This is a genomic window from Arthrobacter sp. P2b (genome assembly GCF_900168295.1).
Taxonomy (GTDB): Bacteria; Actinomycetota; Actinomycetes; order Actinomycetales; family Micrococcaceae; genus Arthrobacter.
This window is the reverse complement of record NZ_FVZL01000001.1, coordinates 54,847-112,069: the sequence shown is the minus strand read 5'-3', so window position 1 is coordinate 112,069 and position 57,223 is coordinate 54,847. Positions and strand designations below refer to the sequence as shown.

Annotated in this window: 50 protein-coding genes (2 of these 50 running past the window's edge); 26 read left to right on the top strand and 24 right to left on the bottom strand. The window is 65.3% G+C overall.

From position 1 onward, the window contains the following. The 5 genes from B5520_RS00550 to B5520_RS00530 all read left to right on the top strand — a co-directional run. On the top strand, positions 1–51 hold the 3' end of the coding sequence (locus tag B5520_RS00550) for a glycoside hydrolase family 3 protein (protein WP_368483712.1). It extends 1,836 nt beyond the left edge of the window; the window shows 51 of its 1,887 coding nt (coding positions 1,837–1,887); its start codon lies beyond the left edge, outside the window; the stop codon is at positions 49–51. Next, positions 48–3,233, top strand: coding sequence for a glycosyl hydrolase (locus tag B5520_RS00545; RefSeq protein WP_303048406.1), 3,186 nt, complete (start codon positions 48–50; stop codon positions 3,231–3,233). Before B5520_RS00550 ends, B5520_RS00545 begins: the two co-directional genes overlap by 4 nt. Positions 3,234–3,249: 16 nt before the next feature. Further along, positions 3,250–4,791 (top strand): family 43 glycosylhydrolase, encoded by a 1,542-nt coding sequence (locus B5520_RS00540; protein WP_079595121.1) that lies wholly within the window; start codon positions 3,250–3,252, stop codon positions 4,789–4,791. Positions 4,792–4,953: 162 nt separating this feature from the next. Beyond that, the gene (locus tag B5520_RS00535; protein WP_079595120.1) at positions 4,954–6,216 is read left to right on the top strand and encodes an ROK family protein; all 1,263 of its coding nucleotides are present in this window, start codon (positions 4,954–4,956) and stop codon (positions 6,214–6,216) included. A 293-nt stretch (positions 6,217–6,509) separates the two neighbouring features. Continuing rightward, on the top strand, positions 6,510–6,701 hold the full coding sequence (locus tag B5520_RS00530; protein ID WP_079595119.1) for a hypothetical protein: 192 nt from the start codon (positions 6,510–6,512) through the stop codon (positions 6,699–6,701). Between the two features lie 153 nt (positions 6,702–6,854). Here the strand turns inward: B5520_RS00530 and B5520_RS00525 are convergent, their stop codons facing one another. The 3 genes from B5520_RS00525 to B5520_RS00515 form a co-directional block, all read right to left on the bottom strand. After that, positions 6,855–9,713 (bottom strand): ATP-binding cassette domain-containing protein, encoded by a 2,859-nt coding sequence (locus tag B5520_RS00525; protein ID WP_079595118.1) that lies wholly within the window; start codon positions 9,711–9,713, stop codon positions 6,855–6,857. Beyond that, positions 9,710–10,267, bottom strand: a complete 558-nt coding sequence (locus B5520_RS00520; RefSeq protein ID WP_254865426.1) for a hypothetical protein — start codon at positions 10,265–10,267, stop codon at positions 9,710–9,712. Before B5520_RS00520 ends, B5520_RS00525 begins: the two co-directional genes overlap by 4 nt. 91 nt (positions 10,268–10,358) lie before the next feature. After that, the gene (locus B5520_RS00515; protein WP_079595116.1) at positions 10,359–10,832 is read right to left on the bottom strand and encodes a GNAT family N-acetyltransferase; all 474 of its coding nucleotides are present in this window, start codon (positions 10,830–10,832) and stop codon (positions 10,359–10,361) included. 172 nt (positions 10,833–11,004) lie between these two features. Here B5520_RS00515 and B5520_RS00510 point away from each other — a divergent pair, with 172 nt between their 5' ends. Continuing rightward, positions 11,005–11,478, top strand: a complete 474-nt coding sequence (locus tag B5520_RS00510; protein ID WP_079595115.1) for an SRPBCC family protein — start codon at positions 11,005–11,007, stop codon at positions 11,476–11,478. 105 nt (positions 11,479–11,583) lie between these two features. On the opposite strand, the gene B5520_RS00505 is transcribed toward B5520_RS00510, so the two are convergent. The 3 genes from B5520_RS00505 to B5520_RS00495 all read right to left on the bottom strand — a co-directional run bounded on the left by B5520_RS00505 (position 11,584) and on the right by B5520_RS00495 (position 14,847). Further along, positions 11,584–12,570, bottom strand: coding sequence for an aldo/keto reductase (locus tag B5520_RS00505; RefSeq protein WP_079595841.1), 987 nt, complete (start codon positions 12,568–12,570; stop codon positions 11,584–11,586). A 132-nt stretch (positions 12,571–12,702) separates the two neighbouring features. Continuing rightward, the gene (locus B5520_RS00500) at positions 12,703–13,707 is read right to left on the bottom strand and encodes a peptidase (RefSeq protein ID WP_254865425.1); all 1,005 of its coding nucleotides are present in this window, start codon (positions 13,705–13,707) and stop codon (positions 12,703–12,705) included. Between the two features lie 36 nt (positions 13,708–13,743). After that, positions 13,744–14,847, bottom strand: a complete 1,104-nt coding sequence (locus B5520_RS00495; RefSeq protein ID WP_079595114.1) for a type I restriction endonuclease — start codon at positions 14,845–14,847, stop codon at positions 13,744–13,746. Positions 14,848–15,522: 675 nt separating this feature from the next. Between B5520_RS00495 and B5520_RS00485 the strand changes: the two genes are divergently transcribed. From B5520_RS00485 to B5520_RS00465, 5 genes are all read left to right on the top strand, one after another. Then, entirely contained in the window at positions 15,523–16,701 is a 1,179-nt protein-coding gene (locus B5520_RS00485; protein ID WP_368483711.1) for a response regulator, read from the top strand. Between the two features lie 177 nt (positions 16,702–16,878). Continuing rightward, complete coding sequence (locus B5520_RS00480) at positions 16,879–17,739, top strand: phosphatidylinositol-specific phospholipase C/glycerophosphodiester phosphodiesterase family protein (RefSeq protein ID WP_079595112.1); 861 nt, start codon at positions 16,879–16,881, stop codon at positions 17,737–17,739. Between the two features lie 29 nt (positions 17,740–17,768). Then, entirely contained in the window at positions 17,769–18,803 is a 1,035-nt protein-coding gene (locus B5520_RS00475; protein WP_079595111.1) for a hypothetical protein, read from the top strand. Positions 18,804–18,958: 155 nt separating this feature from the next. Next, a complete protein-coding gene (locus tag B5520_RS00470; protein WP_217700301.1) occupies positions 18,959–19,945 on the top strand; it encodes a helix-turn-helix transcriptional regulator in 987 nt (328 codons plus the stop codon). Further along, positions 19,938–20,819: an SDR family oxidoreductase gene (locus B5520_RS00465; RefSeq protein ID WP_079595110.1), complete on the top strand. Its 882-nt coding sequence runs from the start codon at positions 19,938–19,940 to the stop codon at positions 20,817–20,819. Before B5520_RS00470 ends, B5520_RS00465 begins: the two co-directional genes overlap by 8 nt. Positions 20,820–20,944: 125 nt before the next feature. On the opposite strand, the gene B5520_RS00460 is transcribed toward B5520_RS00465, so the two are convergent. Together B5520_RS00460 and B5520_RS00455 are read right to left on the bottom strand one after the other, a co-directional pair. Then, positions 20,945–23,137, bottom strand: coding sequence for a discoidin domain-containing protein (locus tag B5520_RS00460; RefSeq protein WP_079595109.1), 2,193 nt, complete (start codon positions 23,135–23,137; stop codon positions 20,945–20,947). Positions 23,138–23,377: 240 nt separating this feature from the next. Beyond that, positions 23,378–23,701, bottom strand: a complete 324-nt coding sequence (locus B5520_RS00455; protein ID WP_079595108.1) for a hypothetical protein — start codon at positions 23,699–23,701, stop codon at positions 23,378–23,380. A gap of 203 nt (positions 23,702–23,904) precedes the next feature. Here B5520_RS00455 and B5520_RS00450 point away from each other — a divergent pair, with 203 nt between their 5' ends. After that, positions 23,905–25,551: a serine hydrolase gene (locus B5520_RS00450; protein ID WP_079595107.1), complete on the top strand. Its 1,647-nt coding sequence runs from the start codon at positions 23,905–23,907 to the stop codon at positions 25,549–25,551. A 144-nt stretch (positions 25,552–25,695) separates the two neighbouring features. Here the strand turns inward: B5520_RS00450 and B5520_RS00445 are convergent, their stop codons facing one another. Together B5520_RS00445 and B5520_RS00440 are read right to left on the bottom strand one after the other, a co-directional pair. Further along, positions 25,696–27,576, bottom strand: coding sequence for a pectinesterase family protein (locus B5520_RS00445; protein WP_079595106.1), 1,881 nt, complete (start codon positions 27,574–27,576; stop codon positions 25,696–25,698). Then, positions 27,576–28,919, bottom strand: coding sequence for a pectate lyase family protein (locus tag B5520_RS00440; RefSeq protein ID WP_254865424.1), 1,344 nt, complete (start codon positions 28,917–28,919; stop codon positions 27,576–27,578). The genes B5520_RS00445 and B5520_RS00440 overlap by 1 nt, the downstream gene beginning before the upstream one ends. A gap of 238 nt (positions 28,920–29,157) precedes the next feature. Between B5520_RS00440 and B5520_RS00435 the strand changes: the two genes are divergently transcribed. Next, positions 29,158–29,889, top strand: a complete 732-nt coding sequence (locus B5520_RS00435) for a GOLPH3/VPS74 family protein (protein ID WP_079595104.1) — start codon at positions 29,158–29,160, stop codon at positions 29,887–29,889. Positions 29,890–29,938: 49 nt separating this feature from the next. Here the strand turns inward: B5520_RS00435 and B5520_RS00430 are convergent, their stop codons facing one another. The 3 genes from B5520_RS00430 to B5520_RS00420 all read right to left on the bottom strand — a co-directional run bounded on the left by B5520_RS00430 (position 29,939) and on the right by B5520_RS00420 (position 32,473). Beyond that, the gene (locus B5520_RS00430; RefSeq protein WP_079595103.1) at positions 29,939–30,223 is read right to left on the bottom strand and encodes a DUF427 domain-containing protein; all 285 of its coding nucleotides are present in this window, start codon (positions 30,221–30,223) and stop codon (positions 29,939–29,941) included. Between the two features lie 100 nt (positions 30,224–30,323). Further along, the gene (locus B5520_RS00425; protein WP_079595102.1) at positions 30,324–32,012 is read right to left on the bottom strand and encodes a DUF5671 domain-containing protein; all 1,689 of its coding nucleotides are present in this window, start codon (positions 32,010–32,012) and stop codon (positions 30,324–30,326) included. Beyond that, positions 32,009–32,473 carry a hypothetical protein gene (locus tag B5520_RS00420; RefSeq protein ID WP_079595101.1) on the bottom strand — a complete coding sequence of 155 codons (465 nt, stop codon included), beginning with the start codon at positions 32,471–32,473 and terminating at the stop codon, positions 32,009–32,011. The genes B5520_RS00425 and B5520_RS00420 overlap by 4 nt, the downstream gene beginning before the upstream one ends. 279 nt (positions 32,474–32,752) lie before the next feature. On the opposite strand from B5520_RS00420, the gene B5520_RS00415 reads away from it, so the two are divergent. From B5520_RS00415 to B5520_RS00405, 3 genes are all read left to right on the top strand, one after another. Beyond that, complete coding sequence (locus tag B5520_RS00415; RefSeq protein ID WP_079595100.1) at positions 32,753–34,162, top strand: MFS transporter; 1,410 nt, start codon at positions 32,753–32,755, stop codon at positions 34,160–34,162. 54 nt (positions 34,163–34,216) lie between these two features. After that, the gene (locus B5520_RS00410; protein WP_079595099.1) at positions 34,217–35,470 is read left to right on the top strand and encodes a M24 family metallopeptidase; all 1,254 of its coding nucleotides are present in this window, start codon (positions 34,217–34,219) and stop codon (positions 35,468–35,470) included. Positions 35,471–35,542: 72 nt separating this feature from the next. Continuing rightward, positions 35,543–36,394 (top strand): IclR family transcriptional regulator, encoded by an 852-nt coding sequence (locus tag B5520_RS00405; protein ID WP_079595098.1) that lies wholly within the window; start codon positions 35,543–35,545, stop codon positions 36,392–36,394. Between the two features lie 9 nt (positions 36,395–36,403). Here B5520_RS00405 and B5520_RS00400 read toward each other — a convergent pair whose 3' ends face one another. Further along, complete coding sequence (locus tag B5520_RS00400) at positions 36,404–37,972, bottom strand: PucR family transcriptional regulator (protein ID WP_079595097.1); 1,569 nt, start codon at positions 37,970–37,972, stop codon at positions 36,404–36,406. A 106-nt stretch (positions 37,973–38,078) separates the two neighbouring features. Between B5520_RS00400 and B5520_RS00395 the strand changes: the two genes are divergently transcribed. From B5520_RS00395 to B5520_RS00385, 3 genes are all read left to right on the top strand, one after another. Then, a complete protein-coding gene (locus B5520_RS00395; protein ID WP_079595096.1) occupies positions 38,079–39,617 on the top strand; it encodes a purine-cytosine permease family protein in 1,539 nt (512 codons plus the stop codon). Positions 39,618–39,670: 53 nt separating this feature from the next. Next, entirely contained in the window at positions 39,671–40,618 is a 948-nt protein-coding gene (locus tag B5520_RS00390; protein WP_079595095.1) for a polysaccharide deacetylase family protein, read from the top strand. Between the two features lie 95 nt (positions 40,619–40,713). Beyond that, a complete protein-coding gene (locus B5520_RS00385; RefSeq protein WP_079595094.1) occupies positions 40,714–40,953 on the top strand; it encodes a hypothetical protein in 240 nt (79 codons plus the stop codon). Positions 40,954–41,161: 208 nt separating this feature from the next. Here the strand turns inward: B5520_RS00385 and B5520_RS00380 are convergent, their stop codons facing one another. The 6 genes from B5520_RS00380 to B5520_RS00355 all read right to left on the bottom strand — a co-directional run bounded on the left by B5520_RS00380 (position 41,162) and on the right by B5520_RS00355 (position 47,881). Continuing rightward, on the bottom strand, positions 41,162–41,572 hold the full coding sequence (locus B5520_RS00380) for an Hpt domain-containing protein (protein WP_079595093.1): 411 nt from the start codon (positions 41,570–41,572) through the stop codon (positions 41,162–41,164). 226 nt (positions 41,573–41,798) lie between these two features. After that, on the bottom strand, positions 41,799–43,172 hold the full coding sequence (locus tag B5520_RS00375) for a DUF3100 domain-containing protein (RefSeq protein WP_079595092.1): 1,374 nt from the start codon (positions 43,170–43,172) through the stop codon (positions 41,799–41,801). After that, entirely contained in the window at positions 43,169–44,395 is a 1,227-nt protein-coding gene (locus B5520_RS00370) for an amidohydrolase (RefSeq protein WP_079595837.1), read from the bottom strand. Before B5520_RS00370 ends, B5520_RS00375 begins: the two co-directional genes overlap by 4 nt. A 32-nt stretch (positions 44,396–44,427) precedes the next feature. After that, on the bottom strand, positions 44,428–45,975 hold the full coding sequence (locus B5520_RS00365; RefSeq protein ID WP_079595091.1) for an aldehyde dehydrogenase family protein: 1,548 nt from the start codon (positions 45,973–45,975) through the stop codon (positions 44,428–44,430). A gap of 45 nt (positions 45,976–46,020) precedes the next feature. After that, on the bottom strand, positions 46,021–46,947 hold the full coding sequence (locus tag B5520_RS00360; protein WP_079595090.1) for an NAD(P)-dependent oxidoreductase: 927 nt from the start codon (positions 46,945–46,947) through the stop codon (positions 46,021–46,023). Positions 46,948–46,981: 34 nt separating this feature from the next. Beyond that, complete coding sequence (locus tag B5520_RS00355; RefSeq protein ID WP_079595089.1) at positions 46,982–47,881, bottom strand: MurR/RpiR family transcriptional regulator; 900 nt, start codon at positions 47,879–47,881, stop codon at positions 46,982–46,984. Positions 47,882–48,025: 144 nt separating this feature from the next. On the opposite strand from B5520_RS00355, the gene B5520_RS00350 reads away from it, so the two are divergent. Then, on the top strand, positions 48,026–48,679 hold the full coding sequence (locus B5520_RS00350; RefSeq protein ID WP_079595088.1) for a GOLPH3/VPS74 family protein: 654 nt from the start codon (positions 48,026–48,028) through the stop codon (positions 48,677–48,679). Positions 48,680–48,774: 95 nt separating this feature from the next. On the opposite strand, the gene B5520_RS00345 is transcribed toward B5520_RS00350, so the two are convergent. Continuing rightward, positions 48,775–49,197, bottom strand: coding sequence for a universal stress protein (locus B5520_RS00345; RefSeq protein WP_079595087.1), 423 nt, complete (start codon positions 49,195–49,197; stop codon positions 48,775–48,777). A gap of 157 nt (positions 49,198–49,354) precedes the next feature. On the opposite strand from B5520_RS00345, the gene B5520_RS00340 reads away from it, so the two are divergent. Continuing rightward, positions 49,355–49,726 carry a VOC family protein gene (locus tag B5520_RS00340; RefSeq protein ID WP_079595086.1) on the top strand — a complete coding sequence of 124 codons (372 nt, stop codon included), beginning with the start codon at positions 49,355–49,357 and terminating at the stop codon, positions 49,724–49,726. Between the two features lie 13 nt (positions 49,727–49,739). On the opposite strand, the gene B5520_RS00335 is transcribed toward B5520_RS00340, so the two are convergent. Then, the gene (locus B5520_RS00335; protein ID WP_079595085.1) at positions 49,740–50,252 is read right to left on the bottom strand and encodes a hypothetical protein; all 513 of its coding nucleotides are present in this window, start codon (positions 50,250–50,252) and stop codon (positions 49,740–49,742) included. A 231-nt stretch (positions 50,253–50,483) separates the two neighbouring features. Between B5520_RS00335 and B5520_RS00330 the strand changes: the two genes are divergently transcribed. Both B5520_RS00330 and B5520_RS00325 read left to right on the top strand, forming a co-directional pair. Further along, a complete protein-coding gene (locus B5520_RS00330; RefSeq protein WP_079595084.1) occupies positions 50,484–51,692 on the top strand; it encodes an aspartate transaminase in 1,209 nt (402 codons plus the stop codon). Positions 51,693–51,716: 24 nt separating this feature from the next. Next, positions 51,717–52,394 (top strand): 4-carboxy-4-hydroxy-2-oxoadipate aldolase/oxaloacetate decarboxylase, encoded by a 678-nt coding sequence (locus B5520_RS00325; protein WP_079595083.1) that lies wholly within the window; start codon positions 51,717–51,719, stop codon positions 52,392–52,394. Between the two features lie 201 nt (positions 52,395–52,595). Here B5520_RS00325 and B5520_RS00320 read toward each other — a convergent pair whose 3' ends face one another. Then, positions 52,596–52,826, bottom strand: a complete 231-nt coding sequence (locus B5520_RS00320) for a hypothetical protein (protein ID WP_079595082.1) — start codon at positions 52,824–52,826, stop codon at positions 52,596–52,598. 132 nt (positions 52,827–52,958) lie between these two features. Next, positions 52,959–53,879, bottom strand: coding sequence for a LysR substrate-binding domain-containing protein (locus tag B5520_RS00315; RefSeq protein ID WP_079595081.1), 921 nt, complete (start codon positions 53,877–53,879; stop codon positions 52,959–52,961). Positions 53,880–54,192: 313 nt separating this feature from the next. Between B5520_RS00315 and B5520_RS00310 the strand changes: the two genes are divergently transcribed. The 3 genes in view from B5520_RS00310 to B5520_RS00300 are tightly spaced (at most 49 nt apart) and all read left to right on the top strand, a layout consistent with a single transcriptional unit that may run on beyond the window. Then, a complete protein-coding gene (locus tag B5520_RS00310; protein WP_079595080.1) occupies positions 54,193–55,275 on the top strand; it encodes an ABC transporter substrate-binding protein in 1,083 nt (360 codons plus the stop codon). Between the two features lie 49 nt (positions 55,276–55,324). After that, positions 55,325–56,452, top strand: a complete 1,128-nt coding sequence (locus B5520_RS00305) for an ABC transporter ATP-binding protein (protein ID WP_079595079.1) — start codon at positions 55,325–55,327, stop codon at positions 56,450–56,452. Beyond that, positions 56,449–57,223, top strand: partial view of an ABC transporter permease gene (locus B5520_RS00300; RefSeq protein WP_079595078.1) — the 5' portion only. Its footprint extends 149 nt past the window's final position; only the first 775 of its 924 coding nucleotides appear in the window; it begins with the start codon at positions 56,449–56,451; its stop codon lies off the right edge, out of view. Before B5520_RS00305 ends, B5520_RS00300 begins: the two co-directional genes overlap by 4 nt.

Here is a 57,223-nt window from a genome sequence, read left to right as displayed (position 1 = left end):
GGCCTGGCCCTCCCATCACCTTCCCGGAAAGAGTCCGGGATGCTGAAGTGAAGGGGACAGCCGGAACGAACTCCTTGAGCGAAGTTCCTTGGAGTGAGTTCGTTGATCCACCGGATCCGGCACGGCCGCGTGCGTGGTGGCACTGGATGGACGGCAACGTGGAACTCGAGGGCATTCGGGGAGACCTTCGCTGGCTCCACTCGGTGGGTGTCCGAGGTGTTCAAACGTTCGACGGCGCGCTTGGTAATCCGCTTGTAGTGGAAGAAGCTGTGATTCCAGGCAGCGAGCAGTGGCGCGAAGCCATCGCCGTTGCCGCGGCGACGGCCCACGGCCTCGGCCTGGACTTCACCGTTGCCACTTCTGCCGGGTGGAGCGCCGCGGGAGCCCCGTGGGTTGATAAGGCCGATGCCATGCGCAAGCTGGTGTGGTCGCAGACCGTGGTGGAAGGCGGCGAGCTGATTCAACTTAACAGACTCCCGGACGTCGCCGGGCCGTACCAGGACATCCCCAGGTGGGGAGTCGAGCCGAACGAAGGCTCGGGAGATGCCAAAGACCTCTTTGCCTTGGCCATCCCGTTCCACAGCATCCACGATGCCTTGGAGCCTGCGTTCGTCCGGACTTCCGACTCGCCTGCTGAAACGGTCACCGCTAGCCAGGCCACCGCCGTCGAAGGTTTCCGGCTGGCCCGCGACCCGGACAACCACTCGGTGGCCTGGATCGAACAGTCCTTTGCAACCCCCGTGACCGTGCGTTCCTGTGTCATCGAGCTCCCTGGCCCCCACGGCTTCGGTGCGGCTCCGGCCGCCACCGCCACCCTGCAGGTCCAGAATGACGACGGCGGTTACGTCACCGTCTGCACGTTGCCGGCGACGCAATGCCCCTCGCGGACCATGTCGTTCCCCGCCGTTACCGGGACGCATTTCCGGTTGCGGCTGCAGGCCGACGGGATATCGACGGTTCTGGCGGCGTTCGAGAAAGGGGTGGTGCCCCCGCCGGTTTATCGGCCGCTCACCGGGTTCACCGTCAAAAGATTCGCCCTCTACGAGTCCGGCATGCCCGCCCACCGGGAGGCAAAGAGTGGTTTCGCCACCGCGCCCGACTACGACCATCTTGACACCGACCCGAGGGCAGCATTCGCGGTGGTTCCGCTGGCCGAAATCCTGAACGTCAGCGGACACCTCTCACAGGGAAGGCTTACGAGCCCGCTTCCTGAAGGGACCTGGAGAATCGTCCGCTTCGGAGCCTCCCTTACCGGACAGACCAACGGCCCGGCACTCCCGCAAGCCACAGGACTCGAGGTGGACAAACTTGATAGCGAAAGAGTCCGGCGCTACATCTCAACCCACCTGGCGCAGTTCGGCGACGCACCGATCGACGGCCTGCTCAGCGACAGCATTGAGGCCGGACTGCAGAACATCACGGATCACCTCGATGCCGGATTCCGCCGTCTTCGCGGCTACGACATGATCCCGTGGATGCTTACCACAGCCGGGTTCCTGGTGGAGGACGCTTATTCCAGCGACCTCTTCCTCGCCGACTTCCGGCGGACGCTCGCTGAAGTCTTCGCAGAGTCCTACTACGGCACACTGTCCGAAGAAGCACATAAGCGCGGCGCGATCTACTACGCGGAAGCCCTGGAAGACCGCAGGCCACAGCTCGGCGACGATCTGGCCATGCGCTCGCACGCAGATGTGCCCATGGGGGCCATGTGGACCTTCAGCTCTGAAGCGGGCCCCGCGCCTACCTACGTAGCGGACCTCAAGGGCGCCTCATCGGTGGCACACGTCTACGGACGCAGCCGCACCGGCGCTGAAGCTTTCACCTCAGGACGGAACCCCTGGAGTGATTCGCCGAAGTCTTTAAAGCATGTCGCTGACCTTCAACTGTCCCTCGGTGTGACCCGCTTCTGCATCCATACGTCCCCACACCAACCCACCCAAGTACCACCACCCGGCATCGCTCTGGCGCCCTCGCTCGGGCAATCCTTTACCCGCAATGAAACCTGGGCGTCCACTGCCAAGCCCTGGGTGGACTATTTGGCCCGGTGCTCGCATCTTCTTTCTCTTGGCCGGCCAGCCGTGGATATCGCCTACTTCATAGGCGAGGAAGCCCCCGTCACCGCCCTTTTCGGAAATACTTGCAACCACGACGTTCCTGCTGACTACGACTACGACTACATCGGACCGGATGCACTCAGTACCGTCTTGAATGTCCAGGCGGGCGAACTGCAGGCAGGTACATCCCGTTACAGGCTTTTTTACCTCGGCGGTGCCAGCAACAGGATGAGCACAAGAGCCCTCGAAGCGATCCTGCGATTGGTGGAGCAGGGCGCCACCGTCGTCGGTGAACGTCCGGGGGCTAAGCGCTCCTTGTCGGACGAGGACTCCGAGCACGAGCGTTTGTGCAACCTCATTTGGGACAGCTCGAACAGCGGCAAAGTTTTCGCCACCGCAGATCTGTCTTCCGTGCTCAGGGAACATGTCCCACCACGCATGATGGTGGGCGACTCCAGGGTGCGGCGGATCGCTCGCTGGGTGGACGGCGACCAACCTCTGCTTTTCATCGCCAACCCTGTCAACGAAGAGCTGCGCACCACCGTGACGATCCCAAACATGGATGGCAGATTGGTTGCCTGGGACCCGGTAACACCAAATCAATGGGCCCTCAAAGGCGCCGATGGCGGAGACGGCTATGACGTGCGGTTACCCCCTTATGGTTCGCTCTTCATTCTCAGAGGCGAAGCGGATCCACGCCCGGAAAAGGAGTGGGTTACCGAGGTTGCGGGAGAATGGACCCTCACCGTCCCCGGCTCCGACCCGATACAGCTAACGCACGCCACCTATTGGACCGACCCCGGACTCGGGGCGGAGCACTTCTCCGGAACGGCCACTTACGTGGTGGAGTTCCAGCTCGACGGCCCCCACCTCCCGCACGCAGTCCAGTTCGCCGATGTTGCTGATGTAGCGCACATCAAGATCAACGGTCAAGAGGAAGGAATTCTCTGGACTGCTCCCTACAGGGCGTCCACCAGCGCGCTGAGACCCGGGACGAACCGGATCGAAATCAGTATCACAAATCCGTGGCGCAACCGGCTGATTGCTGAAGCCCGCAGCAACAACGGGACGCTGTACCCACCTATGACGGCCGTGTTCAACCATGAAGCCGAAATCCTGCCGGCCGGTCTACTGGGCCCGTTGAGCTTGATCTACAAGCACCACCGTAATTTCCACTAGTGAAAAGACTGGATGAATGACATACCAAACAACGCCTCCCGCCGTGAGCCTGGAAGGTCAACGCCGGGCCGACCTCGGCGATGGAACCTACCTGAACCCGGTGTTCGCCGGGGACCACCCGGACCCGGCCATCCTGCGAGACGGCGATGACTACTACTTGACCTTCTCCTCGTTTGAGTCCACGCCAGGACTCATCATCTGGCACTCACGGGACCTGCTGAACTGGCAACCGCTCGGGCCGGCTCTACCAACACCCCTCGGTTGCGTGTTTGCCGTGGACATGTGCAAGGTTAACGACCGGTACTACATCTACATACCGATCATTCCCACGGCCATTTCCCCGGACCCAACGGCGCCTGTGCTGACGTATGTCATCCATGCCGAGGACATGGCAGGACCTTGGAGCGAGCCGATCAACCTGGGCATCGAAGGGCATATCGATCCGGGGCACGTGGTGGGAGAGGACGGCAGCCGCTATCTGTTCCTCAGCGGAGTCAGCCGTGTCCGGCTCACCGACGACGGACTGGCTACGAACGGACCAGTGGAGCACGTCTACGACGGCTGGCGCTATCCCGACGACTGGGTGGTTGAAGCGTACGCCCTGGAGGGGCCTAAGCTGACCCGCCGCGGTGAATGGTTTTACCTCACGACGGCGGTGGGCGGCACGTCAGGTCCGCCCACCGGGCATATGGTCACTGTTGCCCGCTCGCGCTCCATTGACGGTCCGTGGGAGGACTGTCCCCGCAATCCCATCATCAGGACATGGGATGCGAACGAGCCTTGGTGGAGCAAGGGCCATGCCACCTTGTTCGAGGGGCCCAACGGCCAATGGTGGAGCATTTATCACGGCTACGAGAACGGGTTCGCCACCCTCGGCCGGCAAACGCTGTTGGAACCCATCGAATGGGACGAGGACGGATGGCCTCGAGCCGGTGGGGGAGATCTTTCGGCGGCACTGCCGGCACCCCTGCCCGCCCTGTCTCTAACAGCCGATCAGACTCACGGCTTGCCCTTGTCCGATGATTTTTCCACCGGGCGCTTTGGAACCCAATGGTCGTTTCATGCCCCGTCCCAGGGCGAGTATCTTCGGGCATCCCTTGACGCCGGCCTGGTTCTGCAAGCCCGCGGATCAGGCCCGTCAGACAGCTCGGCGTTGACGTGTATCGCGGGCGACCGGCGATACGAGATCACGGTCCAGATGGAACTCCGCGACGGCGCCCAAGGCGGGCTGCTGCTGTACTACAGCGACCGCCTGTTCTGCGGCATGGGCCACGACGGCGGCCGCATGACCAGCTACCGCGCCGGGAGGGCCATCCCGTACTGGCGCGAACCAGCGCCAGCGGCCCGGACCATACACCTGCGAATGGTCAACGACAACCACATCGTCACCCAGTACTACAGCTTGAACGGGACGGACTGGACCAGGCATGGATTGCGTTTCAACGTGGAGGGTTACAACACAAATACGGCCGACGAACTCCTCAGCCTGCGCCCGGCACTGTTCGCAGCCGGGACAGGGGAAGTGCGGTTCACGAACTTCACTTACCGTGCCTTCTAGGCTTGGCTGCAACAGGGCCAGTAGCGCTTTAATTCTCTTCTAACTGCTCCAGCAGGAAGGCAATTTTTCAGTATGGGCTTAGTTTTTCGATTATTCGCGAACGGGTCCCAACATCACAGGTTCCCCTGTTTGGTCCGCGCTGCCATGGAGGAGTGATCAAGCATGACCACAGAGTCCACCCTCCGCTTTGGCGCCCAAACGGATGAAGGGACGAGCCTGCTGCGGATCATCAACCTGGTCCGAACTGGTGAGGCGATCACCCGCCCGGAACTCGGCAAACTGACGGGCCTTGGCCGCGGCGTGGTTTCGCAGCGTGTAGATCAGGCAATCAAGATGGGCCTCTTGGCTGACGGTGAATTCGGAGCCTCGTCCGGGGGCCGCCAACCTCGGAAGCTTCGATTTTGCGCTGAACAGGGAATGATCGTTGTTTGTGCTCTGGGAGCCCTGCACGTCAGAGTGGGCATTGCCGGACTGGACGGCGACATCCTGGAGCACATGCACCGTAACTGGGACATTTCCCGCGGGCCTGGGGAAACCATTGACATGGTGTTCTCGATGGTGGACGAGCTACTGGAGAAGGGGAACAAGCAACCCGTCTGGAGCGTGGTGGTGGGGCTTCCCGGACCCGTGGACTTCCTCACCGGACGGCCTGCGGCACCGGCCATCATGCCGGGATGGAACGATTTCGACGTCCGCACACCCTTCGAGGAGCGATACGATGCGCCTGTTTGGGTCGACAATGACGTGAATCTCCTGGCGCTCGGAGAACGCGCCCACCGCCGAGACGTGCCCACGGACTTGATTTATTGCAAAATCGGGTTGGGTATGGGCGCCGGACTGTTGTCCGAAGGACGAATACATCGCGGGGCAAACGGTGCCGCCGGGGACATCGGGCATGTCAGAGTTGCAGGCTCTGAGGCCGAATGCCGTTGCGGGAAGATCGGTTGCCTGGAAGCAGTAGCCGGCGGATGGGCGTTGGTTCGCGACGCAGAGTTGGCGATCGGGCAGGGAGCAAAAGGGCCGCTGGCCACCAGGGCCGGAAAGGCTCCCTTGATACCTGAGGACATTACTTTGGCCGCGGCAGAAGGGGACCCGCTGGCAATTAGCCTCATTCGAAAATCGGCACAGGTGGCAGGAGAAGCTATATCGGCCTTGGTGAACATGTTCAATCCCGGTGTCATCGTCATAGGCGGCGTGATGGCGTCGGCTGGGGAGGTCTTCCTTTCTGAAGTCCGCCAGAGGATCTACGAACTGTCTCTTCCGCTGGCCACGCGCGACCTCATCGTCCTCCAGTCGGCCAATGACGAACGAGAACCCTTGCGGGGCGGAGTAGAGCTGGCCCGCCAGCAACTGTTCGGCGTAACCTTCCCACGCTGGTTCGCCCACGGCCGGCCGTCCCCAGAAGGAGTGAAAGCCACAACCTAGTCCTGTACCGAACAGCGTTCCTCATCGGCGCATCTTTCGTGGATAGTTCCGATTTTCCCAGGACCCGGCAGCCGCCCCGACGTCAGGGTGGACTGAAGTTCAATGTGTCGAGAACATGCTGCACCCTGAACAGTCCACCGACGCGTTCGTGTTCCACCACCCGGAAGGTATGAGGGTGCTTCTGCCTGCCGGAACGGGCACTGTGGAGGGAGTCTGTTACACCTGCGGGGTGAACCGGAAGCGGCGAAGCTAGCGCTCTGCGCGCGTTCGCTTAATGAACGAAGCGTTCGGGTATGGCGCAACGCACCGTGCGCGCCGCCGTCGTCGAACACGGCCACCAAAAATTCATCCTCGCCACCGAAGAATCCACCGCCCCAGCCACCGGACAGCTGCACGCCGTGGACGCCACAGCCGCAGGAGCACCCATCTACGGCAGCGGCAATGGACACCGACCGGAAGCCAATTACGAGAGGCAGAAGATTTAGCCGGCCTTCTTCCAACGTGACGGCGCACTAACGCGCACACCTGAAACCGAGGTCTCGGCTGGTTCCCCCCAGCCGAGACTGCGGCAATGTGCAGTCTTTACGGTCGCAATACGAGTCAAAGGCTTTCGGCAGGAGCTACTTTCCGCGGGGTCCTTAGACCCTAAGTTGCGGCCGGTCCCTGGCTTGGGCTGAGTGCGCCGTCGCGACTTGCCCGCCCGCGCTGGAGACCGGCTTCACCCGCCGGAACGCGGCGAGAATGGCCCGCCCCACCACAACGATTCCGATGATCGTGGTGACGGCCCGCAGGGTGTCCCAGCCCGCCGTCGACGTCACCAGCGAGTACAGCAGGAAGCTGCTGAGGTTGGTGGCCAGCGGAGCCCCGGGTTCGTACGAGATGCCGGTGCCGGCGCCCACTGCGAACGGCCAGAACCACAGGTTGGTGAGCAGGCCGAACAGGTAGGACGCCACGGCGCCGTAGCCGCACAGCATCCACAGCTCCGCTTTGCCCCGCACCCGGCGGGGGAGCAGCCCGGCGCCCGCGCCCACCCACGCACAGGCGAAGATCTGGAACGGTGTCCAGGGCCCGACTCCACCCCACAACACGCTGGAGACGGCGATCGTGGCGGCGCCGAGGAGCAGGCCGAAACGGGCACCGAACGCCCGGCCGGCCAGGATCAGCAGGATAAAGACCGCCTCCACACCCCCGACGCCGGTGCTCGCCACCCGCACCGCCGAACCGACCGCTGCCAGGACGCCGAGCAACGCCACCGTGTGTGCCGACCGGACGGAACCGTCGAGGGACACGACGACGGCGACCGCGGCCAACGGCGCGATGGCCAGCGCCGCGTAGGGGAGGGCGGCGGCGGCATCCTGGGGGAGGGCCGCGGCGAGCAACGGCCAGCAGAATGCACCGAGGGCCAGAAGGTTTGCGGCTGCGAGGACTGCGAGTTCGACGCCGCGCGGCAGCCGGATGCGGTGATGTTTATGCAGGGCCTGGGAATCGGCTTGTTCGTTGATGACTTCTGGCTTTGGTCCGGTAGCTGTCAGCTGGAGATCCGGAAGGGTCGGTTCGGGTGCTTCGGGTGCCGCGGCAGAGGGTGCGACGCCGTCACGCATCGGGAGGATCCGGGCGCCGAGGCCGTGGGCGAAGTCGAGGTCGTGCGTGGCGATCAGGACGGCCGTGCCGGCGTCCGCCGCTGCACGCAGCGCTGCGGAGACTGCCGTGCGCGCGGCGGGATCGAGTCCGCGGGTGGGCTCATCGATCAGGAGGACCTGAGGGTCGTCCAGGGTCTGCAGCGTGATGGTCAGGATCCGGCGCTCTCCTGCAGAGAGGTCCCGGGGATGCTCGTGGCCGATGGGAATGCTGACGTTGCCCCGGAGACGGGCAAGTCGTGCAGCTGCGTAACCCGGCTCAGGCTGTACGCCGTTCTTCCTGCGCGCCAGGCGCCGTTCCGCGGCGCGAAGTTCTCCTGCCACCGTATCCCTGGTGAAGAGGTCGTCCGAGGCGTCCGGCACCAGGGCGACGCGGCCGCGGTCGCCCGTGCCGCCGTCGTACGTTTTCGGACCGCTCTTTCCTTCACCCGCCGTGCCTTCACCCAGGGCGAGCGCCACCAGGAGGGAAGACTTCCCGGCCCCGTTTGGCCCCACCAGGGCCACCACTTCACCGCGGTGCAGGGTCAGGGATGCGTCGCGCACGAGCGGCTGGCCCTTGCGGTGCACCGCGAGGTTTGTCGCCGTCAGCACGGGTGCGAGGTCCGTTGGCTCTACCGGCGTCGGACGGGCCTCGAGAGGGTGCGACGGCGCGGGCGCGGCACCAGGAACCAGCGCGCCGTCGTCGATGGTCCACCAGGAATCGGCCACCGGCACGAGCGCTTCCGCGCGGTGTTCCGCCACAATGACGCAGACGCCGGAGTCGCGGGCGAGGGTGTTGAGCACGGCGATGACGCGTCCGCGGGCGGCGGTGTCGAGGTCGGCCAGGGGCTCATCCACGAGCAGGAGGGCAGGATGATCCACCACGGCGGCGGCGATGGCGACGAGTGTTGCCTCGCCGGCTGAGAGGGTGCTGAGATTCCGGTCCAGCAGATCCGTCACCCCGATACGCCCGGCGACCTCCAGCACGCGGGCATTGGCGGAAGCGGATGGCACGCCGCGCAGCTCAAGGGCAACGGAGATCTCGTCCCGGACCCGGGTGCTGGCGAACGCGGCCCGGGGATTTTGCAGGACGACGCCGATGTGGCGGGCGGTGTCGCGGGGCGGGGCGGCGGCACGGTCCATTCCGCCGACGCTGACGGTGCCGGAAATTTCTCCGCCGTCAACGTGGGAGAGGAGGCCGGCGATGCCCCGCAGGATGGTGGATTTTCCGGAGCCCGTTGGCCCGGTAATGACGGAAATTGAGCCGCGCGGCGGGGCGAAGTCGGGGACGTTCAGCCGAGCGGCACCGATGCGGAACTGGGCGGCGTGCACCAGAAGCGGGCCGTCGTCGTTCCTTGAGCGGTGTGCCTCTCGGCTCCCGAAGCCTCGCAGCTCCAGGGCGGCGGCAACCCGGCCGGCGTGCTCAAGGGTGCGCTCGAGCACGGGCACCAGGGCGCGGGCTCCAAACTTTTCACCCCGCAGCCGGAAGGCCAGGCGCACGGAGGCAACGGCGTCGGCCAGTGCCGGAAGCGCCGCCCACGCCACCACAAGCGTCCGGGCCAAACCCTGCACGGGGCCACGCCGGGCCAGGTGCACGAAGCCGCGCGCCACATCCACGAAAGCGTTGAGCAGGCCGAAACCGAGGATGACTCCGGCGATCGGCAGGGCGGACAGGACCGCCTCCCACAGCCCGGATCCCGTGACGGGGCCGAGGAGGACCACATGGGCGTACGGGGCAGGCAGCCGGATTGCCGGCAAGTCCAGAAGGAGCGGCCCGCCAAGTGCCGTCCCGTGGAAAAGGATGCGGTAGATGACCCGCGCCGCGACGAAGATGGCGGCCAGGGCCGCCGCGGCGCGTAACGGCGCGGGTCGGAAGGTCATGCCTTGGGGGCGGCCGGTTCGCCGTCGACCGTGTAGAGCAGTTCCAGGCTCTCGCCGGGGCTCACCTTCAGGGTGGCGTGGCCTTCCTGGGCATAGGCCCAGTCACCGGAGGCGGGCTTCACCCAGAGGGACCAGTAGGCGAAGGCGGCGGGCATCCCCTTGCATTCTTCCCGGTACGTGCCGGCCTTGTGGGTAATGTCGAAGTCCGCGGCGGGGACACCGTTCACGCGGCAGACCAGTTCGGTGGGGTACTGCTCGGTGCCCTCGGTTTTCACGTCAGCCTTGTCGAGAATCTCGGAAGCTACGGTGGGCTCGTCCACATCCACGCAAACGGAGGTGTCGGCGGCATCCTGCTTGAGGGCGCCCGAATCCACGATGACCTTCACGCCTTCGCAGGGTCCGGCGTCGGCGCTGGCTGAAGCCGCTGCCGTGGAAGCCGGTGCCGAGGTGGTTGGCTGGGTGGCGGCCGGCGAGGAGCAGGCGGCGAGGGAAAACAGGAGACCGGCGGCGGCGAGGGAGCTCGCGGCGGCGGTGCGCATCTTAGTCAAAGTCACCTGTCAAGGGTAGGCCGTTGCCTGTCCGGAGCGGGATGCCGTCGCGTTGTGTGACGTCAGTTCTCGAGCCCGCTGGCTGCGGGGGTCCCCGCTACAGGCCCAGTTCCATGAAAACGCTGTTGGGATCCAGGGTGTAGCCGGCAAACGGCGGGCACTCGGTGAAGCCGTGCCGGGCATACAGCCGCCGCGCGGGGGTGAAGTAGTCCTCGGTTCCCGTCTCGAGGTAGACGCGCTCCAGGTTCCGGGCGCGGGCGTCGTCGAGGATGTGCCGGAGCATCAGGGTAGCCACACCCCTGCCGCGTGCGCTGGTTGTGGTGCGCATGGACTTGATCTCGCCGTGCATCGCCGGCCCGGACGGGGAATCCAGGAGCTTGAGCGCGCCGCACCCCAGCAGATCACCGTTCTCGCGGGCCGTCCAGAACGTGACGGATGGTACGGACAGGGCGGAGTGGTCCAGGGCGTGGACGCTTTCGGCCGGTGAGGTGGCGTACATGTCGGCCAGGTGTTCGCTGAGGAGTTGATGCACGTCGGCGCGTGTGGGGTCGTCCCGGTCAATGGAAATCATCGGCTCAAATCTACCGGCTGGCGCCGTCAATTGTCCCTTTCGACCTGCAATTTTAGGGTCTGGACCCCGGTAGCGGGCGGATTTATGGTGAAAGTGTGGCGGCTGCCTGACTGGCAGGATTGCCAGTGCTGCCGGTCCGCTGTTGCGGCCGTCCGTCATGAGGAGCAAGCAGATGGAACACGTTGAAGAGACCGTTGAAGTCGATGTCCCGGTGCGGACCGCGTACAACCAGTGGACCCAGTTCGAATCCTTTCCGCAGTTCATGTCCGGCGTGGAATCCGTAACCCAGCTGACCGACACCACCAACCACTGGGTAACCAAGGTGGGTGGCGTGCAGCGGGAATTCGATACTGAGATTGTTGACCAGGAGCCTGACGACCGGATCGCCTGGCGCAGCACCGACGGCAAATCCCATGCCGGCATCATCAGGTTCACGCCGGTGGATGCCAATCACACGAAGGTCAGGGTCCATTTCGAATGGGCGCCGGAAACCGTCACTGAAAAGGCAGGCGCGGCACTGAAGATCGACGAGATGCAGGTGAAGGCGGACATGCGTAAGTTCAAGGCCTTCATCGAATCACGCGGTACCGAAACCGGCGGCTGGCGCGGCGAAGTCAAGGACAGCGGCCCCACCGGGCAGTTCTAGGAGTGCCAGCGGGATCAGCTGGGGAAGCGACCCCAACAAACAGGAAGCGGTCGACGGCGGGGACCTCCCGCCGTCGACCGCTTCCGTGCGAGGCGCGTTAGGCCGTTACCGCCCGACGAGGCCCATGTGCAGGTCGTTGTAGCGGTTCCCCTGCACGCCGATGCGGCTGGCGACAGCATTCAGATCGGCGACCTCATCGGCGGACAACGCCACGGTGGTGGCGGCTGCGTTCTCCTCGAGGCGCTCGCGACGGCGTGTCCCGGGGATCGGCACGATCCACGGCTGCTGTGCCAAGAGCCATGCCAGCGCGATTTGTCCGGGGGTGGCGTTCTTGGCGGCGGCCAGTCCGGCGACGTGGTCCACCAGGGCCTGGTTGGTGGCGCGGTTCTCGGCCGTGAAGCGCGGGATGGTGCCGCGGACGTCACCTTCCGCGAACTCTGTGGACGTATCTACGGTGCCGGTGAGGAAGCCCTTGCCGAGCGGGCTGAAGGGCACGAACCCGATCCCCAGTTCTGCCAGGGTGGGCAGCACTTCCGGCTCCGGGTCCCGCGTCCACAGCGAGTACTCGCTCTGCACAGCCGTTACCGGAAAGACGGCATGCGCTGCACGGATGGTGGCAGCCGAGGCCTCGGACAGCCCGAAGTGGCGGACCTTGCCGGCCTGGACGAGTTCGCCGACGGCACCTGTCACTTCCTCAATCGGCACATTGGGGTCCACGCGGTGCTGGTAAAAGAGGTCAAGCGTGTCGACGCGCAGCCGGCGGAGTGATTCGTCCGCGACGCGTTTGATCCGCTCCGGTGAACTGTCGAGTCCTACGGATTTGCCGTTCTCGATCCGCCAGCCGAACTTCGTGGCGATGACGACCTCGTCCCTGACCGGTGCGAGGGCTTCGCCGACGAGTTCCTCATTGACGAACGGGCCGTACACCTCGGCCGTGTCAAAGAAGTTGATCCCAATTCCGACGGCGTCGCGCAGCACCCCGATCATTGCCTGGCGGTCCCCGGGGTTGGGGCCGTAGCTCTGCGACATCCCCATGCAGCCAAGGCCAATAGCCGATACCTGCAGGCCCTGCCCAAGTGTCCGTGTATGCATCATGTCTCCCTCGTTGATGACGTCGCTGCCGGGGCGTGCCCGGCCTTCCTCCAGTCAACGGCTTTTCGGGGCGCCTGTGGGAGTCCCTGCTGTAACTGGTACTGGCAGGCCCTCCCTTAGCGGAGCATCACTTCATAAACGCGGGACGCACTTGCCGGTTCCCAGCAGCGCAAGCCCGGCGCGGTCGCCGTCGCCGAAGTCCAGTTGCCCGCTGTTCTCTTCGTACATCAGCTGCGTGGGATCGTTCACGTGGCCGAGACCGACAACATGGGCCAGTTCGTGCATGATGATGGCTCGAATCAACGCCGGGCCATTCGGAGAGGCCAGTGTTTCAGTCAGTCCTGGCGCATCCAGCTGTACCTGGCCCGTGACGTACACGTAGGGCTCACCCGGAACCTGGATCGAGGCGCTGCCTCCCGTCCCTGCAATTCTTCCCGTCAACTCAGGGGCCTCTTCCGGCGTGGACCACGCAATCAGGACCGGCGCCCATCTCTTGCCATAGCGATCAGGCTGGTACGCCTCTCGACCCTTCGTCGGTGCTTCGGACGTGATCCCGTCGTACACGAACTGCAGTCCGGAAGCAGCGGACACGGCGGACACGGCCTCCTGTATGAGCTGGTCCGTGCCGGGCGGTGCCAGGTCCGTCCGGACAACGTAGTGAACGGGACGGCACGGATCGTAGGTCACAAACGGCTGGTCCGCATCGCGCGACTCCTGCAGGACATACGCCGTCGACCCGGTGCTGGCAGGCGGGATACCAAGTGGGGATGAAGCGGCTTCAAAACCTGGCGGCGGGACTTCAGAGCCGGGCAAGTGGGGCAGAGCCTGCGACAAGATGTACCGATCGAACAATGATGGCGCGAAATAGAGTCCGACGACGAGCCCGACGCCAAGAACCGTGGCCACCCCTGGTCTCCACTTACGGGTGCGACCTGCCTTGGTCTCCCGGAAGCGACGCCTCTTTCCTGCGCCTTGTGTTGGCGCCGTCCGCGAGGGCTCGGGATTCTCAAGCTTGCCGAGTGCCTCATCAATCGCCCACTGTGGGATACGACCGCTCGGCGAACGCCTCACGCCTGGAATGTCATGGCCGTTGGCAGGCACACCTGAAGAGTCCTTGTTGCCGAAACCCGATACCACCAGCGCCCCCTTGTGCGGGTTGTTAGTCAGATGTGGTCAGGATTGCGGCTGCAGGTAGCTCTTGACGCTCGCACGCAGCGCCTCTGTGTGTTCGTAGATCTCCTCCAAGGAAGCGATGGGTACTCGGGTTTCTTCCTTGTTCTCGTCGAAGATCCCAATGTACTTCTGCGTCCGGTTGAAGTGCAGGCGCGCAATCGGCTTGCGGTTGTTGTCATCCAGTAGAACTGCAAAGTATGACTTGGCGTCGCGCTGCACTACACGAGCTGGCTTAACCTCGCTGCAGACAATGGCCCGCACGATTTGGTAACCCTCGATCTCTTCCAAGGTCGTCTCCAAGCCATCAGCCTCGGCTAGGTCTGCTTCGGCGACCGGAGCGCTGGTGACGGTTGCAGCCACTGCGGCTTCTTCGTTTTGCGGGAAGCCGGGTGCGCCCAGCGCTTTCTTCAGCCGTTCGTTGACCTGGTCATTCAAGAACTGTTTTGACGCCTTGGATACCAAGGCGGTGAACTGTTCCCGCACCTTTTGGGTGTAGGGGCCCGGGTAAACGCGTCCGGTCAGGAACTTCACCCATTCATCCTCTGGCTCCTTGAACTGCGCGGCCAGCGTCCGCTTCAGTTCACCGATGTATTTCAGCTCGCCCGCTGCGCTGATTATTGAATCGAGGTCGAAGACTTCCTTCGACAGTTTTTGCAGTTCCGGGATCAGTGACTGGTCGATGTCATTGAGATCGAGCACGAGGAAAGGCTTGGCATCCATACGGTTAGGCGCATCCAGGTCGGTGAAAAACTGATAAACCTCGCCGTTGGTGAGAATTGCGATCCTGGCATTGGTCACGGCGAAGTACCTGAAAAGCTGGGACGCGTGCTCAATTTTCACGGGTTCGGTCGACTTCTTGCACTCGATCAGGATCTGGACTTCGCCGTCCTTGACGATGGCATAGTCAATCTTCTCGCCCTTCTTGAGCCCGACGTCCGCGATGAACTCGGGCACGACTTCCAAGGGATTGAAAACGTCATAACCAAGGATGGTGGAGATGAACGGCATCACGAACGCGTTCTTCGTTGCCTCTTCTGTTTGGATCACATCCCGCTGCTGGCGCACCTTTGCTGCCAAAGCGGAAAGTTTTTCTGCGAACTCCATCGGTCCCCCTACAAGACTGTTGGTTGCTGCCATAGCAGAGCAGCGTTTAACCAAGCTGTTGAAGCAACAAAATACATGTCAATGCCTCTGTTGCGCGATAAGCCCGTCCTAAAGTCACAGCATGTCGAAAACATGCGCAGCGGTTAGGCTAACTTTCGCTTACTTTTCTGATCCCCAAAAACCAGTAGGGGCACTATGTCCGTAGATGAGCAGATTCTTACTTCCGGGGATTTGTGCTTGGCCAAAGATATCGGCGGAACTCGATTATTTTCGGTGTCGCAGGGTTATATATTTTTGGGATCACCTATGGTGTGGTGGCCTTTATGACCGCTCGTAAGGCAGAAGAACAGGGAGTGAAGGCCACGGCAGGAAAGGTGCTCCGTGTCCTGGGGCTCGTCGGCGGCGTCATTGTTATGACAGCGTTCTTCTCTAACAAATAGCAATCATCAGCGGCTGCTAGTTTTTGCTCGCTGAGGAGGTTGGTGTCGAGCGGTTTCGACAGGGTCAACCACCGGCCCTCGCTTTATGACAAGGCAGCAGGCAGAAGCGGACGACCGCTAGAACCAAGCCTCCTGCCGTCGTTTTACCGTTGCCATCCCGTGCCAGCCTGTCCCGTGGGACGATAGGTCCAGCGCGCTGGTGGCGCGCGGCTTCGTGACGATGAACGGGGGCATCATGACGGTTGCTTCGACCTCGAGTGCGCCGGGAGGACTGGGCCACCCTGACTTGGAAGCCGCGCAGGTTCCGGGACTGCTGGAGGCCAATCCTGAGGCCGCCATGACGGTGCTGGTCGCCGACGACGACGAAGGGTCCCGGCTCGTGGCGAAAGCCGCAGTGGAGAAATCCGGGCATCACTGCATCGTCGCTGCGGACGGCGATGCGGCGTGGCAGCTTTACCAGGAATGGCGTCCGCAGGTGGTCATTAGCGACGTGATGATGCCCGGGCTGGACGGGTTTGATCTGTGCCGCGCCATCCGGGCCGCCGAAACAGGCACCTATACGTACGTCATGCTGCTGACCTCGCACGGCGCCCAGGAGGACGTGCTGGAAGGCATGAGGGCCGGAGCGGACGACTACGTGGCCAAGCCGCTGGACCCTTTCATCCTGCACACCCGCCTGCTGGCCGCCCGGCGGGTCACGGCACTTCACGGCGCCCTGGCCACCGCCCTGGCTGAAGCCAGGGACAGTAATGAGCGGCTCGCCGAATTCACCGGCCGGGTCAGCCACGACCTCCGCAACCCGCTGACCTCCATCCTTGGCTACGTCGAGCTGGGTGCCACAGACGCAGAATCGGGCCACACGGAAGAGGCCGCAGAGTACCTGGAAATCGTCGGCGGCAGCGCGCGGAGGATGCTGTCCATGGTGGAGGAGCTGCTGGCGTTCTCTACCGTCGGCGGCTCCCTGTCCCGGTCCCGGCTGTCGCTGGCAAGCCTGGTCAGGGACGTCACCGAGGACCTAGGGCTGGGCCTGCAGGAAGCCGGCGCCGTAGTGCACTGTGAGGATTTTGTTTTCGACGCCGACGAAAGCCAGCTGCGCGTGGCCCTGCAGAACCTGATCCAGAACGCGGTGGCGTACCGGCGCCCGGGCGTTCCCCCTGTCATCACCGTCCGCGGGCAGGGTGTCGGAGCCGGTGCAGTGGTCCGGGTCGAGGACAACGGCAAGGGGATCGCGGCCACGGACCGTCGCAGGGTAGTCGAACCGCTGGTCCGGCTGCACCGTGCAGGCGACCCCGCCGGCACCGGACTGGGCCTGGCCACGTGCGCCAGGATCGCTACCGCACATGGCGGACGGCTGGAGATTTCTCCTGCCCCCAGCGGTGGTACGGCCGTCAGCATCTACCTCGGGGCGCTGTAACGCAGGGATAAGCCCCGGCATGCCGGCGCCGCGGCGGGGGATTGGTCCCTTCCAGTTCACCCGCCGGCAAACAACACGTCCTCCGCCGTTCTCCCGCGGCCAGCAGTCTTTTCACGCCCCCCTTCTGCCCGGCGCACCCCAGCCGGGCGGACATCCCCGAGGTACCAGGAGTACTCCGTGTTCGTGAAAAGCACCCTTGCCACCGTCGCTGTCCTCGCCTCCCTGGCTGGGACGGCCGCAGCACCAGCCCAGGCCGAGGCAACCAAGCCTGCGCCCGTCGTCGTCGGCCAGCCGCTGGCCCAGGCACATGCGCACAACGACTATGAGCATGACCGCCCCCTGTTCGACGCGCTGGAGCACGGCTTCACCAGCGTCGAAGCGGACGTCTGGCTGGTGGACGGCGAGCTGCTGGTGGCCCACGACCTGGAGGACGTCCAGCCCGGCGTCACACTCGAAAGCCTCTACCTTGACCCGCTGCAGGACCTGGTCCGAAGCCAGCAGGGCCACAGCGTCTACCCGCAGTGGGACGGCAGCCTGCAGCTCCTGATCGACATCAAGAGCGAAGGCGAGGCCACCTACGCCGCCATCGAGCAGGAACTGGCCGAGCACCGCGACATCATGAGCCGCTACACCAACGGCACCACCAAGACCGGCCCGGTCACCGCCGTCATCAGCGGCAACCGCCCGCTCGCCACCATGCAGGCACAGGAAAAGCGGTTCAGCTTCTACGACGGCCGCTCCGCCGACCTCAGCTCCGGCAAGCCCGCCGACCTGATGCCGCTGGTCAGCGACAACTGGACCAGGCTCTTCACCTGGCAGGGCGTCGGACCGATGCCCGAGGCTGAGCGCGCCAAGCTGCACGCCTACGTTGCCGAGGCGCACGCGCACGGTTACCGCGTCCGCTTCTGGGCGACGCCGGACCTGCCGGGCCCAGCCCGCGACGCGTTGTGGACCGAGCTTGCCGACGCCGGCGTGGACCACATCAACACCGACGACCTCGCCGGACTGCAGCAGTTCCACACCGCCCGCGCGGCATAGCCCTTCCCAGAGAAACAGGAACAAGTTCCATGCCTTCAAAGACCATCAAAACGACGACGGCGGCAGCCGTCCTGGCACTTGGCCTCCTTGTGTCCCAGCCCGCCACGGCCGCTGACAGCACCAGCGACGCCTTCACCTTCGGCGTCATCGGCGACATCCCCTACGGCGAGGCCGAAATCGCCAAGTTCCCCGCCCGCATCCAGGACATCAACGCCGACAGTGCCCTGAAGTTCGTCACCCATGTGGGCGACATCAAGAACGGCTCCTCGGTCTGCTCGGATGAGTACTTCGCCAACATCCGCACCCAGTTCGACACCTTCGAGCACCCGCTGGTCTTCACCCCGGGCGACAACGAATGGGTCGACTGCCACCGGACCAACAACGGGGCCTACAACCCGCTGGAACGGCTGGGCAAGCTGCGTGAAGTCTTCTTCAACGAACCCGGCAAGACCCTGGGCGCCACCATGCCGGTCAAGACTCAGGAGAGCCTCGGACTGCCGGAAAACGTCCGCTTCACCCAGAACCGGGTGGCCTTCTCCGTCCTGAACATCCAGGGCAGCAACAACTCGCTCCTGCCGTGGAGCGGCTTGGGCGAAACCACGGCCACCCCCGAGCAGTTGGCCGAAGTTGAGCACCGGACGGACGCGGTCCTGGACCAGATCCGCGAAACGTTCGATGACGCCGAGCGCCGCAACGACCGCGCCGTGGTGCTGATGACGCAGGCCGACATGTTCGACCCGTCGCTGCTGGCCGCTGCCACGGCAAACCCTGACCTGGTGTCCGGGTTCCGCGAGATCGTCCAGGCCATTGTCGAGGAAACCAACGGCTTTGACCGCCCCGTCTACCTCATCAACGGCGACAGCCACATCTTCGCCGAGAACCAGCCCCTGGCCGAGGGCTCACCGTGGCTGGACATCTACGGCCAGGCCCCCGCGGACGACCTGCAGCGCATCACCGTGGACGGCTCGGCCAACGCCACCAACTACGTCCGGTTCACGGTGGCCGGCAACAGCGCCGACGGCGGCGAGGTCCTGAGCTGGGAAAAAGTCCCCTTCAGCTCCTAGGCACCAAAGGAAAAACGGCCGACGGCGGGAACCTCCCGCCGTCGGCCGCTTCCTTTTGCGCTGGCTGCTTTCGTGGTGCCTGCTGCCGTCGTTCCCCTCCGCATCTGGGGGTGTCTGGTGGACACTGCCACCGACCGGCCAAGCTGCGTAGCGTGATGGATGTGGACAGAAAAGACGACATCCGCCAGTTCCTGATCTCACGCCGCGCGAAGGTCAGCCCGGAGCAGGCCGGCATCCCCAGCTACGGGGAGCTGCGCCGCGTGCCGGGCCTGCGGCGTGAGGAGGTGGCCCAGCTGGCCGGGGTGAGCACCGATTACTACACGCGGCTGGAACGGGGCAGCCTCCGCGGCGTCTCCGACTCGGTCCTCGAAGCCGTGGCGTCGGCCCTTCAGCTGGACGAGGCCGAACGGGCACATCTGATGGACCTGGCAAGGACGGCGAACGCGCCGTCACGCCGTCGGACGCCCCGGCGTCCTTCCCAGCAGCGGGTCCGCCCTGGGGTTCTGCGCCTGCTGGACGGGATGACCGGCGCGGCAGCGATACTGCAGAACGGCCGCTCGGACGTGCTCGCCGCCAACCTCCTGGGCAGGGCACTGTACGCGGACGTGTTCAACTCGGAGGTGTCGTACGGGCCGGACCTGCAGGGCAGGCTGCCGAACCAGGCACGCTACCTCTTCCTCGACCCGGCCGCCGGTGACCTGTACCCCGACTGGAATGCGGTGGCGGCCACCACGGTTGCGATGCTGCGCTCGGAATCGGGCCGGAATCCCCATGACCGGGCGCTGAACGAGCTGGTGGGGGAGCTGATCACACGCAACGGACAGTTCGCCGCGCTCTGGGCTGGGCACGACGTGCGGATCCACACCACCGGAACCAAGCGCTTCCACCATGCCGTGGCCGGAGACCTGTCCCTGCAGTTCGAGACGCTGCACCTCCCCGGTGACGAAGGTCAGACCCTGTTCGCCTTCACCGCCGAGCCCGGTTCCGCCTCCGCAAGCGCGCTGGCCTTCCTCGCCAGCTGGGCGTCAGCGCCGTCCGCTGCAGCCACCGCCGGCGATCCTGCCGGCGGAACCACTATCCCCGCCCGCCCCCACGCGCAGGCGGAATCACGCATCACAGGAAAGACAGAACCACATGACTGAGCAGAGCCCATCGACAGAACAGAACGCTAACCGGACCGGCAAGAAGGTCTGGTTCATCACCGGCGCCGGCCGCGGACTGGGCACAGACATCGCCAAAGCTGCCCTGGCCGCCGGGCACGCGGTGGTGGCCTCCGGCCGCAATCCCGAAAAGATCAGCCAGGCGGTCGGCGACCATGAGGACCTCCTGGCCCTGAAGCTGGACGTCACCGACGAAGCGGACGCTACCGCCGCGGTGCTCGCAGCCGTGGACCGGTTCGGCCGGGTCGACGTTCTGGTGAACAACGCCGGGAACTTCTACGCCGGGTTCTTCGAGGAAATCACGCCGCAGGACTTCCGGGCCCAGATCGAAACCACCATGTTCGGCCCCATCAACGTCACCCGCGCCGCCCTGCCGGTCCTGCGGGCCCAGCGATCCGGCCTGCTGGTCACCATCTCCTCCACCGCCGGCATCGCGGGCGGGGAGTTCCTCACCGCATACGCCGCCTCAAAGTTCGGCCTGGAGGGCTGGGCCGAGTCGCTGGCGCCGGAAGTGGCCCCGTTCGGCATCCGGTCCATGATCGTGGAGCCCGGGTTCTTCCGCACCGAGCTGCTGACCCCGGAATCCACCAGCTACGCCGACTCCACCATCGAGGACTACGCCGAGCGCACCGAGCAGACAGTCAAAGCCTGGACGAGCATGGACGGCCAGCAGTGGGGAGACCCGGCCAAGCTCGCCGATGCCCTGATCCAGCTGGCCGAACTGGACGAGCCGCCGCTGCGGTTCGCCGCCGGCGCGGACGCCGTGGACACCTTCGAGGCGCGCGCCAAGACGCTGGGGGATCAGGCCGCCGCGCACCGGGACCTTTCAAGCAACCTCGCCTTCAGCGACGCCTGACAAACGGAAACGTACGACGACGGGAAGCGTCCCGCCGTCGTACGTCCCCTTCACCAACGCGGGGTCACTCCCGGCCCAATCCGCTGCGTTCTTTGGGCCGGGAGTGACCCCTTGTCAGAAGGCGGTCAGGGCTCCGTCACTGCCACGGAAATGCTGTGCGGCGGCAGGGTGAAGGTGGCTGCCTCATCGGCCTTGATGACACTTGAACCAGGCGGTTGGTTGGGTTTGGGTTGTCCGCCGTTCCCTTCACCCTGGCTCGGGTTCCACTTGTACTGTGCGGCCCCGTACTGCTCGAGCGCGATCTCCCCCTCAACAACGTCGTGCTCACCGCCGGTTTTGTGCATCAACCGGACTTTGATCGATTTTTGCGGGTCCTTGTTGAACAGGAGCACGCCGAGGCTGCCGTCGGGCCGGCGCAGCGCGTAGGCGGTGACCAGCGGCTCACCCTTCTGGTTGTTGATGTCGCTGGTGGCGGTATGGACGGTGTGGTTGCCGTCGCTTCCATGCACCCAGTGCTCGTTCACAAGCCGGGCAGCCTGGAACGCGGCCAGGGGCCGGATTTTCCACTCATCGTAGAACTGCAGCATCATCAGGTTTCCCCACGAATTGCAGTTCTTGCCTTCCTTTTCCTGGAAAACCCAGTTCGGTTCCAGCCCGTAGTAGTAGCTGGTCTCCCCGCCCAGGGCCAGGAAGAGGGCGGCGGTTTCGGCGTTGATCATGGCGCCGGGCAATTCCAGTTCCACCTGGCCGGCGAAGGAGGAGTACCCGTACTCGGTGATCACTTTGGGAATGTCAGCCGGAAGGCCGGCCTGCTCCTGGCGGACAAGGAGGTCCTTGAGGAGCTTGGGGTGTTCGGCCAGCGGGGCGGTCGGATCAGCGCATACATCGTCGAACGGATACCACTCGAAGGAGAAGAAGTCGAAGTCCTCCATCTTGTTGCGTTCCCGCAGGTAGGACACGAAGCGCCCGGTCCAGGACCTCACGCCCTTGGCATCAGGCCAGTGCACCCACTCCGGCAAGGTGGTCTGGTAGCCCGGGCCTCCGAACTCGACGGCGGGATCAACCTCTTTCATCGCCCGGGCCATCTGCAGGTACAGCGCCGCGTAATGTTCGGGCTGGGCGAGCTGGCCGTCCGGTTCCTCACCGATCTCAACGCGTTCCACCGGGTAGCCGCGCTTCTTCAGGTAGCGCAGCAGGGCTGCGGCGTCCTCCGGCACGCCGTACAGTGCGGGAACCGGAACCATCATCGGCTGGCCGTTGGTGATGCCGCTGTCGAAGAGCCGCTCGAAGCTGGCGTGCTCGTAGTGTTTGTCGATGTCGCCTGCACTGTGCCACGGGTCGGTGGAGGACGTCCACATCTCCGTCTGCTCCTGGGAGGGCGTATGGGCGATGTAATCGACAAACCCGTCGGCCGTCTCCTGCCCGATGGAGAGCTCGCGCACGGCGAATCCGAGCTTGTCACGGACATCGGTGGAACCCGCCGGAGCGGTGTCCGAATCCTGGGTCAGCACGATGCGCAGATACTGCACATCCATCGGTTGGGGCGCGATCCGTACGGTCTGGGAACCGCCGGTTCCCGTATGGGTGCTTAGCGGAAAGTCGACCCATTTCCCGTCGTCAACCGGAAAGTGGGCGTCCTTGCCGGACCAGTACTGCACCTTGAAACCCGTGGCGAACGGCGTACCCCAGTCGAACATCACGGTGTCGATCGGAAAAGCGTGGGGGAAGACGGCCATGATCCACTGCGGGTTCAGATCGTCCGGTTCCCCGGTGAAGTGCGAGTCCAGGTACGGGTTGCTCTTCCAGAACGTGGAGAGGTCTCCGTCGGAGAGCCGGGAGTAGCCGTCGTTCTTTCCCTGGTCGATGGTGTTTCCGCGGCGGGGAAGGCGGTACCCCTGGGACGCCCGGTAATCTTCCTTCGGTTCATCCGAGGAGACCCAGTACCCCTGCTCCGCAGCGGGGTCGCTCCATGTCCCGCGCGGATTCCAGTGCCAGGCCTTGACGCCGAGTTCTGTGCGGAGCCGGTAGCTGATGGGTCCGAATCCGGCCGTTTTCATCGCCTGGACGTTGGCGGGGGTCCAGACCTTGTCGATTTCTCCTTCTTCCAGGCCGTCCACGCCGGCGCCAAGGACCCGGGTGCCAGGGAACTCGTTGAGCGTTGTATCCAGATCGATGGTGACGGTTGCATCCACGGCGGGCAGCGTGGGGGGAACGACGGCGAAGCCATCGAGCAGTTCCACCGTGAGGAGGGCCGTGACCACCAGCAGCACCATCTTCTCGACGCGCCAGGGTTCCCTGTGCCGTTGCTTAAAAGTCATGCGTCCCTCCAGGAACCTGACAATTCACATTCCCTCCTCGCGATCAGGGGGGTGGGAACCAGCGGTCCCCGAAGCCCCCGGGTCTTAAGCCAGGGCGCCACAAAACGTAGTTCGACGCTACAAGGAGACCGCAGCCGGGCGCACGAGTATTAATTACCTACAACGCGCAGGCCCACTACTTGCCCAGGTTGGTTCGCACGAAGAGGACGTACGACGGCGGGAGTCCTAGCCCTCGGCGTTTCAGGCGCTGAGGTTCCAGTGCACCCGGATGGCATCGGCGATTGGTCCTGCGGCGACGTCCACGCGGAAGGCAACGGGCGCCGTGCCTGTCTCTTCGATGACTGCGTCGCGGTACACACGGCCGCATTTAGGGCACAGGGTGAAGAGGTCCTCATCCGCGGGCCATGCCGCCAACTCCGGAGGGACCGGCAGATCTCCTCCTGCATGAACGGGCACGCCCTGCGAGTTGGCCTGGATCAAGCCATCCTGGCTGACCGTGTTGCCGCAGATGCAGGTGATGGTGGTGACATCATGACCCACCACAGTGGCGGTTTCAGCGTCCACGATGACCTCCCGGGGTCTGGAAGGGAGCTGTACCTATCAGCTTATGCCTGCTGGTCAGCGGCCACAGCATCCCATCGCTGGGGCCTACCCAACTTCCGCAGAATCCATTGCCTGCGTGCGGTGCGGGGTTCACTATAGAGGCTGTCGGGAAGGCTGGGGCCGCCTACTGGAAGCGCTCACCGCCCTAGGATCAAGGATTCACCATGGATAACGGCTCCGTCTCCCCGAACCGACGTACGCTGCTGAAGGCGGCTGGAATGGGGGCGGCCGGTGTTGCCGGCTTGCCCCTTCTGTCCGCCTGTACGGGCGCATCGGCGCAGCTTGCAGCGTCATCGGCGCCGGCAGCTCTGCTCCCGGCCCCGCCTCAACAAGTCGAGCCGCTGCTGGACCGGGCCAAAGTCGATAACGCCCTGGCCAAGCTCGAGGGATTGATCCAAGAGGCCATGGGGAGTACCGGGCTCCCGGGCATGGCCGTGGCCGTCGTGTACCGGGACGAGGTCCTGTACTCCAAAGGCTTCGGGGTCCGGGAAGTCGGCAAGCCCGGGGAGATCACTCCCGACACCGTGTTCCAGGTGGCTTCCGTGTCCAAGCCCCTGGCGTCCACCGTGGTGGCAGGAATAGTGGGACAGGAGGTCATCGCCTGGACAGACCCCGTCATCGAACACAACAAAAGCTTCACGCTCAACGATGAATACGTCACCCGGAACGCAACCTTCGCTGACCTGATGTCACACCACAGCGGGCTCAAAACGGGCTCGGGTGACCTGCTGGAGGACCTCGGATTCGACCGGGCCTACATCCTCAGCCACCTCAACCAGGAGCCCCTGGACACGTTCCGGGCAAGCTACAACTACAGCAATTTCGGCTTCACCGAAGCCGGCCAGGCGGCAGCCGATGCGATGAAAATGAGCTGGGAGGACCTGGCCGACGAGGTCTTGTTCCGGAAGCTGGGCATGTCCGCCAGCAGTTACCGTTACGCGGACTATGAGCGCGCCACCAACAGGGCCATCATCCATGTTCCGCTCGGGAACAAGGAGTGGGCGGCGAAATACCGCCGGATCGCCGATTCCGAGGCTCCGGCCGGGGGCGCGAGTTCGTCGGTGCGGGACCTGGCCCAGTGGCTCCGGCTGCAGCTCGGAAACGGCAGCTACGAGGGCCAGCCCGTCATCGATCCGGCCGCCCTCCAGACAAGCCGCGTTCCCCACTCGGTCTCCGGGCCGGCACAGGCCCCTGCAGCCCGGTCCCGTTTCTACGGACTGGGCTGGAACGTCTCCTATGATGACCAGGGCCGCGTCCAGCTGGGGCACTCCGGAGCTTTCAACCTTGGCGCCGCCACCGCCGTCGCGATGCTTCCCGGCGAACAACTGGCCATCGTCGCCCTGACCAACGGGCGCCCGCAGGGGATTCCGGAAGCAATCTGCGCCGGCTTCCTGGATGCGGCACAGCACGGATCACCCACCGTCGACTGGCTCACCTTCACCGCCGATGCATTCAGGCGGATCGATGAGTCCGACAATCCTGAGGTCGATTACACCAAGCTTCCGCCCAGCCCCTCGCCTGCCGGGCCGAACAGCGCCTACACGGGCACCTATGACAACCCCTACTACGGCCCGCTTGTGGTCCTTGAAGAGGGCGGAAAACTGGCCATGAGAATGGGGCCCGCCGGCAGTCCCACCACCTTTCCGCTCACGCACTTCGACGGCGACACGTTCAGCTTCGAAACCATCGGCGAGAACGCCAACGGCCTGGCCGGAGCACTGTTCGCAGGGGCAGGCGGCGGCCCCTCGCCGAGCGTCACGCTGGACTTCTACGACCGGACCGGGCTGGGCACCTTCACACGGGCCTCGTAAGGCGGCAGCCACACAAGGAAGCGTACGACGGCGGCGCCTCCCGCCGTCGTACGTCCCCTTTTGCACCAACGCGGGGTCAGAGCAGGCCCAATTTCCGGCGATTATTGGGCCGGGAGTGACCCCGCGTTGCATGTGCGGAGCGGGCTAAGCGGCCGCCGCCGAGGGCACCACACTGCTGTCCGCAGTGGTGCCGGCCAGCTGCGGTGCCCAGCCGTCCGTTCCCTGCAGGTAGGTCCTGACGGTGTAGTTGCCCGCCTCAGCCCCGGGCAACTGCGGTCGGTCCGGGGTCACCTGGGCGCCGGGGCCGCGGTTGTTGTACTCGTGGAACCGCGCCTCCCGCCAGGAGAAGCCGCTCATGTCCGTCCACGGCGTGCCGGAGATGTGCGCGCCGAGCCAGGAGTCGCGCACCAAGACCTGCGCAACCGCCTTCGGGTCACCACTTGGGTGCCACGGCCTGCCCAGGTGGACAGTGTTAGCTGCCGCGTCCGAGACCAGCCGGCACTGGTCAAAGAGGTAGCCGTACCTGATGGAGAGGTCCAGGCTGCCGGCGGTCACGTACCCGTTGTTCGTGCTGGAGGCGCGGTCCAGGGACTTGATCTCGCAGCCGCTGAAAACAGCGGTGCCCCGGCCGAAGATGAAGTCCACATCCCCTTCCACGTAGCAGCTTTCGAAGTAGAAACGGGCTTGGACACCGGCTCCCGGTGAGTTGACCAGCAGGGTGTCCTGGTTGCCCAGCATCCTGACGTTGGACAGCACCGAGCGGTCCGCCGTGATGTGCAGCGCGACGGCCTGGCGGTCCTTCATGCCCAGGTTGGCGGCTTCGTCGAAGTCGTTGCCAATGGTCAGGTTCCGTGCCACGAAGTCCGGCCCGTCAATCCGGACGGAGGCGCTGCCGGAGGTGCCGAAGTTCCCGCTGCCGTCCGGCTTGGGCGTGCCGGACGCGTTGTTGTAAACCAGCACCACGTCCTCCGGCCGTCCGCCCTGCCCAATGAAGGAGATCCGCGGCTTGTCAGCCGGAACCCGCACCGCTTCCCTATAGGTGCCCGGCTGGATCCTGATGATTGTCCGCTGAAGGCTGCCAGGAGGGACGGAATCGACGGCGGACTGTACGGTCGTGAACGTCCTGCCCGGTCCGACGTCGAGCGTGACCGGGACGTCGATGGGCCGCTCGGCGGGCCAGTACATGCCCAGCAGGGGATCGGTGCCCGCGTCGATGTTCAGGAAGTAGCCCGGCGGGACAATCTCCTTGGACTGCAGCTCGCGGGCCACGAGGCGGGCCACCGCCAACGCACCGGTGGCCTGGAAATGCGTGTTGTCCTCCGAACCCTGGGGATACTGCGGGTGCTCGCCGGGAGCCAGGTGCAGGAAGTGCTGCTTGGTTCCCTCCGGACCCAGCTGCTGCCACAGCGCCTTGGACGACGCCGTCAGATCCACCAGGGGAGTGCCGGACGCCGCGGCGAGGTCCCGCACGGCCTGCGGATACGCGCCGTGCGAATCCTGGGCATTCCCGAAGGAATCGAAGCGGCGGCGTTCCACGGAGGTCACCAGGACCGGCTTGCCGCCACGGGCTTTGGCGCCGTCGATGTACCGGCCCAGGTACTCCTTGAACGTGGAGTCCGGCAGCGTTCCCCGGTTGGGGTCCGTGACTTTCTCGTCGTTGTGGCCGAAGGAGATCAGCAGGTAGTCGCCCGGCTGCATCAGGGCCAGTACCCGGTCCAGCAGCCCGGCGTCGGCATAGCTCTTGGAGGAGGCGCCGGACCAGGCGTAGTCAAAGACGGTGGCCTGCGGCCCCAGCAAGAGCGGCAGTGCCTGTCCCCAGCCGGCGCGGGGCCGTTCCGACTGCTGGTAGGCCGACGACGTCGAGTCCCCGACGACAAAAATGACCGGCTTAGTGCGGGGTTTCGTGGGGTCCGGCTCGGCCTGGGGGAAGGCGCTGGCTATGCCCGTTCCCGAGAGTGCCATGCTGCCTGCGGTGAGTGCGAGGGTGGCCAGGACGCTGCGCCGGCTCGGCAGGATGGCGGCCATCAGAGGTCCCCTCCGGCGGTGAAGATGGGGCCGGTGGAGTTCTGGAGCAGTGCCGGCACCGCCTGGGCCGGGTGGACCTGGGTGCGAAGCGTGGGCGTCCAGGACGTGTCCGCTGCCAGCTGGTCCGCAGGTGCGGCAGCGGCGTTGTACTCGGCACGCAGGTCGGTGATCTTGCCGTTGACGGCGTTCCCGATGGTGGTGACCGCGGTTCCCTTGAAGCGCCGGATGATGTCCGCGGCGTCGGTTCCGGCCGGAAGCGTGAAGGCGTTCGCCTCGGCGTAGAGGTGGGAGTCGAATCCGGCGCCGAGGGCGTATTCGAAGGGGACGGTGCTGTCTTCATTGACCTTGAAGTGGTTGTTGTACACATCCACCTGGCCGAACCGGACGCGCGGGGCGCGCTGGCCGATGTTTTCGAAGACGTTGTGGTGGATGGTGACGCGCAGCTTGCCGGGGTCCCCGCGGTTCGTGTTGTCAGTTGAGCCAATCAGGAGCAGCTTGTCATGGTCGGAGAACCGGTTGAAGGACATGGTCACAAGGTCGGAGCCGTTGGTGACGTCCACGGCGCCGTCGTGCACCTGGTACGGGCGGCCGAAGTAGTCGGGCTGGTTGCTGTCCAGGTTGGGGGCGTCCGTGAACTCGGAGTGGTCAATCCAGACGTGGGTGGCTTTGTTGATGACCTGCAGCAGGTCGTACTCGCTGTTCCAGTTGCCCTCGTCGCCGTCGGTGGGGTCCCAGGCGGGGAAGCAGTCGGCGGCGTCCCGCACCGTGAGGTTGCGGACGATCACGTTGGTGGCGCCGTTGACGCGGAGGGCGGCGCCGCTGATGCTGCTCTCCGGGGTGGCACCGACGATGGTGGTGTTGCTGGGGATGTCCCACCGGATGGTCTTCGCCTGGTTTGCTGCGGCGAGGCGCCTGGCGCTTTCCTGCGGACCGGCGGGTTCCTGGCTGCGGCCGTAGGTTGCTGGGTCGAAGTCCTGAAGGTACTGCTCGAGGCTGTAGCCGGTGCCCTCGGCATAGTTTTCGCACGTCAGCGCTGAACCGTTCGCTGCGGTGTTGGCATAAATGGTTCCGTGGACCCGGACAATCTTGGGCTGGGTGCCGGCTTCAGCGAAGGCAGCCAGCAGCTCGGCTTTGGTGGAGACGTCGTAAACGTTGGCATCCTCTGCCGCTGAACCGCCCGTGGTTCCTGTTCCCTCGGACGCCCAGCCGTTCCCTGCGGCAAGAACCTGGCGCTCCAGCGGGGTCTGGGCGGTCTGTGCGGTGGGATCGGATACCGGGCTCGGAGCCGCTCCAGCGGGAGCCGATATGGCCAATGCTCCTGCCACGGCAATTGCTGCGGACATGGATAAGCGGGTACTGCGTTTTCGCATGTTCTCTCTTCCGTCATTGGAATGAACTGCGCCCGGCTCGGAGTCCACTATGACGCCGGCATTGTGAGCGCTGACAAGGACACTACCCAGAAAGCGGTTTCTCAGCAATAGCTGGATCAGAGGCAGGTGCTGTTTTGGCACGTCAGCTGTGCCTTCCGGCCTTCTTCGGGAGCATATTGTGGTGGCTGTCGGACGGGCGCACCATGGTGGTATGAACGCGGAAACAGCTGCACCTGTGGAATTGAGCCTTCCCGAAGCCTTCCTCCTCTTGGCGACAAATGACAACGACGGCAAACCCGAAATTCCCGTCTTCGCACTCAGGACCACCCTGGCCGGGGCCATACTGGGGGAGCTGGAAATGCAGGGGGCGATCGAGCTGCAGGGAAAGCATGTAAGGGCTACCGGCGCCACCCCCAAAACCGAGCTCCGGCGTGAGCTGGAGGCTATCCGGCACAAATCACGCCTCCACACACCTAAACGGTGGGTATCGATGATGGAGAGCCGGGGGGAAGTGCAGCGCGTTTATGAGGGCATGGCGTCCCGGGGCATTGTGGAACATGCGGGCGAAAAGCACCTCGGCTTCTTCCGGACAGTGCGGTTCCCGGAGAAGGACCACGCTCCGGAGGCGGCGCTCATGAAGAAGCTCCAGGCCGCCCTCGCCGTTGTACCGGCCGGGCAGCAGGTGCCTGAATCCACGCCGGCCCCTGCAGCGACCATTGATGGGAGGACGACGGACGCCACGAAACCAGCTGCCAAGGCACCCGATGCCAGGACGCTGGCCCTGATCGCTTTGCTTCAGGCTGCCGGGCTGTTCCACAAGCTTTTCCCGTCAGCTGACAGGGTGTGGGCGGACGAGCTCGCGAAGGATTATTGGCCGGCGCGTGCGGTGGAGGACGAACTTCGGATGATCAGGTTGGCGGAGGAAGAAGCCCCGGCGTTGTGACGTAGGGTCTGCGGCGGGAGGTCCCGCCGTCGTCCGTTGAAAGAGTCTGTCAGCTCTCGATGGTTACGCCGCGCCAGAATGCGATGCGGTCCTCGATCTGCTTGGCGCGCGGCTTTGGCTGGGGGTAGAACCAGGCGGCGTCCACGTTCAGCTTCCCGTCGACTTCCAACGTGTGGTAGCTGGCCTGGCCCTTCCACGGGCAGACGGAATACATGTCACTGTCCCGCAGATAGCCGGCGTTGACTGCGTCCCGCGGGAAGTAGTGGTTGCCCTCCACCACCACGGTGTCGGCGGATTCGGCGATGACTTTTCCGTTCCAGATAGCCCTGACCATGTAGATCCTTCTGTTGGGTGCCGTCGGCCTCGGATGCGCCACGGTCGTAGGTATGCCAACGTCTCCGGTGATGCCGTTTGTTCCCGCGCGAGACGGACAGTCAGCGGCCTCTGGTGTCCACCGGAATCACGTCCACCCGGGCACCGGGACCGAGCACCACCAGGACGTGCCGCGCCGTAATGCCGTCCAAGGCCTTCACTACCTGCCCCATGCTCTCGTTGGACGCAGGGGAGGTGACCGGGTCCGGCGGGGAGGCGGCGCCGTCGTCCGTTCGGAGCCAGACGGTAACTTTTGCACCCCCGGTGGCCTCGGCAATTTCCTGAGCGAACCCCTCCGAACCGGGCCGGGCCACGAGCGTGACCTGGTCAATGGTCCTTGTCTGTGGCGGCGCAGCTGCCGCGAGAGCAGCACGGTCGCGCCGCCACAGGGCGAAGTGGTAGCCGGCCACCATCCCCGCGGCCACCAGGAGACCGAGCGGTCCGCGGATGCGGTCGATGGCGCTGCCGCCCGATACTTCGCCCAGGAGGAATTCGAAGATCCGGTATCCGATCACCAACAGGGCAATCAGGGCCACCACGGCACTGACCCCGAAGAACGCGATGAGGTAGATGCGCCTTCCGTGCGTGATCGCATCGGCGCTGTCTGGCTGCTTTGCAGGTTTCCATGCAAGCCACCAGACCGGGCCGCCCACCACCAGGGAACTGATGCCACCCAAGAGCAGGGTCCGCTCCGTGCCTCCGGCCAAGGGCGATACAGCACCGCCCAGCAACGAACTCACAATCACGCCAATGCCCGAGGCTGCCGCAGCCAGGGCCACCGCGGACGTCACCAGGAGGCTTGCCCGCCGGGTCTCACTGGACCGGTCCACCGACACGGCCCGGTGGTAGCGCCACACCACTGCCCCGATCACAGCAGCGGCCAGCGCCGGGGCCAGGGGTTCGAGGAGTTTGCCCACCGGGTCTGCCCGGTCGAAGGCCAGCCTGAGGAGGACAAACAGCACCACTGCGCCGCCAGCCAGCGCCGTGATGCCGGCGGCGAAGATTCCGACGGCGATCATGCTCACGTCAACGAGGGCCGTCCGGAGCCTGCGGCCGCCCTCGTGGAACCAGTGCCACCACCACACCGAGCCTCCGCCGGCCGCCCACACCACTGACCGGAGCACGGAATACCACCACGGTTCCGCCCCGGTGATGGCAAGGCTGGCGCCCCGGATGGCGGTGTCGAGTAACCCGCCCAGCGCGGAAATCGCTGCAATCGTGCCGACGACCAGGCCATAAACGGTTCCGATGGTGGTCCGTACATCCTCCAGGTGGGCAGCCCCTTTGTCCGGATGCCTCCACATCCAGCGGTGCCACACCCAGACGGCGGCCCAGACCAGTCCGTTGGACAACAGGGACGCCCACTGGCCGCGGGGACCGCCGATGAGTGAGGCCCCCAGTTGCAGCAGCGACGTGGTGGCGACGATCAGCGAGACGGTGTACATGCCGGCCAGGTACAGGCCCCAGCCGGCTGCGGCGCGCTCCGCCTCGTCGATCCTGCGCCACAGGATCCACCACAGGAGCAGGGCGAGCGGTCCGCCGATCAGGGTGAAGGCAAGTCCCCCGGCGAGGCCGGGAACGTCCCGGGCTGCAAGCACTGTCCCGGACGCGAAGAGGCGCTCCATCAAGCCGCTGAAGCCGGAAGCCGCGATCATCACCAGGGCGAACAGCAGGGCGTACTGGATGAGGCGGCGCAGGGTGGTCTGGGCCCGGGTCAGGCCCGTCGACGCCGACACTAGCTGGGAACTCATGGCCTTGCCGGGACGCCAGCGCAGGAAAGAAGGGGGAATGGGGCCGCGTCCACCTTCCACCTGCCGTCGACCTTCACGAGTGAAAAGGCGTCCTCCGACTGATACTCGGCTGGGCCGAAGGGGCCGCCGTCAGAAGACTGCACGATGGACACGGTCACGGTGGCCGATTCCGCCCGTTCCCTGGTGGAGACCAGGACCACCCGGTCCGGTGGAGGCATGCCGTCGAATTTGCCCACGCACTGCGTCTGGGCCGCTGCTGTCAGGTATGAGCCCGCGGTTACGGTATCGCCGTCGATCACCGCAGCGCTGTACCGCTGCACTACCCCGGCAGGACTGGCCTCGTCCAGCGGTTCCGGTTCACCCCTCATGAACACGACGGCCAGCGCGACCGCCACCAGCACGCCGACAGTGCCAAGCAGAACGATGAGGATCCTGTCAGGTTTTCTCGCTGCACCGTTCATGCGGTCAGTATGAGCCTCCGGCTCCACAATTACTGTCGCCTTTCAGCCGCGATTTGGTCACTTTTCAGCTTCCGCCAACCATAGTGACAACGATGTTGCTTTTACTGCAACAAAAGCGCGCACCACTACATCTCCGCGAGTTGATGGCAGGAGCTGCCCGTGGGCGGGCCGTGAAGAAAAAACAATCCACCAAGCACTCTTGACTGTGCGGTGGATCACGGCCTACCTTGAAGCAACCGTGTTGCAGCAAATGCAACTCCAACTTTCATTGGTGGACACATGAGCAACGAATCGAACGCACCCGGGCCAGGAGTCATTGCCGATGACGCCAACGGCCCTGCTTCGGGTGCAACCGCCGTACATGCCTCAGGCTCCGGCGTGACTGATCCCACTGGTGCCGTCAGCGTCGACGGACCGAGCAAGGACGTCCGGCGCCGGGTGATCGCGGCCAGCTTTATCGGAAACTTCGTGGAGTGGTTTGACTACGCCGTCTACGGCTACCTGGCCGTCACCATCGCCACGGTCTTCTTCCCTGAATCAGATCCCCAAACCGGCCTCCTGCTGACCTTCGCCCTTTTCGCGATTTCGTTCCTGGTCCGGCCTCTGGGCGGGTTCGTCTGGGGCCACATCGGCGACAAGGTGGGCCGGCGGACAGCCCTCTCCCTTTCCATCCTGATCATGTCCGGAGCAACCTTCTGCATCGCCCTGATCCCGGGTTACGACACCATCGGTATCTGGGCGCCCATCCTGCTCCTGATGATCAGGGTGGTCCAGGGCTTCTCCGCGTCGGGTGAATACGCCGGAGCGTCGGCATTCCTGGTGGAATACGCCCCTGTCAACCGACGCGGCCTGTATGCCGCCGTGGTTCCGGCCAGCACCGCGGCCGGCCTGCTCCTCGGCTCGCTGATGGCCGGCCTGCTGACAACACTCCTGTCTACTGACGCAATGCACAGCTGGGGCTGGCGCCTGCCGTTCCTGCTGGCGGCCCCGATGGGCCTCATTGGACGGTATATCCGGACCAAGCTGGAAGACACTCCCGTGTTCCGCGAACTTGCGGCCGAAGACCAGAAGGACAAGGCACCTGTCTCCAGCCTCTTCCGGAACCACTGGCGCCAGCTGCTCCAGGCCGTCGGGGCCGTCCTGCTCAACGCCGTCGGCTTCTACGTGATCCTGAGCTACATGCCCACGTATTTGTCCTCGGAGCTGGGCCTGGGCGAAACCGAATCATTCCTGGCCACCACCATCGCGCTGGTCACCTACATCGCCTTCATCTTCCTCACCGGCATGCTCTCGGACCGCTATGGCCGGAAGAAGGTGCTCATCAGCGCATCGGTGGCCTTCATCCTCCTGACCGTCCCGGCCTTTGCACTCCTGGGAACCGGGAACTTCCTGGTCATCGTCCTGGTCCAGATCCTGCTGGGCGCCATGCTCACCCTGAACGACGGCACCCTGCCGAGCTTCCTGGCGGAAATGTTCCCGACCCGGGTCCGCTACAGCGGCTTCGCCGTCAGCTTCAACCTGTCCAACGCCCTGTTCGGCGGCACCGCCCCGTTCATGGCGACGCTCCTCATCGCGGCCACAGCCAGCGACCTTGCGCCGGCCTGGTACCTCGTCGCTGCCGCCGTCGTCTCCCTGATCGCCGTGGCCCTCTCCAGGGAAACCTGCAAAGAGCCCCTGCGCCACGAATAGCTTCCTTCCACAACCAGCAACACCATAAGAAACTCAGATAGAAAGGCATCACCCATGACCACCACCGCCGAGAACATCTCCTCCATCGCCGAACTCGAGCGCCTCAAGGTCCTCCACAACGGGTCCAAGGGCAAGCTCACGTTCTCCGACGCAGAATTCGAGCGCCGCCTGGGCGGCCTCCGCCAGATCATGGCCGCCAAGAACCTGGACGCGGTCATCCTGACCAGCTACCACGGCATCAAGTACTACTCCGACTTCCTGTACACCACGTTCGGCCGCAACTACGCACTGGTAGTCACCGCCAATGACTCGGTGACGGTCACCGCCAACATCGACGCCGGCATGCCGTGGCGCACGTCCTACGGCGAGAACATCGTGTACACCGACTGGCGCCGTGACAACTTCTACTTCGGACTCCAGGAGGCCCTGCGCCAGCGCGGCGTCAAGGCCAGCCGCCTCGGCGTCGAGGACGACTTCCTGCCGGGCCTGACCCGCGAGAAGATCGCCGCAGCCTTCCCGGGCGCCGAACTCCTTGATGTCTCCCAGGACGCCATGCGCCAGCGCATGATCAAGTCCGCCGAGGAAATCGAGGTCATCAAGCACGGCGCCCGCATCGGCGACCTTGGCGGCGAGGCCATCCGTGCCGCGATCCGCGAGGGAATCACCGAGTACGAGGTGGCGCTGGCCGGCACCGAGGCGATGGTGCACGAGATTGCCAGGACCTTCCCGGACCGGGAAGTCCGTGACACCTGGGTGTGGTTCCAGTCCGGCATCAACACCGACGGCGCCCACAACTGGGCCACCACGCGCAAGCTCCAGCAGGGCGACATCCTCTCCCTGAACTGCTTCCCGATGACCTCCGGCTACTACACGGCCCTGGAGCGCACGCTCTTCCTGGGCCAGCCGGATGAGCGCTCGCTGGAACTGTGGAACATCAACGTGGAGGTCCACAAGCGGGGCCTGGAACTCATCAAGCCCGGTGCAGTGTGCAAGGACATCGCCGCCGAGCTCAACGAGATCTATGTCAGCCATGGCCTGCTCGCCAACCGCACCTTCGGCTACGGGCACTCCTTCGGTGTCCTCAGCCACTACTACGGACGCGAAGCCGGACTCGAGCTCCGTGAGGATATCGACACCGTCCTCGAGCCCGGCATGGTGGTCTCCATGGAACCGATGATCACGGTCATGGATGGCCTGCCGGGTGCCGGCGGCTACCGCGAACACGACATCCTGGTCATCGGCGAGGACACGGTGGAGAACATCACCAAGTTCCCGTTCGGCCCGGAACACAACATCATCGGCGCGTAGGCGCCACAACCCGAAGCGGCGCCGCGGTCCACGTGGCGCCGCTTTCGGCGTCTCCGCCGAAGATAAGGAAAGATGATGGCTACCATGACCCCATCAGCAGCAAAGAACACGGACACCGATGCCCCGGCGGCGAACGGCAACGGCACCAACGGAAGCACGGACACTAAGGGCGCCTCCGTCGTCGTCAATGCCATCGCCGTCCTGCGCACCTTCACCGCGGACGAGCCGCTGCTGGGCGTCACCGAGATCGCCAACCGCGTGGGCATGCACAAGAGCTCCGTCTCGCGGATCCTTGCCACCTTCGAGCAGGAAAACCTGGTGGAGCGGGACCCCGAGACCCGCCGGTTCCGCCTGGGCCTGGGGCTGATCGCCGTCGCCGGGCCCCTGCTGGCCGAGATGGAGGAACGGCGCGTGGCCTACCCGGTGCTCCGCCGGCTCACCGAGCAGACGGGGGAAACCAGCGCCCTCATGCTGTGGAACGGCGACGAAGCCATCTGCGTGGAGCAGATCGCCAGCCACCACCAGATTAAGCACACCACGCCCCTGGGCGCCCGCTACCGGGACGCGATGAGCGCCTCCGTCCAGGTCTTCCTGTCCACCCTGCCCGCCGAACGCGTCCGCGAACTGCTCCGCAGCGGAACCATCACCTACCCGGGAATGGACGACGCCGGCCTCGCCGCCTATGAGGCGAGGCTGCAGGAGGTCGCGGGCCGGGGATGGGCCGAGAACTACGGCGAGTCCTCCATGGACGAAGTAGGGGTTGCCGCCCCCGTCCATGACCACCGCGGCGACGTTGTGGCCGTGGTGCTGGTCCCCGCACCGCGCTTCCGGGTCTCACGCGAGCGGCTGGAGAGCCTGGGCGAGGCCTGCGTTGCTGCCGCGGCGCAGGTGACCACCCGCCTGGGCGGACGCGCCGCCGGGTAACGCTGCACCCTAGGGCAGCACGGCCATCCGCGCCGCCAGGTGCAGGGCCGCCAGCCGGCCGGTGCCCCGCGGGTCGCCCCCGCACAGCTCGAAGATCCGCTGCAGCCGGTGGTGCATCGACTGCCGCTCCAGGTGCAGCTCCCGCGCCGACTGCGCTGTGTTGCACCCGGAATCCAGCCACACCTGCAGGGTCTCCAGCAGCTGGGACTGGCGCTGCGCATCGTGGTCCAGCAGCGCCTTCAGGTGCCGGCTGACAAACGCCGCCCGCGCCGAAGCCTCGATGCCTGTCAGGGCAAGGCTCTCGACGGCGGTGTCTTCCGCATCAATCACCACCAGGCCGCGGGACGGGTGCTGCCTGCGCGGGGATGCGTTCCGGCGGCGGATCTGCCGCACATCCAGGGCCCGGCGCGCTTCGGCCAGTGACCAGGCGGCTTCGGACACCCCGGCTGCAGGCGGCCCCACTGCTATCGCTGCATCGTGGTCGCCGTCCAGCCCTTCCAGGGACGCCAGGAGTTTCCGCCGCCCGGCGGCAGGATCGGCAGGGGGCAGCGCGATCATCACCACCAGCTCGGCATCATCCAGGTAGGCGGCGCTGGGGATCCGGCTGGAGCTCAGGAATGACTCGATCACGCGGCGGAGCCTTTGGGGCGATGCGGCATGGATGGCCGCCACCACCGCCGGGGTATCCGCCGGAAATCCGGCACCCGGAGCCAGCTGCTCCAGGCGCCACGCCGGCGCGGCGGTCAGGACCGCCCGCATGAGTTCCGCCCCGGCCTGCGCATGCAGCCCCGGCGGCATGTGCTGCAGGAGCGCTAGGCCCAGGATGTCCACCGCACGGTCGCCGGCCACCCGCGCCAGGCCCGTGTCCACACCGTCCGGAACGTCCACCTCAAGCCGGCCCATCAGCACGCCGCGGACGGGAATGTCCACGGTGATCACTGTTCTCCCAGCCGCCTCTCCGCGGCCATCCTGCGCATCTTGGCCGCTGCCGCCGTCGTCCTTTCCCTGCCAGCCGGCCGGCACAGCGCTGCCCAGGGCAACGCCCCACGGCGAGACGAGCTTCACCGCCGAGCTGATGATGCCGGCCAGCACGCCAAGGATCTGGTCCAGCGACGCACCGTGCGCCAACTCCGCGGCCATGGCCCGGGTGGCGGCGTCGGCCTGCTGCAGGTGCCCTACGGATTCGCTCACCAGGATCGAGTTGATGGCCTGCATAACACCGACGAACGGCACCACCTTGCGCAGCTCCACCACGGCCAGGCCGTGCTCCTTCGCGGCCTCCAGCATGTCCGCGGGGATCTCCGGCAGCACGCCGCCGGTCTCCACGGCGAGGGCAGCGATGCCGCGCTGCGCCAGTTCGCGGACGTACGAGGCCCGCTTCTCTGCCGTTGCCGATGCCAGGGTGATGCCGCCGCACAGCAACAGCTCGCCGCCGCGCAGCAGGGGAGCGATGTCCAGCACCTCGCTGGAGTGGACCCAGCGCACCGGGTGCTCCGCCATGGCGCCGGGGGAGTGGACCACGGGATCGGCGGCAGCAAGGACCGGGTGGGCCAGAATATCGCCCAGGGAGACTGACATGACATTCCGTATGGATTAGTAGTGATGTGTTAGACACATCGTATCTTGTTGCTTGTGATGGGTGCCACATAGCCTTGAAGTACTCATTCACCTCCTGGAGGCTCCCATGCAAGAAAAGCTTTCTTCAGCAGCGCAAAGGCGCGCTGCTGCCGCAGGAAACCAGAGCACGCAAAGCCACAGCACTGAAGACCACGAAGCCTGGCTCCAGCCCATTCCCGAGTCAGCGCGGACCCGCAAAGTATCCGGCCAGTTCTGGATCTGGGCCGGCGCCAACTTGGCACCCATCAACTGGGTGCTCGGGGCACTCGGCATCCACCTCGGACTCGGCTTCGCCGATACTGTCACCGTCCTGGTCCTGGGCAACCTGATCGGCATGCTCCTCTTCGGCTGCTTCGTCCTTCTCGGCCAGAAAACCGGCGCCACCGGCATGGTCCTGGCCCGCGCGGCATTCGGCCGGCGCGGCAACTACCTGCCGGCCGCCATCCAGGCCCTCCTGGTCATCGGCTGGTGCGCGGTCAACACCTGGATCATCCTGGACCTGGTGATGGCGCTCTTCGGAACCCTTGGCTGGGTGGACCCGGAAGCCCAGAACTACGCCTGGAAGATCGGCGTCGCCACCGCCATCATGGCCGCCCAGGTGGCCATCGCCTGGTTCGGCTACAAGGCCATCGCCGCCTTTGAAAAGTGGACGGTTCCGCCCACCATCATCATCCTGGCCGTGATGTCCGCCGTGGCCTGGTTCGGCATGGAAATCGACTGGGGCTACGCCGGTCCGGCCGGTCAGGTCCTGGAAGGCTCCGAGCGCATCGCCGCGATGAGTGCCGTGATGACCGCCATCGGCATCGGCTGGGGCATCACCTGGTTCACCTACGCGGCCGACTACTCCCGCTTCGTCAGCACCGAAGTGCCCAAGCGCAAGGTCTACCTGGCCTCCGTCCTGGGCCAGTTCATCCCGGTGGTCTGGCTCGGAGTGCTGGGCGCCAGCCTGGCCACGAACAGCGGCGAGGTGGACCCCGGCAAGCTCATCGTGCAGAACTTCGGCGTCCTGGCACTGCCGGTCCTGCTGATGGTGCTCCACGGCCCCATCGCCACCAACATCCTGAACATCTACACCTTCTCGGTGGCTACCCAGGCTTTGGACATCTCCATCAGCCGCCGCAAACTGAACCTTTTCGTCGGCGTCTTCTCCCTCATCGCCGTCGTCTTCTTCATCTTCCAGGAGGACTTCGCCGCGGTCCTCGATGCCTGGCTGATCGGCCTGGTGGCCTGGGTGGCTGCCTGGGGCGGCGTGATGCTGGTGCACTACTTCTGGCTGGAGAAGCGCTGGCCGGGGGATCCCGAGCGGCTGTTCGACGGCGTCGGCACACGCAGGCTGCCCGGCATCAACTGGGCGGGTGTCACCTCCCTCCTGGCCGGCATCTTCGCCACGTGGCTGTTTATGTACGGCCTCATCCCCGTCATGCAGGGCCCCATCGCCGTGGCCCTGGGCGGCTGGGACCTGTCCTGGCTGGCGGGCGGCCTCACCAGCGCCGCCGTCTACGCCGTCCTCGGACCGCGGGCCCACGTCCGGTACATCGGCCTGAAGAACAACGTTGTTCCCCAGCCCGAGAGCGCCGGCAGCACCCCCGTCATCCCGGTCCTCTGACCGTTCCCCACCTATCCCTGGCGGGCGTCCTGCGCCCGCCGAAAGGATCCATCGTGAACCAGCCCGCCATCGCGGACCTCCTGCACCCGATCACCTGGCCCGAGGGCTTCAAAGCCGCAGCGTCCTTCACCTTCGACGTGGACGCCGAGTCCTGCACCATCGCCCACGACCCCGCCAGCACCCGCCGGATGTCGCTGATGACCCACCAGTCATACGGTCCCAAGGTCGCAGTGCCGCGGCTCCTGAAGATCCTGGAGCGGCAGGACATCCAGGCCACCTTCTTCATTCCCGGCTTCACCGCCGAGTCCTACCCGGATGTGGTGCGGCGGATCGTGGACGGCGGGCACGAGGTGGCGCACCACGGCTACCTCCACGAACCCATGCAGGGTATTGACGCCACCACCGAGGCCGCCTATCTGGACCGCGGCCTGGAGGCGCTTGCGAAAGTAGCGGGTGTCCGCCCCGTAGGCTACCGGGCGCCGTGGTGGGAACTGAACTGGCACTCACCGGGCCTGCTGGCGGACCGCGGGTTCCTCTACGATTCGAGCCTGCTCGACGGCGACGCCCCCTACCGCTTCGCCGTCGCCCCCGATGATCCCCGGGACATCGTGGAGATCCCCGTGGACTGGACCCTGGACGACTGGGAACAGTACGCCTTCTACCCCGGCGTGACGGGCAGTGGCGTCATCGAAAGCCCGGCCAAGGTACTGGAGATGTGGACCCTCGAGGCAGAGGCGCACCACTCCCAGGGCAGCTGCTTCGTCCTGACCAACCACCCGTTCATCTCCGGCCGGCCCTCCAAAGCGGTGGCCCTGGAGCAGCTGATCGAGCGCGTGAAGGCCATGGACGGCATGTGGGTGACCACCATGGAGAAGATCGCCGAGCACACCAAGGCGACCGTCAGCGAAATCCACACACACGCCCGGATCGAGGTGCCCACCTTCCCGGGCGCCGGCGCCCGGTTCGAACCGGCCGGAGTGCGTGAAGCGCTGCTGAAGTAAGGCATGGGAGGACGGACGACGGCGGGAGGTTCCCGCCGTCGTCCTTTCCCTTGTGCGGTTCTTGACGGCCCGAAAAACCATGGCGACGATGGGGTATGACTGAGTCGACAGATACCCCGGATGCCCCTTTTGACGACGACAGTGCGGAGGACGTCTCCCACACCGAGACGCCCGAAAGCATCGCAGAGGAAGTTAAGGACGAGATCCGCCTGGGCCATGTCCAGGACGACGTAAGCCACGTGCTCGAGGAACGTTTCGAGGAGGAAGGCATCGACATGCGTCCCGAAGAGGTGGACGAACTCGCCGAAGAAATCGAGAGGGACGCCTCCACCTGACGCTTCCAGGAGCTGACCACGGCGGGAGCCGGGCCCGGATAACATTTAAGCGGTGCGGGGTGCGGGCTCGAAACGGCAGGGAACAACCTGGATTAGTGCGCTGGCCGTGTTGGGCGCATGGCTCCCCGGAGTAATACCAATGATCCAGGTGGCCCGCTCCCCAGCCCTCGACCGCGACGGCGGATGAGCCCCAGCGTGGGGAAAGAAGTCAGTGCCTGCCGGGCCGTTCCTGCAGGTGCGCCTGCAGGAGGTTGGTGGTCCGCTGCGCGCACTGCTTGATGCCCCGAAGATGGTCCGCCGCGAGCCGGGGCAGGGCGATGGCGGGGTCGGTGTTGCGGGACTCCTCCCGGATGTTCAGTTCCAGGTCGAGGGCAAGGCTTGCGAGGCGTTCGGCGCCCACCATCTGGCTTGAAGTCTTCAGGCTGAGAACGGCATCGATGGAGCCGGGAAGGTCCCCGGTGGTGAGGGCAAGGCGCAGCCGCTGAAGCCGATGGGGCAGGTGCGCGATGAAGTCCTGCACAAAGACCCGCCACACGCCCTCATCGTCATCAAGGTCTGCACGCAATCTTGCCAGGACCGTCTTGTCCAGGAGCGGCCGGACGTCGCCGTCGTCGGTCATGGCCCGCCGCCCGGGATGCCACCGTCATGCCCCATAGCGCCTCCGGCTCGTCAGACCTCCTGCGCGCACTGTGCCGCAGGACTTCTAACGGACGCTACGGGTAGCGGGGGGAGCGGGCATGCGTGGTGTGTACTCGACTTTCAGCCACGCGACTCTTGGATGGCTGCCTTCCTCGAGTCCGGCATGCCCGCTGCCCTGGTGCTGAGCCCCTACTTGCAGAGACCCCTTACTGCCACAGACCCATTGCGAACTCCGCGATCACGGTGGAGAGCAGGAAGGACGCCGTGATGGCCACCAGGCCCACGGGGATGATCTTCCACCCGATATTCTTCAGCAGCGGGATGTCCTTGCCCAGGGACAGGCCGGCGAGCGTCAGCATCACCGTGGCGATGGACAGGAAGTCCACGGTCTTGACGGCGGCGTTGAGTGCTTCGGCCGCGAAGAACCAGGGGCTGGAAATGTACGCGCCGAGGGTGGTGACGAAGATGATGGCCGAGATCTTCCGGGTGGCCTTGGCCAGCGCAATGCTCACCAAAACCAGGGCCAGCATGATGGCGTAGCCGGCCACAATGCTCAGGCTGAACCCCTTGGCCGCCACGGACGCCGTGCCGATGCCCAGGACGGTCAACACGGACAGGGACAGCCACAGGGGCAGTTTCATGGCCGCCGAGGATTCCGCAACGCGCTCGCGGAACCGGCGGTTCTCCTCTGCCTGCGCTGCCTCACGGTCCAGGTCCGCGACGGTGCGTTCGGCGGGGGCGCCTGCCGTAACAGCGGCTTCCTGGCGGGCCTCCTGCTTGCGGGTCAGTGCCTTGTAGAACCGGTCAGCCAGCGGCAGCGCGATGTAGATGCCCACGTAGACGCCCAGCACGGTGGTGATCAGGTTGGACACGGCGGCCATGCCCAGGATGGCCTCCTGGTCCGCCGGGTAGGCGGCCACGATACTGGCCGCGGATGCCGCCATCATGGACCCGGACCCCACACCGGCGCCCATGGCCAGGGCCAGCGGATCGAAGATCTTCCAGTTGGCAACGAGGGACGTCAGCAGCGTGATGAACACGGCGCCGAACAGCGTGCCGAAAACGTACATCGCCAGCACCCCGCGGTACTGGTCCGAATCCGGCCCGTACTTCTCGGACACCATGGCGAAGGACGGCTCACGGTCCAGGGAGAACGTGGCACCCACGGTTGCCTTGCCCATCCGGAGCAGCACGGCCAGCGGCAGGGCCAGCACGATGGTGCCCAGCAGGTGGCCCACTTCCTGGAGGAGCAGCGCCGGGCCTGCCTTGAGCAGCGTGGGCAGGCTGGGCCCGATGTTGAAGGCCAGCCGGGCCACCAGGAGCAGCACGGCGACGCCCACCAGGGCCGCGGCAACGCGCTGGAGGTCAAGGCCCAGGGGCTTGAATTTCTGGACCGAGACCAGCAGGCCCAGGATGAGGCCCCACACCATGGGGAAGATGATGATGGCGCCGATCCCGACGTCGATTTTCGCCTGCCCGATGAACTGGACCGCCAGCGCAATGACGAAGGCCAGGGCGGCAATGGGGACCGTCAGCCTGGTGCCGGCCCTGTCGATCCGGGCCGTTTTGGTAGTGCTCATGATGTGCCTTCCTGGGTGACAGTACGACGGCGGTACGCGGCTTGGGTGAAGCGTTCCCGCTCGGTGGGGGTTGAGGCGGCGCCGGCGACGGTCCAGGCCAGCGCTGTGGCCGCCTGGAACATCACCCCGTACGCCTCGGGGGAATCCGCAAGCGCGGCGAACGCATGCGAGTGGATGGGTACGTTGGCGCCCGGAATGCTCAGCCAGGGGTGAAGGGACGGGATGACCTGGGAGATGTTGCCCATGTCGGTAGAGCCGCCGCTCAGGCCGGAGGAGCGGGACGTGTCCTTGCCGAACGCGTTCATCGCGTCGGTCCAGTGCGCTGCGAGGATGTCGTCCTGCAGCAGCGGTTCGTAGAGGGGTTCTGCCTCCTCGATCACCAGGGTTGTGCCGGTGGCCAGCGCGGCGCCTTCGAAGCAGTTCCGGACGCGTTGATGCAGCGCCTCGTATTCCGGCAGCGTGAAGGCCCGGCACTCGAACTGGACCACGGCTTTTTCGGGGATGATGTTGGTGACGTGCCCGGCCTCGGCCACGAAGCAGGCGATCCGGTGGTCGGCGGGGATCTGCTGGCGGAGCAGGCCGATGGCCACCTGGCTCAGCACGGCGGCATCCGCGGCGTTGATGCCCTGGTGCGGGGCCGCCGCCGCGTGGGCGGCCTTGCCGGTGAACGTTGCCTGGTAACGGCCCACGGCCTGCGCGCTGGTGCCCGCCGGGTTGTAGGTGATTCCGTCCTGGACGGGATGGACCATCAAAGCCAGCCCCACGCCGTCGAACGCCCCGCGCTCCAGCATCAGCGCCTTGCCGCCACCGTGCTCCTCGGCAGGGGTGCCGATGGCTTTCAGGGTGATGCCCAGCTCGTCCACGAAAGGCCGCAGGGCAAGGGCGGCGGCCACGGACGCGCCGGCGATCAGGTTGTGCCCGCAGGCGTGCCCGATCTCCGGCAGTGCGTCGTATTCCACACACAGGGCCACGGTGAGGTCACCGCTTCCGGCGCTCGCACTGAACGCCGTGGGAAGGCCGGCCGTGCCGCGCTCCACCTCGAACCCGCCCTCCTCCAGCAGGGCGGCGATGGCCTCGGCCGAGCGGACCTCCTCGAAGGAGATTTCCTTGAGCGCGTGGATCTCCTTTGCCACGGCCTGGATGCGGGGTCTCCAGCGTTCGACGGCGTCCGCCAGGGCGGCGCGGAGGGCACCTGTTGCGGTGGTTGTGTCAGTCAGTTCCATGGACATCTCCCTTGATCTGGCGGGGCTTTCCTTTAGTAGGACAGGGACGGGAACGGCGAGCCGGCCGCGCGGGTGGGCACCCAGATGGCCTTGGTCTGCGTGTACTCGTCCAGGACGCCCGGGCCGGAGGAGCGTCCGTGGCCGGAGTCGCCGAAGCCGCCGAAGGGAACTGCCACGTGGATCGTTTTATAGGAGTTGATCCAGAACGTGCCGGCCTTCACCTCCCGGGCGATGTGGTGGGCGCGGGATACATCGGAGGTCCACACCGCGCCGGCCAGGCCGAAGTTGGTGTTGTTGGCACGGGCGATGGCCTCAGCCTCGGTATCGAACGCGTCGGCGCCCACCACCGGTCCGAAGACCTCCGTGGTTTCCAGGCGGTTGGCCGGTGTGACGCCGTCGAGCAGCGTGGGCATAACCCAGTGTCCGCCTGCGAGGCCTGACCCGGCCAGTGCCTCCGGAAGCGCGGCCCCGGTGAGCCGGCGGCCGCCGTCGTCCATGCCGGCCGCGATGAGGGTGTTGACGGTGGCGAACTGCTGGGCGGTGATGATGGGGCCCACCTCGGTGTCCGCGCTGAGTGGGTCTCCCACGCGCAGCCGTGCGGCTTTCGCGGCGACCATCTCCACGAACTGGGCGTGCACGCTGCGCTCCACCAGGAGCCGTGACCCGGCAACGCAGGACTGGCCCGCACCCGAGAAGATCGCCGAGATGGCGCCGTCCGCGGCGCGGTCCAGGTCGGCGTCGGCGAACACGATGTTAGCGCTCTTGCCGCCGAGCTCCAGCAGGGCGGGAATTCCGGCCTGGGCGGCGGCGACGGCAACGCGGCGCCCGGTGGGGACGGAGCCGATGAAGCTGACCTTGCCCACGCGCCGGTCCGTGGTGAGGGTGGCGCCGACGGTCTGGCCCAGCCCGGCGGCCACGTTGAAGACGCCCGCTGGGAGACCGGCTTCGTGGGCGATCTGGGCGAGCCGGACCGAGGAGGCCGGGGTGAATTCGCTGGGCTTGATGATCACGGCGTTGCCCGCGGCCAGGGGTGCGGCGGAGTTCCAGCCGGCCGTGAACAGGGGAGCGTTCCATGGGGTGATGGCGACGACGACGCCCCACGGCACGCGCTCCGTGTAGGTGTGCCAGTTGCCGGGAACCGGGATGGTCTGGCCGGTCAGTTTGTCCGCCCAGCCGGCGTAGTAGCCGAACATTTCGGCCACCTTGGCGGCTTCGATCCGGGCGTCCCGGATGGGCTTGCCGGTGGTGGCGGACTCCAGGATGGCCAGCTCCTCCCCGTGCTGTTCCACGGCGCGGCTGACGTTGCGGAGGATGGCGGCCCGCTCGAAACCGTTCATCGCGCCCCAGACCGCCGCGCCCGCCGTCGAACTTTCCAGGATGGCCTCGGCGCCTTCGGGGCCTGCGTCCGCATAGGTGGCAAAGGCTTCGCCGGTGGCGGCTGCGGTGAGGGTGATGCCCTCGCCACTGCCGGGAAGGGTGCGGCCGTCGACGAACGCGCCCAGGCCGCCCGGGAATGCTGCGTCCAGGACTGCTTTGGCGGTTGCTGCCGAGGAGGAGGTTGGTGCTGTGGTGATGCTCAAGGTGGGGTCCTTTGGTGCTGGGGATGAGGGGCCGGTGCCGGGGATTTAGGCGGTGGGCGTGGTGCCGGCAGGGGTGGCGGCGCCGGGTGCTCCCGCCGGGGTGACGGCCGGGGCAACCACGCGGGCGATTTCCGTGAAGTCCGCACGGGGCCCGAGGACTGCCAGGGCGTCCTGCCACTGGTTGGCGACGGCGGCGAGCAGGGACGGCGTTTCGCCGATCTGTGTTGCCACGTCCACGGCGAGGGCTGCGTCGCGGGCCATCAGGCCCAGCGAGAAGCCGGAATCGTGCGTGCCGCTGAGCACCCAGTTGGGGTACATGTTCGCGGAGACCTTGCTGCCGCCGGAGGCTTCACTGATGCTTGCGGCTGCTTTGGCGGGGTCGATGCCGTAGGCCTTCGCAACGCCCAGGGCTTCGCCCACGGAGGCCAGGTTGGCCGCTGCCAGGACGTTATTAAGGAGCTTGACCACGTTGCCGCTGCCGGGGCCACCGATGTGGCTGTACTTGCCGCCGGTGAGTGCCAGCAGGACGGGTTCGGCTGCTTTAAGGGCGGCTTCGGTGGCGCCGACGAAAGCGCTCAGCGACCCTGTTGCGGCGCCGTCGCGGCCGCCGGAGACCGGGGCGTCAACGAAGGCTGCTCCCTGGGCTTCGGCGAGTTCGGCCATCTTCTTGCTGGTGGCCGGCTCGGAGGTGGTGGTGTCGATGATGGCGACCGTCCCGGGTGCTGCCAGGAGCTGGGGGACTGTTGTTTCCACGATGCTGGCGGCGGGCAGGGAGAGCACGGCATAGGGGGTTCCGGCGACGTCCCCGAGGGTGGCGGTGGTGGTGATGCCGGCTGCTTCCGCTGCTGACCGTGCCGTATCCGAGGGGTCGAAGCCGGTGACGTCCCAGCCGGCCTTGTGCAGGGCGGCGGCCATGGCTCCGCCCATCGCGCCGAGGCCGATGACGGCGATCCGCCGGGTGTTCTGGTTCATGGGGAGGCGCTCCTGAAGTGCTGGATAGAGGGAGTTAGTCGAGGTAGATGTCCAGGTCTTTCCACAGCTGCTGGGTGCGGCGGATGGCGGCGCGGCTGCGTTCGGGGTGCGCCGCCTCCATGCCGGCCAGCAGGCCGTAGACCAGGGAGTTGGCGGCGGTGACGGACTGGAAGAAGGAGATGCCTTCCGAGGCCACCACCAGCAGGTGGTCGGCCACGGCTGCCAGGCGGCCGCGGCGCATGTCGCTGATGGCGATGACCGTGGCGCCGGCCTGCTTGGCGGCTTCGGCGGCCACGATGATCTGCCGCACCGAACGCCACATGTTGATGACCACCAGCACGTCGCCTTCGCCGAGGGTGTTGGTGCTGGAGGCCAGGTGCACGCCGCCGCGGTTCTCCAGGGAGATGGGGTACCCCATCGTGGCGCCGAGGTGGGCCATCACGCTGGCGGGACCGGCGAATGAGCCAATCCCGACGACGGTGATGGACTTGGCGGCGGCCATTGCCGCAATGGCGGCCTCGGCGTCGTCGGCTGTGTTGGAGTCCAGCGTCAGGCGGAGGTTCTCGATGTCGTGGTTCAGGGCGTCGTGGAGGGGGCTGCGGTGCTCGCCGTGCTCGGTGAGCGTGTCCTCCGTGGAGATCATCACCAGGTACCGGGAGCGCAGTTCGCGCTGGAGATCGGGCCAGCCGCGGTAGCCCAGGTGCTGGGCGGCGCGGACCACGGTGGAGCTGTTGACGTCGGCGCGCTGGGCAATCTCGGCGATGTCCGCGTAGGAGGAAAGCTGGGGGTTGCGGGCGATGACCTCCACCACCCGGCTCTGGGCCTTGGTGAGCGGGACGTCCGGCAGTGCGTCGCCGAGCCAGGCCTGGGAACTGTTCCCGGCGCCCGTGGTTCCGGCGTCGGCGGCCTCCACTTCTGCGGCGTTCGTTTTCAAGGACCACCCGTTCTGTAACGCAGATCACTCTGCAAGGCTGATTGCATTAAATGTACTCTGCAATTTCGCTTGCTGCTAGTGCTCCGCGTTTCCACCGCGTAAATCATCATTGTCGTGGGGGTCCGGCGGCGGGACCATGGACGTATGGATGCTCAATCTCCGAGGGCCCGGGAGCTGAACCTTCCGCAGGCATTCCTCCTACTGGCAACAAATGACGCGGACGGCGAGCCCGATGTGCCGCAGCCCTTCCTCCAGGCCGGCGTGGCCGGTGCCATCCTGGCCGAGCTGGATCTGCTTGGTGCCATCGAACTGCAGGGCAGGCATGTCCGGGCCACCGGCACTGCGGTGGAGTCCGATTTCCAGCAGCAGCTGGACCTGATCCGGCACAAGTCACGGCCGCACACGCCCAAGCGCTGGGTTTCCATGCTGGAAAGCCGTGCCGAGGTGCACCGGATCTATGAGGGAATGGCTGCGCTGGGCATCGTGCAGCATGTAGGTGAGAAACACCTGGGGCTGTTCAGGACCACACGGTATCCGGAGAAGGACCATGCTCCCGAGGCGGCGCTGCTGCAGAAGATTTCGGCAACAATGGCTGCCGGGTCGGTGGAACCTGCGGTGGCCGATCCACGAACCAACGCGCTGATCGCACTCCTGCACGCGGTGGGGCTGCTGGAGAGGCTGTTCCCGGAGGCCGATCGCGGCCGGGCCCGGGAATTGACGTACAGCCATTGGCCTTCCCATGCAGTCGTCGAGGAGCTCCGCTCGGTCAGGCTGGCGGAGGCGGAAGCCGCGACCTAAGTGCACCGGTGCCGCGAGGAACCCCGCGGCTGGCGCTTAAAACAAGCGAACGACGGCGGGAGGTCCCGTCGTCGTTCGCTTGCCTGGCTCAGCTGTCAGTCGTCGTACGTGTTGGCGATGTACACATCGCACGGCGCGTTGTGCGCCACGCTGTTGGCGACGCTGCCCAGGAGGCGGCCGATGCCGCGCATCCTGCGGTTGCCTACAACGATCAGCCGGGCGTCCAGGCGGATGGCTTCCCTGATCAGGGAATCTGCCGGTTTGCCGCGGGCTGCCGAGTAGGTGATTTTCGGCCCCTGTCCTGATTTGCCCAGTTCGTTCGCGACGATTTCGGCGCTGTCGGCGTTCGAAATACGCACCGTGTCCGAGCCGCTGCCGAAGACTTCGGCGTTCTCGGTCTCGAACGCGGTCACTACGTGAAGCGAAGCTCCCAGGGATTCCGCCAGGTCCCGGGCAACTTCCGCGGCTTTCCTGGCCGACTGGCTGGCGTCCACTCCTACAACAACTACTCCGCTCATTCCTGGCTCCCTTGCTCTTGGTGTGGCTATGGTCCTTGGCCAGTTTAGAGAACCGGGTTCCGGTACCGGCCGGATTGCTGAAAGTTTCCTCCGTGAGTCCTTGCCACGCGCCGTATCATCAAGAGGCATCAGCCCGTTCCGGAGAGTGGAGCACCACATGCAGCTCGGCGCGTTCTCAGTCAGCCTGACCGTCAAGGACCTTGCGGCGTCGGCCGCGTTCTACGAGAAACTCGGCTTCAGCAGTTTCGGCGGTGACATGTCGCAGAACTGGCTCATCCTGAAGAACGGCGAGACCGTCGTTGGCCTGTTCCAGGGAATGTTCGAGAAGAACATGCTCACGTTCAACCCGGGCTGGAACCAGAATGCCGAGCCGCTGGACTCCTTCACCGATGTGCGCGAGCTGCAGCGGGAGCTCAAGGAGCAGGGCGTGGAATTCGTGGCGGAAGCCGACCCGGGAAGCACGGGCCCGGCGAGCTTCATCGTCGTGGACCCGGACGGCAACCCGGTCCTCGTCGATCAGCACCGGTAGACTCCCGGCACTGTCAGGGAGTCGGCTCCGCCTGGCGGCCCCACGTCATCCTCCGGACTGTCTCGCTCTGCAGGCCGCTGAGCGCGGCGAGTTCGAAGTCATCCATCACACCGAGCCGGCGGGCCGCGGCAAGCAGCTCAAGCCGCTTCTGCTCCAGGTCCGCCTTGGACGCCTCGAGCTCAGCCAGCTCTGACTTCAGCTCCATAATCATCGCGAGCCGCTGCTCGGCCGGCAGCCCCGATGGCAGGAGATCGCTGAAGGACAGGCCTATGGTCCGGACAGTCCACCGTGACAATCCTGTGGTTTCGGCCAGCCGGGTAACTTTCAGCCCGTCGTGGAGCGCCTGCGCAACCTGCTGGTTCAGCCGGGCGGACAGCGGACGCATGCTGCTCGCGTTGAACGCAAGACGCTGCCGGTTCGCCTTGAGCAGCTTCCTGATCTTTTCTGCCTGAAGCTCGGCGTTGTCGGGCTTTGGTATTCCCCGATAGCGGTAGAAACCGCTGTCAAGGTGTGCTGCAAGGGCCAAGTTCGCTCCTCGGTTCGGTTCCGCGGGATGGGCCAGATTTGAGGTTAGGCGGTGGGATGCAGCGGCGGAAATACCAATTGTGCGTGGGCCCATAACGGGAAAGTGTGGGTCGGGCAGCCATAAGGGACGCTTATCCGTCCACGCACTTTAGGTCTTATCCATACCGCCCGGATTTCCCTAGGGTCGAAAGGAAACGAGTACCGCTCGCTTCTGACTCTTTAGGAAGAGACCATGTCTGAATTTGTACCTGCATCGCGGGTGTCCCGCATCAAGTCTTCCGCCAGCGTGGCCGCCGCCGCCCGGGTGCGTGAGCTGAAGGCGGAAGGGCGCCGCATCCTGGACCTGACTGTCGGCGAGCCGGACTTCGACACCCCCCAACACGTCAAGGCCGCCGCGGTGGAGGCCATCGACCGCGGCGACACCAAATACACTTCGGTCACTGGAACGCCTGCACTGCAGACCGCCATCCTCCAGACCCTCGAGCGACGAACAGGTTTGCACTACACGCCAGCCGAGATCACCATCGGCGGCGGAGCGAAACAGGTTATCTTCACCGCCTTCATGGCTTCCCTCGACGCCGGCGACGAAGTGATTGTCCCCGCCCCGTACTGGGTTTCCTACCCGGACATGGTGCTCGCCAACGAAGGCACGCCCCTCATCGTCCCCTGCGGCGAGGATGTCGGATTCAAGCTGACACCCGAGGCCCTTGGCGCGGCACTGACAGGGCGGACCAAGTGGGTCATCCTGAACACGCCCTCCAACCCCACCGGCACCGTCTACTCCCCGGCGGAACTGCGGGCACTCGCTGACGTCCTGGCAGGCTTCCCGCACGTCTACATCCTTACGGACGAAATTTACGACCAGATCTACTTCGGCGAAGGCAAGCTCACCAGCCTGGTGGAGGTGGCCCCGGAACTGAAGGACCGCATCCTCGCCGTCAATGGCGTGTCCAAGGCCTACGCCATGACCGGCTGGCGGCTGGGCTACGCGGCAGGACCGGCGCCGCTCATGGCCGCCATCAACAAACTGCAGTCACAAATTTCCTCCTGCCCGTCCTCCGTGAGCCAGGCCGCCAGCGCGGCCGCGCTCACAGGTGACCAGGGCTTCGTCCGCGAAAGCGTGGAGACGTACCGCAGCCGCCGGGATACCGCCGTCGCCGGCCTGAACGCCATCGACGGATTGTCCTGTGCGACGCCGGAAGGCGCCTTCTACGCCTACGTCAACTGTGCAGGTGCCATCGGGAAGACGACGCCGGACGGCAGCGTCATCGCCGACGACCAGGACTTTGTTTTCTACCTGCTCGACCAGGCCTCCGTAGCGGTCATCCAGGGATCCGCCTACGGCCTGGGCCCCTACTTCCGCATCTCCTACGCCACCAGCCTGGACATCATCGAAGAATCCATCGCTGCCATCGATAAGGCCGTCCGGGCCCTCACCTGATCCAACCCACTGAAGGAAAACGCCATGATCCACGTCAAAACCAGTATCGACCGCCCCAGCGCCGACGCCGTCAGCCGGCTTGCGAAATTCTCGTCAGCCACCATCCACGAGGCCCAGGGACGCAAGGGAGCACTCAGCTCCCGCATCAAGCCGATCGACAGGGCCATGTCCTTCTGCGGCCCCGCCACCACAGTCCGCTGTGCACCCAGGGACAACCTCATGCTGCAGGTGGCCATTCACTACGCACAGCCCGGCGACGTCATCCTGGCGGCAGCAGGGGAGTACGAGGAAGCCGGAACCTTCGGCGACGTCCTCGGCAACGCCATGAAAGCCAAGGGACTCGCCGGCCTGGTGACTGACTCCGGCGTCCGAGACACCCAGGACCTCATTGAGCTGGGGCTGCCCGTCTTCTCCGGGAGCGTCTCCATCAAGGGCACCGTCAAGGAAACCATTGGTCCCATCAACCACCCTGTGGTCTTCGGCGACGAGATCATCTACCCCGGCGACGTCCTCCGCGGCGACGCCGACGGCGTGGTGGTGGTCCGCAAGGACGAGATTGAGGAAGTGATCCGCCTGTCGCAGGAACGCGACGACGCTGAGCGTGAGCTCATCGGCCTCTACAAGGCCGGCGGCACCACCCTCGACCTGTGCAACCTGACGGATGTACTCAAAGCTAAGGGACTGCTGGTGGAACAGGCATAGCAGCGCCAGCAAAAGCAGCACGTGAACAGCCGCCGCAGGGATTGCCTGCGGCGGCTCTGCTGCGTGCCGTGGTTGAGCCTGCCGAAACCCCGTCGCAGGGTGGGTTTCCAGGCGCTGGTGTCTTAGGGCAGCGCTATGGCCCGGGCAGTGTTCGCGTACGCCACGGCAGCCCGGGCCTGCAGCCCCGCAACCCAAGGGTTTTTAGCGCGCAGGAAGTGGATACTCCGGGGGGCCGAACGCGGCGTCTTCCAGATACCAGACGGTGGATCCGCCTCTGCTCGCCGGCATGATGCTGCCTTCAAAAACAAAAACGGGGTCCCCGGAACGGTCCTCGGGGCGCCAAAAGCCATTTGCTGGGCAATGGAAACCGGTTTTGGCCATCAAGCCCAGGCCTTTACCCGACGTCCTCCGGAGGGTGTTGATCTTTTTCACGGCTTCGCTCCAATTGATCCTGTAAAGATGTGACCGCCGCAATTTCCCGGCCTTGCCACAATTTTAGGATTCGGAACTCCGCATTACTAAGACGAATGATGCGTGGCCCAATAAGCGGTGGTTATGTACGAACTACCGTGCATATTTCGTGTTGAGCATTTCCTGCAGCATTTCCTTGAGGACCAGGAGAACCGCGGACGCCGCCTCGGAGAGCGGATCATGATCGGGGGTGCACAGCGCAATCTTGCACTGCAATGCCGGGTCCATGATCCGCAGGACATGGAAGTCCTCTTCGTGGAACAATGCGTCCGCCGCGGACTTGGGCATGATGGTGGCGCCCAGATCGGCCCGCAGCAGCCGCGCGAGCGACGGAACGGATTCCACTTCACCCACCAGGCGGACTTTGAGCCCCTTGCTGTTGAAGCCACCCTCCACCGCCTGGCGCAGGGTGTGGATCTGCTCCGGCAGGAAGAGCCCGTGGCGGGCCACCTCCTCAAGGGTGACCTCCCCGTTGGCGTGGTTCACGCCGGCCCTGTTCGCGTTGACCACGAAGTGCAGGTCTTCCACGATCATGGTGGTGAACTGAACGCCACGGATAGCGCCCGGCTCATAGATGAGCGCCATGTCCAGCCGGCCGTTCTTGATGGCTTCGCTGAGCACGCCGCCGTAAATTTCCGTGACATGCAGGACGATGTCCGGGTACCGGCTGGCCACCTCGCTGATAATCCTGGGCGTCAGGCTTGACGCCATGCTGTACGGGGCAATGGCAATGGAAACGCGGCCGGATGGTGCAGCGCCGGACTTGGCGACGTCCTGCCGTGCCTGGTCCACCAGGCGCAGGATGGACTGGGCATGCCGGTAGAGCGTGTGCCCAGCGGCGGTGGGCTTCACACCCTGTTTGCTGCGGATCAGCAGACGCTGTTTGAGCTCGGTTTCCAGCGCCGAAACCTGCTGGCTCAGGGCCGGTTGGGCCACGTGCAGGGCCGCCGCCGCCTTGGTGATGCTCCCCGAATCCACAATCTGGACAAAATACGCCAGCTTCCGCGTATCCATGGCCGCCTTCTCTCTTTGCGGCGTCCTGAACCCAGAAAGGTCATAACCGGATGCTATGGAGGGATACGCAACTGGTCTTTGTGTGATCCACATCTCTGACACTAGGTTGAACCCAGAACGCTATTTCACTGGCAGTACATTCTACCCCCGGGCAGAGATGCATTTTAACGATGACGTCAGACGCATTCTGCATAAAAGCGGTGTTTACCGGAATAGACGTTTTCTTTTACATTTCCGAAATATGCTCTCCATAACTTCGGAGCATTCAGGATCCGCCACCAGCACCGGATTCTTCTTGAGAAAGAGACACTAAATGCGAGCAACTTTCAAGGGCAAAATGGCGGCAATGGCCGCACTCTCCTCGGCGGTCCTGGTTCTCTCCGGCTGCGGGGGCGGCAGCGAGGCTGCCAGCAGCGGCAGCGCCACCTCGGGTGAGGTGAACCTGATCGCCTACTCAGGCGTGTGGCAGGACCAGTACACCGCAGCGGTGATCGAGCCCTTCAAGGCGAAGTACCCGGACATCAAGATCAACTACGCCTCCAAGCGGTCTTCCGCCGAGATGCTTAGCGCCCTGCAGGGCCAGAAGAACAACCCGGCCACCGACGTCGCGATCATGGACAACTCCGTCTCCACCACCGGCAACAAGCAGGGACTCTTCGAAAAGATCGATACCGACGGCGTCCCGAACCTGGCCAATGTCCAGGAAAAGTTCCGGGACAAGGAAGGGTACGGCCCTGTGGCCATGCTCGACGCCGTGGGCCTGGTCTATGACACCGCCACCTTCCCGGAGGCTCCGAAGAGCTGGAAGGTCCTCTGGGATCCGGCGTATGCCGGCAAGATCAACGTCAACGCCCCGCCCTCCCTGCTGGGCCTGTCCCTGACCGCCATCACCTCCAAGATGGAGGGCGAGGACTACGCGCAAAGCATCGACTCGGCCGTGGAACGTCTCAAGGAGATGGCCCCGGGCGTGCAGACCTTCGCGCCCAACCCGGACGAATACCAGAACGTCATCACCGGCCAGACGGTCCTGGGCCTCGGCCAGAACGCCCGCGGCCAGTTCTACAGCGATCAGAGCAATAAGAAGATGGGTGTCACCTTCCCCGAGGAAGGCACCGTCTACCAGATCAACACCATCAACCTTGTGAAGGACGCTCCGCACACCGCGGCCGCCAAGACGTTCGTGGACTATGCACTGTCCGCCGAGGCGCAGACCGCATTCGCCAAGGCGCTGTTCTACGCCCCGTCCGTGACCAACGCCGAACTGCCCGCTGATGTAAAGGACCGGGTTGTGCCAACCGACGGTTCCCTGAACATCGTCCCGCTGGATGTCGAATTCCTGTCCTCGGCCCGCGACAAGTGGACCGACACCTGGAAGCGCCAGATCATCACCAAATAGCGCCTGCCGGTGCCCCTCCCCAACTTTCCCTTCAGGAGAACTGAACCCCGTGACTGAATCAAAACTGTCGATCGTAGATCTGACCAAACGATACGCAGCAGGTCTGGAACCCGCCGTCGACCGCCTGAACATGGAAGTGGAGGAGGGGCACCTGGTGGCACTCCTCGGCCCGTCCGGCTGCGGAAAGACCACCACGCTCCGGATGGTGGCCGGCCTCATGGATCCCACCGCGGGCTCCATCGTGGTGGACGGCAAGGAAATTACCCACACCCCGGTCAACAAGCGGGGCATGGGAATGGTGTTCCAGTCCTACGCCCTGTTCCCCCACATGAACGTCGAGCAGAACGTGGCCTTCGGTCTGGAAATGCGCCAGGTGCCGAAAGCCGAACAAAAGGCGAGGGTTGCGGCCGCCCTGGACATGGTCCAGCTTGGCCACCTGAGCAAGCGGCAGACCAAGGAACTCTCCGGCGGCCAGCAGCAGCGCATCGCCCTGGCCCGCGCCCTCGTGGTGGAACCCACCCTGCTCCTGCTGGACGAGCCGCTGTCCAACCTGGATGCCAAACTCCGTGAAACCATGCGCACCGAGATCAGGTCCATCCAGCAGCGCACCAGGGCCACCACGCTCTTCGTCACCCACGACCAGGACGAGGCACTGGACATGGCGGACCGGATCGCTGTCATGAATGGGGGACTGATCGAACAGTTCGGTTCCCCTACCGAGGTGTACGAGCGGCCCCGCACGCACTTCGTGGCAAACTTCATCGGCCAGGCCAACTTCCTGACCGCCCGCGTCTGTACCGAAGCCGGACGGGCCAACCTCGCCGGCGAAAGCTACTACAAGGTGGACGTCGAAGGGCTGGGCCAGTTCGGTGCCATTGGTACTGCAGGGCTCTCCGGCAGCACGCACGAACTGGTCATCCGCCCGCACCGGCTCAGTGTTTCCCTGCAGCCCGGAGCCGCGCAGGCACCGCTGGCAGGAACCATCGAACGGGTGAGCTACACGGGTGACGCCCTGTCCGTCGCGGTCCGCGTGGGCGGACAGCAGCTGCAGGCGCAGATGCTGACCAGCAGCGGCGACCTGCCCCGGGTGGGCGATGCCGCGTACCTTTCATGGGCGCCGGACGACGCCTACATTCTCCCCACGCCTGCCGTGCCGGAGAGGGCGGCAGCGGCATGACACTCCTGCAAACTCCGGTTGCGCCGGAAAAGCGCAGCCAGGCCCGGGACGAGGGCAAGCTCGAAAAGGCCACCGCGCGGCGCAACCGGCGCACCTACCTCGCCCTGCTGCTGCCCGGCCTCCTTGGCCTGCTGGTGAGCTTCGTCTTTCCCTTGGCGTACATGGTCCGGATGTCTTTCAACCAGGGCTCCCCGGACGGCGTCATCGTTGAGACTTTCACCCTGGACACCTACATCCAGCCCCTCACCGACCCCTACTACTGGCGGGTCACGCTGGACACCTTCCAGATGGGCGTGACCGTCGGCATCCTTTGTGTCCTGGTGTCCTACCCGGTGGCCCTCTTCCTGGCCCGCAGCACCAGCAAATGGCGTGGACTGCTCATCGCCATCGCCATCGCGCCGCTGCTCACCTCGGCCGTGGTCCGCACCTATGGCTGGATGGTCATCCTTGGAACCAACGGGCTCATCAACTCCTCCCTCGACGGGCTTGGGCTGATCGACACGCCCCTGAAGCTGACCAACAACATGACCGGCGTGGCCATCGGCCTGGTGGAAATCTTTATGCCCTACGCCATCCTGGCCATGATCTCCGGATTCGGCCGGCTCAGCCCCCAGCTCGAGGAGGCCGCCGGTTCCCTGGGAGCCAGCAAGTTCAAGGTGTTCACCAGGGTAACGCTCCCGCTGTGCCTCCCCGGCCTCCTGACGGCGTTCCTGCTGGTCTTTGTCCTCTCCATCAGCACCTTCATTACCCCGCGCCTCCTGGGTGGCGGCA

What these genes read in the sequence shown, in the direction of transcription:
- B5520_RS00315 (WP_079595081.1), bottom strand. Translation starts at nt 53,879, where the DNA reads ATGGATACGCGGAAGCTGGCGTATTTTGTCCAGATTGTGGATTCGGGG.
- B5520_RS00530 (WP_079595119.1), top strand. Translation starts at nt 6,510, where the DNA reads ATGGCGCAACGCACCGTGCGCGCCGCCGTCGTCGAACACGGCCACCAA.
- B5520_RS00375 (WP_079595092.1), bottom strand. Translation starts at nt 43,172, where the DNA reads ATGAGCACTACCAAAACGGCCCGGATCGACAGGGCCGGCACCAGGCTG.
- B5520_RS00420 (WP_079595101.1), bottom strand. Translation starts at nt 32,473, where the DNA reads ATGAACGGTGCAGCGAGAAAACCTGACAGGATCCTCATCGTTCTGCTT.
- B5520_RS00465 (WP_079595110.1), top strand. Translation starts at nt 19,938, where the DNA reads ATGACTGAGCAGAGCCCATCGACAGAACAGAACGCTAACCGGACCGGC.
- B5520_RS00350 (WP_079595088.1), top strand. Translation starts at nt 48,026, where the DNA reads ATGGATGCTCAATCTCCGAGGGCCCGGGAGCTGAACCTTCCGCAGGCA.
- B5520_RS00400 (WP_079595097.1), bottom strand. Translation starts at nt 37,972, where the DNA reads ATGTCAGTCTCCCTGGGCGATATTCTGGCCCACCCGGTCCTTGCTGCC.
- B5520_RS00385 (WP_079595094.1), top strand. Translation starts at nt 40,714, where the DNA reads ATGACTGAGTCGACAGATACCCCGGATGCCCCTTTTGACGACGACAGT.
- B5520_RS00405 (WP_079595098.1), top strand. Translation starts at nt 35,543, where the DNA reads ATGATGGCTACCATGACCCCATCAGCAGCAAAGAACACGGACACCGAT.
- B5520_RS00450 (WP_079595107.1), top strand. Translation starts at nt 23,905, where the DNA reads ATGGATAACGGCTCCGTCTCCCCGAACCGACGTACGCTGCTGAAGGCG.
- B5520_RS00495 (WP_079595114.1), bottom strand. Translation starts at nt 14,847, where the DNA reads ATGGAGTTCGCAGAAAAACTTTCCGCTTTGGCAGCAAAGGTGCGCCAG.
- B5520_RS00410 (WP_079595099.1), top strand. Translation starts at nt 34,217, where the DNA reads ATGACCACCACCGCCGAGAACATCTCCTCCATCGCCGAACTCGAGCGC.
- B5520_RS00360 (WP_079595090.1), bottom strand. Translation starts at nt 46,947, where the DNA reads ATGAACCAGAACACCCGGCGGATCGCCGTCATCGGCCTCGGCGCGATG.
- B5520_RS00505 (WP_079595841.1), bottom strand. Translation starts at nt 12,570, where the DNA reads ATGCATACACGGACACTTGGGCAGGGCCTGCAGGTATCGGCTATTGGC.
- B5520_RS00445 (WP_079595106.1), bottom strand. Translation starts at nt 27,576, where the DNA reads ATGGCCGCCATCCTGCCGAGCCGGCGCAGCGTCCTGGCCACCCTCGCA.
- B5520_RS00380 (WP_079595093.1), bottom strand. Translation starts at nt 41,572, where the DNA reads ATGACCGACGACGGCGACGTCCGGCCGCTCCTGGACAAGACGGTCCTG.
- B5520_RS00325 (WP_079595083.1), top strand. Translation starts at nt 51,717, where the DNA reads ATGATCCACGTCAAAACCAGTATCGACCGCCCCAGCGCCGACGCCGTC.
- B5520_RS00370 (WP_079595837.1), bottom strand. Translation starts at nt 44,395, where the DNA reads ATGGAACTGACTGACACAACCACCGCAACAGGTGCCCTCCGCGCCGCC.
- B5520_RS00475 (WP_079595111.1), top strand. Translation starts at nt 17,769, where the DNA reads ATGCCTTCAAAGACCATCAAAACGACGACGGCGGCAGCCGTCCTGGCA.
- B5520_RS00430 (WP_079595103.1), bottom strand. Translation starts at nt 30,223, where the DNA reads ATGGTCAGGGCTATCTGGAACGGAAAAGTCATCGCCGAATCCGCCGAC.
- B5520_RS00535 (WP_079595120.1), top strand. Translation starts at nt 4,954, where the DNA reads ATGACCACAGAGTCCACCCTCCGCTTTGGCGCCCAAACGGATGAAGGG.
- B5520_RS00460 (WP_079595109.1), bottom strand. Translation starts at nt 23,137, where the DNA reads ATGACTTTTAAGCAACGGCACAGGGAACCCTGGCGCGTCGAGAAGATG.
- B5520_RS00510 (WP_079595115.1), top strand. Translation starts at nt 11,005, where the DNA reads ATGGAACACGTTGAAGAGACCGTTGAAGTCGATGTCCCGGTGCGGACC.
- B5520_RS00435 (WP_079595104.1), top strand. Translation starts at nt 29,158, where the DNA reads ATGAACGCGGAAACAGCTGCACCTGTGGAATTGAGCCTTCCCGAAGCC.
- B5520_RS00345 (WP_079595087.1), bottom strand. Translation starts at nt 49,197, where the DNA reads ATGAGCGGAGTAGTTGTTGTAGGAGTGGACGCCAGCCAGTCGGCCAGG.
- B5520_RS00525 (WP_079595118.1), bottom strand. Translation starts at nt 9,713, where the DNA reads ATGACCTTCCGACCCGCGCCGTTACGCGCCGCGGCGGCCCTGGCCGCC.
- B5520_RS00540 (WP_079595121.1), top strand. Translation starts at nt 3,250, where the DNA reads ATGACATACCAAACAACGCCTCCCGCCGTGAGCCTGGAAGGTCAACGC.
- B5520_RS00395 (WP_079595096.1), top strand. Translation starts at nt 38,079, where the DNA reads ATGCAAGAAAAGCTTTCTTCAGCAGCGCAAAGGCGCGCTGCTGCCGCA.
- B5520_RS00485 (WP_368483711.1), top strand. Translation starts at nt 15,523, where the DNA reads ATGACGGTTGCTTCGACCTCGAGTGCGCCGGGAGGACTGGGCCACCCT.
- B5520_RS00330 (WP_079595084.1), top strand. Translation starts at nt 50,484, where the DNA reads ATGTCTGAATTTGTACCTGCATCGCGGGTGTCCCGCATCAAGTCTTCC.
- B5520_RS00425 (WP_079595102.1), bottom strand. Translation starts at nt 32,012, where the DNA reads ATGAGTTCCCAGCTAGTGTCGGCGTCGACGGGCCTGACCCGGGCCCAG.
- B5520_RS00470 (WP_217700301.1), top strand. Translation starts at nt 18,959, where the DNA reads ATGGATGTGGACAGAAAAGACGACATCCGCCAGTTCCTGATCTCACGC.
- B5520_RS00415 (WP_079595100.1), top strand. Translation starts at nt 32,753, where the DNA reads ATGAGCAACGAATCGAACGCACCCGGGCCAGGAGTCATTGCCGATGAC.
- B5520_RS00515 (WP_079595116.1), bottom strand. Translation starts at nt 10,832, where the DNA reads ATGATTTCCATTGACCGGGACGACCCCACACGCGCCGACGTGCATCAA.
- B5520_RS00310 (WP_079595080.1), top strand. Translation starts at nt 54,193, where the DNA reads ATGCGAGCAACTTTCAAGGGCAAAATGGCGGCAATGGCCGCACTCTCC.
- B5520_RS00440 (WP_254865424.1), bottom strand. Translation starts at nt 28,919, where the DNA reads ATGTCCGCAGCAATTGCCGTGGCAGGAGCATTGGCCATATCGGCTCCC.
- B5520_RS00340 (WP_079595086.1), top strand. Translation starts at nt 49,355, where the DNA reads ATGCAGCTCGGCGCGTTCTCAGTCAGCCTGACCGTCAAGGACCTTGCG.